This is a genomic window from Bartonella sp. B30(2025), assembly GCF_053793825.1.
The window spans coordinates 634,387-692,057 of record NZ_CP200034.1 but is presented as its reverse complement, the minus strand read 5'-3'; the positions used below and the strand labels follow the sequence as shown (position 1 = coordinate 692,057).

General features: G+C 34.8%; 42 protein-coding genes and 3 tRNA genes. 21 read left to right on the top strand and 24 right to left on the bottom strand.

Annotation, left to right across the window (positions count from 1 at the left end):
• Window positions 1–152 precede the first annotated feature (152 nt).
• Window positions 153–227, bottom strand: a tRNA-Glu gene (locus V4P55_RS02865).
• Between the two features lie 242 nt (window positions 228–469).
• Here V4P55_RS02865 and V4P55_RS02860 point away from each other — a divergent pair.
• The 3 genes from V4P55_RS02860 to glpX all read left to right on the top strand — a co-directional run bounded on the left by V4P55_RS02860 (window position 470) and on the right by glpX (window position 3,902).
• Window positions 470–808: a hypothetical protein gene (locus V4P55_RS02860; RefSeq protein WP_455474928.1), complete on the top strand. Its 339-nt coding sequence runs from the start codon at window positions 470–472 to the stop codon at window positions 806–808.
• Between the two features lie 637 nt (window positions 809–1,445).
• Window positions 1,446–2,756 (top strand): homoserine dehydrogenase, encoded by a 1,311-nt coding sequence (locus tag V4P55_RS02855; RefSeq protein ID WP_455474927.1) that lies wholly within the window; start codon window positions 1,446–1,448, stop codon window positions 2,754–2,756.
• A 159-nt stretch (window positions 2,757–2,915) separates the two neighbouring features.
• Window positions 2,916–3,902 (top strand): class II fructose-bisphosphatase, encoded by a 987-nt coding sequence (glpX, locus tag V4P55_RS02850; RefSeq protein WP_455474926.1) that lies wholly within the window; start codon window positions 2,916–2,918, stop codon window positions 3,900–3,902.
• Window positions 3,903–3,995: 93 nt separating this feature from the next.
• Here glpX and V4P55_RS02845 read toward each other — a convergent pair whose 3' ends face one another.
• Window positions 3,996–5,102, bottom strand: a complete 1,107-nt coding sequence (locus V4P55_RS02845) for a branched-chain amino acid aminotransferase (RefSeq protein ID WP_455474925.1) — start codon at window positions 5,100–5,102, stop codon at window positions 3,996–3,998.
• Between the two features lie 202 nt (window positions 5,103–5,304).
• Between V4P55_RS02845 and V4P55_RS02840 the strand changes: the two genes are divergently transcribed.
• The gene (locus V4P55_RS02840; protein WP_455474924.1) at window positions 5,305–5,511 is read left to right on the top strand and encodes a hypothetical protein; all 207 of its coding nucleotides are present in this window, start codon (window positions 5,305–5,307) and stop codon (window positions 5,509–5,511) included.
• A 215-nt stretch (window positions 5,512–5,726) separates the two neighbouring features.
• On the opposite strand, the gene V4P55_RS02835 is transcribed toward V4P55_RS02840, so the two are convergent.
• From V4P55_RS02835 to V4P55_RS02825, 3 genes are all read right to left on the bottom strand, one after another.
• Window positions 5,727–8,069 (bottom strand): SPOR domain-containing protein, encoded by a 2,343-nt coding sequence (locus V4P55_RS02835; RefSeq protein WP_455474923.1) that lies wholly within the window; start codon window positions 8,067–8,069, stop codon window positions 5,727–5,729.
• A gap of 125 nt (window positions 8,070–8,194) precedes the next feature.
• A complete protein-coding gene (gene argS / locus V4P55_RS02830) occupies window positions 8,195–9,952 on the bottom strand; it encodes an arginine--tRNA ligase (RefSeq protein ID WP_455474922.1) in 1,758 nt (585 codons plus the stop codon).
• Between the two features lie 31 nt (window positions 9,953–9,983).
• Window positions 9,984–11,183: a deoxyguanosinetriphosphate triphosphohydrolase gene (locus tag V4P55_RS02825; RefSeq protein WP_455474921.1), complete on the bottom strand. Its 1,200-nt coding sequence runs from the start codon at window positions 11,181–11,183 to the stop codon at window positions 9,984–9,986.
• Window positions 11,184–11,290: 107 nt separating this feature from the next.
• On the opposite strand from V4P55_RS02825, the gene V4P55_RS02820 reads away from it, so the two are divergent.
• The 5 genes from V4P55_RS02820 to glmS all read left to right on the top strand — a co-directional run bounded on the left by V4P55_RS02820 (window position 11,291) and on the right by glmS (window position 16,818).
• Window positions 11,291–11,614, top strand: a complete 324-nt coding sequence (locus tag V4P55_RS02820) for a HesB/IscA family protein (RefSeq protein ID WP_455474920.1) — start codon at window positions 11,291–11,293, stop codon at window positions 11,612–11,614.
• A gap of 60 nt (window positions 11,615–11,674) precedes the next feature.
• Window positions 11,675–12,610 (top strand): carboxypeptidase regulatory-like domain-containing protein, encoded by a 936-nt coding sequence (locus V4P55_RS02815; protein ID WP_455474919.1) that lies wholly within the window; start codon window positions 11,675–11,677, stop codon window positions 12,608–12,610.
• A 58-nt stretch (window positions 12,611–12,668) separates the two neighbouring features.
• On the top strand, window positions 12,669–13,451 hold the full coding sequence (locus tag V4P55_RS02810; protein ID WP_455474918.1) for a cytochrome c biogenesis CcdA family protein: 783 nt from the start codon (window positions 12,669–12,671) through the stop codon (window positions 13,449–13,451).
• Between the two features lie 14 nt (window positions 13,452–13,465).
• Window positions 13,466–14,815 carry a bifunctional UDP-N-acetylglucosamine diphosphorylase/glucosamine-1-phosphate N-acetyltransferase GlmU gene (gene glmU / locus V4P55_RS02805; RefSeq protein ID WP_455474917.1) on the top strand — a complete coding sequence of 450 codons (1,350 nt, stop codon included), beginning with the start codon at window positions 13,466–13,468 and terminating at the stop codon, window positions 14,813–14,815.
• A 179-nt stretch (window positions 14,816–14,994) separates the two neighbouring features.
• Window positions 14,995–16,818 (top strand): glutamine--fructose-6-phosphate transaminase (isomerizing), encoded by a 1,824-nt coding sequence (gene glmS, locus V4P55_RS02800; protein WP_455474916.1) that lies wholly within the window; start codon window positions 14,995–14,997, stop codon window positions 16,816–16,818.
• An 811-nt stretch (window positions 16,819–17,629) separates the two neighbouring features.
• Here glmS and V4P55_RS02795 read toward each other — a convergent pair.
• The 3 genes from V4P55_RS02795 to recG all read right to left on the bottom strand — a co-directional run bounded on the left by V4P55_RS02795 (window position 17,630) and on the right by recG (window position 21,988).
• Entirely contained in the window at window positions 17,630–18,547 is a 918-nt protein-coding gene (locus V4P55_RS02795) for an AEC family transporter (RefSeq protein WP_455474915.1), read from the bottom strand.
• 117 nt (window positions 18,548–18,664) lie between these two features.
• Window positions 18,665–19,384, bottom strand: coding sequence for a hypothetical protein (locus V4P55_RS02790; protein WP_455474914.1), 720 nt, complete (start codon window positions 19,382–19,384; stop codon window positions 18,665–18,667).
• A 495-nt stretch (window positions 19,385–19,879) separates the two neighbouring features.
• Window positions 19,880–21,988: an ATP-dependent DNA helicase RecG gene (recG, locus tag V4P55_RS02785; RefSeq protein WP_455474913.1), complete on the bottom strand. Its 2,109-nt coding sequence runs from the start codon at window positions 21,986–21,988 to the stop codon at window positions 19,880–19,882.
• 217 nt (window positions 21,989–22,205) lie between these two features.
• Between recG and dnaE the strand changes: the two genes are divergently transcribed.
• Window positions 22,206–25,694 (top strand): DNA polymerase III subunit alpha, encoded by a 3,489-nt coding sequence (gene dnaE / locus V4P55_RS02780; RefSeq protein ID WP_455474912.1) that lies wholly within the window; start codon window positions 22,206–22,208, stop codon window positions 25,692–25,694.
• Between the two features lie 222 nt (window positions 25,695–25,916).
• Here dnaE and V4P55_RS02775 read toward each other — a convergent pair whose 3' ends face one another.
• On the bottom strand, window positions 25,917–27,158 hold the full coding sequence (locus tag V4P55_RS02775; RefSeq protein ID WP_455474911.1) for an FAD-binding protein: 1,242 nt from the start codon (window positions 27,156–27,158) through the stop codon (window positions 25,917–25,919).
• 26 nt (window positions 27,159–27,184) lie between these two features.
• Window positions 27,185–27,433, bottom strand: a complete 249-nt coding sequence (locus tag V4P55_RS02770; protein ID WP_455474910.1) for a zinc-finger domain-containing protein — start codon at window positions 27,431–27,433, stop codon at window positions 27,185–27,187.
• A gap of 270 nt (window positions 27,434–27,703) precedes the next feature.
• Here V4P55_RS02770 and V4P55_RS02765 point away from each other — a divergent pair, with 270 nt between their 5' ends.
• Window positions 27,704–29,884, top strand: coding sequence for an RNA degradosome polyphosphate kinase (locus V4P55_RS02765; protein ID WP_455474909.1), 2,181 nt, complete (start codon window positions 27,704–27,706; stop codon window positions 29,882–29,884).
• Window positions 29,885–29,890: 6 nt separating this feature from the next.
• The gene (locus tag V4P55_RS02760; protein WP_455474908.1) at window positions 29,891–31,402 is read left to right on the top strand and encodes a Ppx/GppA family phosphatase; all 1,512 of its coding nucleotides are present in this window, start codon (window positions 29,891–29,893) and stop codon (window positions 31,400–31,402) included.
• 254 nt (window positions 31,403–31,656) lie between these two features.
• Here V4P55_RS02760 and rnd read toward each other — a convergent pair whose 3' ends face one another.
• Window positions 31,657–32,811 (bottom strand): ribonuclease D, encoded by a 1,155-nt coding sequence (gene rnd / locus V4P55_RS02755; RefSeq protein ID WP_455475111.1) that lies wholly within the window; start codon window positions 32,809–32,811, stop codon window positions 31,657–31,659.
• 120 nt (window positions 32,812–32,931) lie between these two features.
• Between rnd and aspS the strand changes: the two genes are divergently transcribed.
• Both aspS and parC read left to right on the top strand, forming a co-directional pair.
• The gene (gene aspS, locus V4P55_RS02750; protein ID WP_455474907.1) at window positions 32,932–34,725 is read left to right on the top strand and encodes an aspartate--tRNA ligase; all 1,794 of its coding nucleotides are present in this window, start codon (window positions 32,932–32,934) and stop codon (window positions 34,723–34,725) included.
• A gap of 489 nt (window positions 34,726–35,214) precedes the next feature.
• Complete coding sequence (parC, locus tag V4P55_RS02745) at window positions 35,215–37,464, top strand: DNA topoisomerase IV subunit A (protein ID WP_455474906.1); 2,250 nt, start codon at window positions 35,215–35,217, stop codon at window positions 37,462–37,464.
• A gap of 102 nt (window positions 37,465–37,566) precedes the next feature.
• On the opposite strand, the gene V4P55_RS02740 is transcribed toward parC, so the two are convergent.
• From V4P55_RS02740 to rpe, 10 genes are all read right to left on the bottom strand, one after another.
• The gene (locus tag V4P55_RS02740; protein ID WP_455474905.1) at window positions 37,567–38,814 is read right to left on the bottom strand and encodes a multidrug effflux MFS transporter; all 1,248 of its coding nucleotides are present in this window, start codon (window positions 38,812–38,814) and stop codon (window positions 37,567–37,569) included.
• 70 nt (window positions 38,815–38,884) lie between these two features.
• The gene (gene grxD / locus V4P55_RS02735; protein ID WP_455474904.1) at window positions 38,885–39,220 is read right to left on the bottom strand and encodes a Grx4 family monothiol glutaredoxin; all 336 of its coding nucleotides are present in this window, start codon (window positions 39,218–39,220) and stop codon (window positions 38,885–38,887) included.
• A gap of 101 nt (window positions 39,221–39,321) precedes the next feature.
• Window positions 39,322–39,555 (bottom strand): BolA/IbaG family iron-sulfur metabolism protein, encoded by a 234-nt coding sequence (locus V4P55_RS02730; RefSeq protein WP_455474903.1) that lies wholly within the window; start codon window positions 39,553–39,555, stop codon window positions 39,322–39,324.
• A gap of 68 nt (window positions 39,556–39,623) precedes the next feature.
• Window positions 39,624–41,834 (bottom strand): phosphoribosylformylglycinamidine synthase subunit PurL, encoded by a 2,211-nt coding sequence (gene purL, locus V4P55_RS02725; protein ID WP_455474902.1) that lies wholly within the window; start codon window positions 41,832–41,834, stop codon window positions 39,624–39,626.
• A 313-nt stretch (window positions 41,835–42,147) separates the two neighbouring features.
• On the bottom strand, window positions 42,148–42,819 hold the full coding sequence (purQ, locus tag V4P55_RS02720) for a phosphoribosylformylglycinamidine synthase subunit PurQ (RefSeq protein WP_455474901.1): 672 nt from the start codon (window positions 42,817–42,819) through the stop codon (window positions 42,148–42,150).
• A 12-nt stretch (window positions 42,820–42,831) separates the two neighbouring features.
• On the bottom strand, window positions 42,832–43,071 hold the full coding sequence (gene purS, locus V4P55_RS02715) for a phosphoribosylformylglycinamidine synthase subunit PurS (RefSeq protein WP_455474900.1): 240 nt from the start codon (window positions 43,069–43,071) through the stop codon (window positions 42,832–42,834).
• A gap of 100 nt (window positions 43,072–43,171) precedes the next feature.
• Window positions 43,172–43,936, bottom strand: coding sequence for a phosphoribosylaminoimidazolesuccinocarboxamide synthase (gene purC / locus V4P55_RS02710; protein WP_455475110.1), 765 nt, complete (start codon window positions 43,934–43,936; stop codon window positions 43,172–43,174).
• 170 nt (window positions 43,937–44,106) lie between these two features.
• The gene (locus V4P55_RS02705; RefSeq protein WP_455474899.1) at window positions 44,107–44,655 is read right to left on the bottom strand and encodes an RBBP9/YdeN family alpha/beta hydrolase; all 549 of its coding nucleotides are present in this window, start codon (window positions 44,653–44,655) and stop codon (window positions 44,107–44,109) included.
• Window positions 44,656–44,750: 95 nt separating this feature from the next.
• Window positions 44,751–46,052, bottom strand: a complete 1,302-nt coding sequence (gene purB / locus V4P55_RS02700) for an adenylosuccinate lyase (RefSeq protein WP_455474898.1) — start codon at window positions 46,050–46,052, stop codon at window positions 44,751–44,753.
• 10 nt (window positions 46,053–46,062) lie between these two features.
• Complete coding sequence (rpe, locus tag V4P55_RS02695; RefSeq protein WP_455474897.1) at window positions 46,063–46,737, bottom strand: ribulose-phosphate 3-epimerase; 675 nt, start codon at window positions 46,735–46,737, stop codon at window positions 46,063–46,065.
• A 970-nt stretch (window positions 46,738–47,707) separates the two neighbouring features.
• Between rpe and dksA the strand changes: the two genes are divergently transcribed.
• A complete protein-coding gene (dksA, locus tag V4P55_RS02690; RefSeq protein WP_455475109.1) occupies window positions 47,708–48,124 on the top strand; it encodes an RNA polymerase-binding protein DksA in 417 nt (138 codons plus the stop codon).
• Window positions 48,125–48,175: 51 nt separating this feature from the next.
• Here the strand turns inward: dksA and V4P55_RS02685 are convergent, their stop codons facing one another.
• Window positions 48,176–48,667, bottom strand: coding sequence for a flagellar biosynthetic protein FliO (locus V4P55_RS02685; protein WP_455474896.1), 492 nt, complete (start codon window positions 48,665–48,667; stop codon window positions 48,176–48,178).
• Window positions 48,668–48,920: 253 nt separating this feature from the next.
• On the opposite strand from V4P55_RS02685, the gene V4P55_RS02680 reads away from it, so the two are divergent.
• Window positions 48,921–51,461: a response regulator gene (locus tag V4P55_RS02680; RefSeq protein ID WP_455474895.1), complete on the top strand. Its 2,541-nt coding sequence runs from the start codon at window positions 48,921–48,923 to the stop codon at window positions 51,459–51,461.
• A gap of 248 nt (window positions 51,462–51,709) precedes the next feature.
• On the opposite strand, the gene purN is transcribed toward V4P55_RS02680, so the two are convergent.
• Both purN and purM read right to left on the bottom strand, forming a co-directional pair.
• Window positions 51,710–52,321, bottom strand: coding sequence for a phosphoribosylglycinamide formyltransferase (gene purN / locus V4P55_RS02675; protein WP_455474894.1), 612 nt, complete (start codon window positions 52,319–52,321; stop codon window positions 51,710–51,712).
• Complete coding sequence (gene purM / locus V4P55_RS02670) at window positions 52,318–53,403, bottom strand: phosphoribosylformylglycinamidine cyclo-ligase (protein ID WP_455474893.1); 1,086 nt, start codon at window positions 53,401–53,403, stop codon at window positions 52,318–52,320. Before purM ends, purN begins: the two co-directional genes overlap by 4 nt.
• A gap of 187 nt (window positions 53,404–53,590) precedes the next feature.
• Between purM and V4P55_RS02665 the strand changes: the two genes are divergently transcribed.
• From V4P55_RS02665 to V4P55_RS02645, 5 genes are all read left to right on the top strand, one after another.
• On the top strand, window positions 53,591–54,811 hold the full coding sequence (locus tag V4P55_RS02665; RefSeq protein WP_455474892.1) for an AI-2E family transporter: 1,221 nt from the start codon (window positions 53,591–53,593) through the stop codon (window positions 54,809–54,811).
• Entirely contained in the window at window positions 54,798–55,496 is a 699-nt protein-coding gene (hdaA, locus tag V4P55_RS02660; RefSeq protein WP_455474891.1) for a DnaA regulatory inactivator HdaA, read from the top strand. The genes V4P55_RS02665 and hdaA overlap by 14 nt, the downstream gene beginning before the upstream one ends.
• A 411-nt stretch (window positions 55,497–55,907) precedes the next feature.
• Window positions 55,908–55,984: transfer RNA gene (locus V4P55_RS02655), tRNA-Pro, on the top strand.
• 93 nt (window positions 55,985–56,077) lie between these two features.
• Window positions 56,078–56,383, top strand: a complete 306-nt coding sequence (locus V4P55_RS02650) for an ETC complex I subunit (protein ID WP_455474890.1) — start codon at window positions 56,078–56,080, stop codon at window positions 56,381–56,383.
• A 39-nt stretch (window positions 56,384–56,422) separates the two neighbouring features.
• Window positions 56,423–56,499: transfer RNA gene (locus tag V4P55_RS02645), tRNA-Arg, on the top strand.
• Window positions 56,500–57,671: the final 1,172 nt, after the last annotated feature.

The following is a 57,671-nucleotide window of genomic DNA, read 5'->3' as shown; positions in this document are numbered from 1 at the left end:
TTTTACAACATGACTTAGAAAAATTTTTCCCAAAAAAGGATATGCTTTATAAAGGCACGTTTTAAAAGCCTATTCCCTTACCTTTATTTACGTATCCCGCACCTGGAAAAAAATACACAAAATCAATAAGATATTTGTAACAAAAAACAACATGGTACGCCCAAGGGGAATCGAACCCCTGTTTCCGCCGTGAAAGGGCGATGTCCTAACCGCTAGACGATGGGCGCAAACCAATGATGAAGCTTATAGAGAGGATATTTCTACTTCGCAAGCCCTATGCGCATTTTTTTTTAAAAAAATTTGTTTTATTGAATTATTTTTGAAGATTCCTATATAGCCTTCATCCAGGTTATTTTCTTTTCTCAACTTTAATATCAAAAATACAATGAGATGAGTGGAGGAGAGTTTTAGTGCTAGCACAACAATAATTGGATGATATTTTTGATATTTTTGTTTGAGGAATCAGAGAATGATAAAATCAATATCTTTGATGTGGCGGATGTCTTTCTGTACTATTTTACTCGTTATTGCGGGATGTTTACATGATGAAAGTACAACTTCTCATATTGAAAGTTCTTCACTTACTCAGAGGTCTTTTGTGACAAAAGGAGACAATAGTGTAAATTATCCAATAGGACCAGCAGGTTCTACAAGGCAACAAAGAGTTATTAACAATTATACGAGAAGTGAGGAAAATGTAAAAACTTTTTCTCGAGAAAAGGACTCAAGTTCATCATTCTCAGTGAAAGTTAAAAGAGACGCACATAATGTTATTGGAGACATATTAAAGCAGATTGAAAATCAGTAGTTATTTTTTGCTTATACTCACCTCCATGTGATTAAGAGAGAAATTGCTGATCTAGTTCAATAAGATGTTTTTAAGAGAGTTTTGATTTTTTGCTCATTTATGTGTTGAGGAGTAATAATCATTTAAGAACTACTACGCAGTAAGCGCAGGTAAGCATGGGTGATGTAGACGAGTGATAACTATAATAATGTGCTGATTTTTAAATTGTTATCGATGGGAAGAATGTGACACAATCTTATTTTTATAGCACTGTAAGATTGTATGTAGGCAAATCAAGTATTTGTGATTTATATTTTGATCTAAATTGTATTTAGGGAAAAATAGTTTTCTGAAACGTAAAAACTTTTATACTGCAATAGCTTTTTTAATCATAATAGCAGCACAATTTTTATTAATTAAAAGATTGTACTACATTATGCAATAGTGCTAATTTATGCGAACCCTTATTTTTAAGAATATGGATAAGTATGTTTTTTAAGCTTTTGTTTGAATAAACAAATGTGTTGCAAATGAGCCTTTTTCCACATAAACGATTACGGTTCTATCTGCATTGATTGTTGATAAACATCATTTATGCTGGTTCTTACATAATTTAAAATATTTTTATCATTAAGATAAAGGATAGGCAGTCTGAGTAATGGCAGAAGCTTTAAAAGTTGGTATTGGAGGTCTTGGTACAGTTGGTATTTCTGTTTTTCAGACTTTACGTGAAAAAACAAATAGTTTGGCATGCCGATGTGGGCGTCCTATTCAAGTTGTTGCTGTTAGTGCACGTGATAAAGACCGTAATCGTGGAATTGATTTAAGCGGTGTAAAGTGGTTCGATTCACCTATGGAAATGGCGGTTTCTGATGAAATTGATGTTTTTGTTGAGTTAATTGGTGGTGAGTCAGATATTGTACATGAGTCTGTTAAGCGAGCAATTGAAGCTGGACATCACGTTGTTACTGCCAATAAAGCACTTCTTGCTCGACATGGGGTAGCACTTGCACTTAGTGCGGAAAAAAAGGGGGTTTTTTTAAATTTTGAAGCTGCTGTTGCAGGAGGAATTCCTGTTATCAAAGCAATGAAGGAATCTCTTTCTGGAAATCATGTATCGAGGGTTTATGGTATTTTAAATGGGACCTGCAATTATATACTAACACGTATGTTCATGGAAGGTCTTTCATTTGAAGATTGTTTAGCAGATGCGCAAAAACTTGGGTATGTTGAAGCTGATCCATCTTTTGATATTGGGGGTCATGATACTGCTCATAAACTTGCTTTATTAACAAGTTTAGCATTTGGAACTGCTATTTCATTGGACGATGTTTATATTGAAGGAATCAGGAATATTTCACAAATTGATGTTCGTGTAGCTGATGAACTGGGTTATCGGATTAAACTTTTAGGAGTTGCATTAAAAACCGATTCCGGAGTTGAGCAGCGCGTTCATCCAACAATGGTCCAAACATCATCTATGATTGCACAGATTCATGGTGTGACGAATGCTATTGCTATTCAAAGCGATTTATTGGGTGAGTTATTGTTTTCTGGTCCTGGTGCTGGAGGAGCAGCAACAGCATCGGCAGTTATTGGCGATTTGGCTTATATAGCAAAAGCGCGTCCTGGTTTTCAGTATGAATCTGTTTTTGGTGTATCGGCACTGACACTTAATCCTCACAAAAAAGCGTGTATTACTAATCATGCAGGTGATTATTTTATTCGTTTGAGTGTTTATGATCGCGCAGGTGTTTTTGCAGCTGTTGCAAGGCATATGGCTGATAATCATATTTCTTTAGAATCAATTGTCCAAAAGCCTTTTGTAGAAAACAAAATTTTTAAAACAATTATTTTAATAACGCATGAAACAACAGAAGTAAATATACGACAAGCACTTACAGCGATTGAAAAAGATGGTTATCTTGTTGCAAAGCCTCAGTTCATTCGTATCGAACGCGCATCTTAAAATCGATAATTGAATCGATTATTTTTCTATAGTAACAGGAAAAGATAGTAATCTTTTCTCTTGTGGGAAGCTTTTATCTTTGCAAAAATCTTTATTCTTAGTATTAAAAAGTTAGTGCTAAATGTTTTTGACTAATGTTTATTTGGTAGGATTTTTTATATGCCCGCAGCTCAGAAAATTTTAAATGGACTTGATCGTATTCTAACGCTTGAATTGGTGCGCGTGACTGAACGTGCTGCTGTTGCAGCTGCGCACTGGTGTGGGCGTGGTGATGAAAAGGCTGCAGATCAGGCCGCTGTGGATGCAATGCGCCAAGAGCTTAATCGTTTGCCTGTTGATGGTACTGTGGTGATTGGAGAAGGAGAACGTGATGAAGCTCCAATGCTTTATATTGGAGAAAAAGTAGGTCTTCAGAATGGATTGCCAGTTGACATCGCTTTGGATCCACTTGAGGGAACTACACTTTGCGCGAAAAACCTTTCTAATTCTTTAGCGGTGGTTGCAATTGCTGAAAAGGGTAATTTGCTTTATGCTCCTGATGTTTATATGGAAAAAATTGCTATTGGTCCTGGTTATCCAAAAGGTGTGATTGATATAGATGCTAATCCTGCTGATAATATTCACGCTCTTGCAAAAGCTAAAGGGGTAACTGTTAATAAGATTACGGCTTGTATTATGGATCGTCCGCGTCATACAAAATTGATTAATGAAGTACGTGCAACGGGTGCGTCAATTCGCTTAATTAGTGATGGTGATGTTGCTGCTGTTATTCATACCACAGATCCAGATGAAACAGGTATCGATATTTATATGGGTATTGGTGGAGCACCAGAAGGTGTATTAGCTGCTGCAGCTTTGCGTTGCATAGGTGGACAGATGCAAGGACGTTTAAAATTTGATACAGAAGAAAAAATTGCACGTGCAGCTAAAATGGGAATTGATGATCCTCATAAAGTTTATACAGTGGGAGAGATGGTAAAAGGTGATGTCTTGTTTTCCGCAACAGGTGTAACTGATGGCAATATGCTTTCCGGTGTTAAATTTACTCCTAGCTGCATTCAGACGGAAACTGTTGTGATGCGTTCACACACAAATACAATTCGTAACATTAAAGCACAACACAGAGATCTTTCAAAATTTGATTGATATTGTTTCACTATAAAAAATAGAGAAGATCACTTTGTGATTACTTCTCTATAGAGTATTTTTATGGGTATGTTTTAATATGTTTCTACATTGTTATGATAATTGAACAGAATATATCCAGCTATTTTTATCTACTGTGTTTCCTCTTTGTAAGTCAACGAGTTGTGTGCGGAGCTGTTCTGTAACTGTTCCAATCATTTCATTTCCAACAACAAACTCTCCATCTTTGTATTTGAAGCGACCAATTGGTGTAATAACAGCAGCAGTACCACACGCAAAAGCTTCTTTAAGATAACCATTTTGTGCATCTTTTTTTAGCGATTCAAAAGAATAAGGACGCTCTTCTATTGTTAAGTCCATTTGTTGCGCTAATTTTAAAATTGAAGAACGCGTTATTCCCGGAAGAATAGTGCCATTAAGAGGTGGGGTTACAAGCGTGTTATTCTCCATAATGAAGCATACATTCATGCCTCCTAACTCTTCAATCCATTTATGTTCAACCATATCCAGGAAGAGTACTTGGCTACAATTGTTTTGTGTTGCAATGTTTTGTGCAAGCAAACCTGCTGCATAATTTCCACCACATTTCGCAGCGCCTGTACCACCTGGACCAGCGCGGCTATAATCTGTTTCAACCCATACGCTAACCGATTTTTCTTTTCCTGAAAAATATGATTCAACTGGAGAGGCTATGATACAGAAAATATATTCTCGAGAAGGATGAACTTTTAAAACTTTTTCATTACCAAACATGAATGGACGTATGTAAAGGCTCATGCTGGGATGATTAGAAACCCATTTTTGATCAATTTTTACTAATTGATTAACTGCATCTAAAAAAATACTCTCTGGAAGTTCAGGCATGGCTAACCGTCGAGCTGATTCCATAAAACGTTGTGCATTCGCATTGGGGCGAAATAAAAGGATACGTCCATCTTTTGCACGATATGCTTTTAATCCTTCAAAAATTTCTTGCCCATAATGCAAAACAGTGCTTGCTGGACTTATTTCTAAAGATTTGTATTGAGAAATAACAGCATTATGCCATCCTTTTTCTTCGGTCCATTGAATAATCACCATGTGATCTGTAAAAAATTGACCAAATCCAGGATTTTGTAAAATTTGTTCACGCTTCTCGTCCGACAGGGGAGAAGGGTGGTTTTCTATCTTAAATGGAAGAGATAATGTGGAAGATTTCATAAATAAAACTTTCTAAGTTATGTATTAGCTTTATGTATATTTTGCTAAAAAGTAAAAGATAATTTTATTATAAGTGTTTTTAAAATAAGTTTATTAATGTTGCTTTTTTTGAATATGTTTTCATGAATTCTCGTTTATCAAATAATCTGGAACTTTTATAACTAATTATTGTTATCGCTAAATAAGAATTGAGATCGATTTTATGATATATCACTTGAGTACGGAAGGTAAGAAATTAAAAAGAGAATTTACTATGAATAAAAAAGAACATCACAAGCATGAACAACGTATAGTTGCAGACAAAACAGACCGTCAAAGATATCATTCGATTTGGAAAGGCATTCTTGTTGTTATGTTAGTACTCATTGTTATTTGGTTTGTTTTCGGTTTTTTAGGATTTTTTTTCTAAAAAATCATTAAAGTGACGCTAACTTATAAGACTATAAAATAAAACGAAATAATATTTTAAAAAGCTTTATATAAAACGCTTTCAATATTCTAATATTTTATAAAAGTATAATTATAACATTACTTTTATTTTATAAACAAAAATCCCAAATAATCCATAATTAATTCTATTCTAAAATAAATAATAGAGTTTATTAAAATTATATCATCGTTTATTTAGCGTGTGATAAAACAATCTCCTCCAAAATTTTTAATACTTTCACAAAGATTTACAGCTTCATTACGGTTTTGTGTCTGAATACGAACACGATAATAAGTTCCTTTTCCCGTTATAAAAGCAGATTGAATATTTAAAGGACGAGAACCAATAAGATATCCAAACTTATATTTTATATTTTGTAAAGAATTTTGAGCTAATGTATAGGTTGGTTGGGAAGCAACTTGCACGTAGTAAATTTCTAAATTTTTTGTTGTCGCTTGAGCCGATGAGGTTGAAAAAGCAGTAGTATGTGCCGGTACATTTGAATCAAATTTTGTATTTGAAGGAATTGGTATAACCGAATTTTTAAGTTTATTCTCAATATCGCGAATAGAATCTATATTTTCGTTCATTTCATCGGCATCAGCAACAGTACTATATTCCATCGTGTTGTTATTTATATCGGAAAACTCTTGAGAATCATAAGATTCATCTGTGTGTTGATCTGCAGTAGTTTTGTCAACTACGTCAAAATCATTAGTATGATCTGTGTTTTCATGGTATTCTGGATCCGGTGTAATTGTACCGTCTTGTTTTACAATAACAGTTTGTACTTCTCGTGTTGGAACAGTATGTTTGTTAGCTTCTATAACAACATCTTCAACATCAGTGTCATCAAAAAAATCAGGTACAATGTTTTCCGAATCTTGTTGATTTAATGATGCTAAATCTTTAGGTGTTTCAGAATTATCAATAAGGAATTGTTGTTCTGTTTCTTGCTTTTCATTTTGTCCAGTTGTTTGATTATAAACATCTAGATTATGATCAATGACATTCTCAGTTTCATCCGCTTCTGGCTTTAATTTAAAAGGCGTATTATCAGCATGGATAATAAATGGCTCTTCATTTTTTTGTGATGACATAAAGAAATGAGAATAACCCCAAAAAACGATTATGACCAATGTAAGAAAAGCAATACCTCGTGTAAAAACTTGACTTCCAACAAAGTTTTTTAAAGCAGGAGTCGCTAAAGCATTAACGGGTCGTTCATTTATCCTCTTTTTATATGGTGAAGCCTTGATAAAAGAAGGGGGGTAATAGCCCATATTGTCAGCAGAAAAAGAGTCAGCATTCTGTTCTTGAGTATTTGCATGCACATTTTCTGTTGAATGTTGCATAGTTTTATGAAAAATTTCATTTTGTTTTTGTTGCGAAAAACTTTGCTCTGAAGCATTGCCTACACTAAAAACATCAGCAAATTCTTCTTTAAGGTTATCAACAGGTGCATCATATTTTGGAGCGGTGTAGGGAACTTCTGGAACTATGATAGTTCCAGTTTTTTCCACTGTTTCTTCTTCAAATTTATAAGTATCGACACTAGGAGGATAACTATCTCTACGGGTGTGGTCATCGGCGGAGAAATTATTCGCTTGTGTATTATTAAAATTATTTTGAGTATATAAAAACTCTCTTTCATTATTTTGATGCGAAAGATTATCTATGTTATTATTATGTTGTCCTTGAAGATCATTATATTCTGGATTTCTTGCATCATTCGTTTCTCGTTTTGAAAATCTTTCTTCAGAAAATTGAGAATAATCAGTAGCATGATCTCTACTTAAATTTGCTTCATCTGTTTGAATCTCATGTTGGTTACTTATGGAAGTTCTGTAAAGACTTTGGTGATCATCATACTGTTGTGATACATTCTGAGTATTTTGTTGTGGCGTAACTGCTTGTGAAAAAAATTGGCTTTGTTCATGAAATTTTGCAGAAGTAACAGTGTTACTATTTTGTACATTAGGCTCCTCAAAAAGCACGTTCTCTGATTGTGAATTAAAATCATCTTTTTTAAATAAAGGATCAAAGCGAGGCGATGTTGTTTCATTTTGAGGTTGTTGATTTTTTTGAATAGGTAATGGAGAAAGCGAATCTAAAATTTGCTCTTCATCATGATCTGCAAGATTGGAATGTACTTTCTCAGATAAAAAACTATTTTGTTCTTGGATGTTAAAAACATAAGTTGATGCAACATTTTTTAAAGATGCTTCATCGTTATTTGCGCGTAAATCCCATTGTTTATTTTGATCATCAATATTTTGATTATCAAACGGAATATTAGCAGCTAAATTACTTTCGAGTTCCTCTTCTAAAAAAGATAAATCAAAATCTTGATCTTGAAATGAATCTTGAGGAATTTGATGTACAGATTGGTCAGGCTGTAATGAAGATGGATTATCTTTATTTTTACTTTGTGTATTCGAATTAAAAATTCGCGTAAGTCTTTCTACAGGATCATATAATTCATCATCCTGATTTTGTTTTATTTCTTGAGGATTTTTGCGATCGTTATCGCTCATAACTTTTCTCACATCATGCTTTGCATTTAAATAGGCAATTATTTAATTTTAGTTTATTATATTTCTACGAAATATATACAAAAAAAATCAATAACATCTTCATTTTATTGATTTATAGAACTTTTTCAACGCATTTCTTCTGGTGCCTTTATTCCGACAATTGCAAGTCCTGAAAGTAAAACGTTCATTACAGCTTGTATTAATCCTAATCTAGCAAATGATAATTCTTTATCATTAGGCTTAATAAAGCGTAAATTAGAATTATCACTTCCTTTATTCCAATGCGAATGAAAGATTGAAGCAAGATCATAAAGGTAAAACGCTAATCGGTGTGGTTCTTGATGAATCACGGCTTGTTCAATGATACGTGGATATTCTGCAAGTTTGCGTATTAAGAGGATTTCATTGTCATCTATTAATCGATCAAGATATGTAATCATTACATCGTTTGAAAAGTTTTCAATCAGAAAAACTTCTTTTGCTTGACGAAAAACTGAATGACAACGTGCACTTGCATATTGTACATAAAAAATAGGATTATCCTTTGATTGTTCTGTTACTTTTGAGAAATCAAAATCAAGAGGTGCTTCACATTTACGGTAAAGCATCATAAAGCGCACTGGATCGGGGCCAACTTCTTCCACAACATCACGCAAAGTGATAAAGGAACCAGCTCTTTTTGACATACGTACAGGTTGACCGTTTCGAAAAAGTTTTACCAGTTGACATAAAAAGACACTTAATTTGGCTTTATCTCCAGAAATTGCTTTTGCTACTGCTTCTAGCCGCTTTACGTATCCAGCGTGATCCGCACCTAAAATATAAATCATTTCATCGAAATGACGGTTAAATTTATTATGAAAATAAGCAATATCGGCAGCAAAATAAGTGTAAGAACCGTCAGATTTAACTAAAACACGATCTTGATCATCTCCAATATGAGTTGAACGGAACAAAGTTTGTTCATTTGGTTCCCAATCTTCTGTATTTTGTCCTTTTGGTGGTGGTAACTTTCCCTTATAAATATAACCATTTAAAGTCAGTTCATTAATCGTATTACGTATAGCTTTTGCATTATCTTCATAAAGTGTTTTTTCAGAAAAAAAGACATCATGATAAATATTAAGAGAAGCAAGATCTTTTCGAATTATGGACATCATTGCGTCAATTGCACGCTTTTTTACTATAGATAAAGCTTCATTTTTATCCATAACGAGTAATTGATCACCGAATTCTTGGGCAAGTGATTGACCTAATGGTATCAAATATTCACCAGGATACAAGCCCTCCGGAATCTCATTAATTTTTTGCCCAAGAGCTTCTCTATAGCGCAACAATACAGAATGGGCCAGTACCTCAATTTGATTACCAGCATCGTTGATATAGTATTCTTTCGTAACATTATAACCAACAAATTGTAATAAATTAGCAAAAACATCCCCAACAACAGCACCTCTACAGTGTCCAACATGCATTGGACCCGTCGGATTTGCGGAGACATATTCAACATTAACATGTTTTCCCTGTCCTATAGGGGTATGACCATAAGAGGTGCCAAGCTCAAGCATGGATTTGATTGCATTTTGCCAAAATGATTTTGTAAGCCTGATGTTGATAAATCCAGGACCAGCAACCTCAATATTTTCAATAAAGGAATCATTTTTTAAAAAATCTATAATTCTTTCTGCAAGTGTACGCGGATTCAATCCAACAGATTTTGCAAGCACCATAGCTGCATTGGTTGATAAATCGCCATGTGAAGAATCGCGCGGAGGATCAACAGTAATTTTTGATAAATCTAAATCCTCTCCATTTTTTCCTTTTATATCAGATAATTTGAGTAACTTTTTAATTTTTTTCTCGAAGTCTTTAAAAACATTCATACCTAATTTCCAATAATATATTCAAAATCAATTAAACAAAATTATCTGTATGGTCAAATAAACGACGATGTTCGCGTAAAGCGTAGTGGTCAGTCATACCTGAAAGAAAATCAGCAATGAGACGTGCTAATTCTTGATTTGTTAAGTGAGTTGTTTTGATATGCCAGTTTTCAGGCATGAGATCAGGATTTTTATAATAACAGTCAAATAAGTTTTCTACAATATTTTTTGCCGCATTGCGACGACTGAGAACTTGGTCATGAAAATAGAGATTTCTAAACAGAAAATCTTTCAGTTCTTTTTCGTAGATCGCTATTGTGGGTGAAAATGTAATAATAGTTTGTCCTGCTTTATGTACGTCATCTATACTTGTTGGTTTGAGATATGCTAAATTTTTTTGCGATTGTTTAATAACGTCTTCAACCATAATTGTGATTTGCCTACGCACCAATTGGTAGCCGAGTCGCGTTATATCAAGTTTTGGATGTTCTTGTTTTATGTCTTTTAATAGTAATGCAGTTAGCGAAACTTGTTCAAACTGGTCAATAGTTAAAAAGTTTGAGCGTAAACCATCATCAATATCGTGAGCATTATAAGCAATATCATCAGCAATAGCAGCACATTGAGCTTCAAGTCCTGCAAAGCATTCAAGTTCAAGGTTATGTTTTTCATTATACTGCAGAATATCGAGAGGAACATTTTTTCCATGAGCATAAGGGCCCAAAAGAGGACCATTATGTTTTACAAGTCCCTCAAGTGTTTCCCAAGTAAGGTTAAGTCCATCAAAGTTTGCATAACGCTGTTCCAGCTTTGTAACAATACGTAACGCTTGTGCATTATGATCAAAGCCGCCGTAATCAGCCATTATTTCATTTAGAGCGTCTTCTCCGGCATGGCCAAAAGGTGTATGTCCAAAGTCGTGAACCAGAGCAATGGCTTCGGCAAGATCTTCATCAAGACGTAGCGCGCGGGCTAATGTTCGCGCAATTTGAGAAACTTCTATCGAATGTGTAAGTCGTGTGCGATAATGATCGCTTTCATCTGCAATAAAAACTTGTGTTTTATGTTTCAGACGTCGAAATGCATTAGAGTGAATAATACGATCTCTGTCTCGTTGAAAAGGTGATCGCGTGGCACTCTCAATTTCGGAAAATAATCTTCCACGGCTTGTTTGGGGATGAGCACTATAAACTTCTCGAGACCAATTGTTGATATTATTCCTTATCTCCATTGCAAGTCATCCATTTTTACCCTAAATTTAAATTAGTTTATTCTTAATCAACTTTTATTTGCTTTGGATACCTTTTCTTGACAGTTTAATGCAAGGATACATAAAAAATGAGTGTGGATATTTCAGATTGTGCTGCCAAGCAGATTGCACGGATACTTTCAAATGAACCAGATAAGATAGGGTTACGCATTTCTGTTGAAGGTGGGGGATGCTCTGGTTTTTCTTATAAATATAATTTAGTTTCTGAAAGTAAAGAAGATGATCTAGTGCTTCAAAAAGACGGAGCAACTGTTTTGATCGATTCAGTATCTCTTCCTTTTATGGATGGAGCCCAAATTGATTTTGTTGATGATCTTATAGGAAAATCTTTTCAAATTCATAATCCTAATGCTGTTTCATCTTGCGGTTGCGGTGTAAGTTTTTCAATTTAGATTAGTAGCTTCGTGATATTGTTTCTTGTAAAGCATATTATTTTATTCAATAATGCTAGAATGTTTTTTTTCATAAAAATATTCTGTCGGTCTTTGTGGCTATACGTGGCCTGTATCTCATTAATTGGGAGTAGTTATGCTTTTTCTGAAAAAGAGATAAAGCAAGATCATCAACAAAAACCACTAAAAAGTTTTATTATACGATCTCAAGAACGTGAAAAAGAAGATGTATTTTCTCAACCTAAACTAACGTTACATGCTCGATTAACTAACAGCGGCGAAAATATTACAAAAGGACTTATATGGCGTATTTATGCACCTATTATAGGAACCGATAATCAAATACCACTGATAGCGACTTTTGAGGGTGGCAGCGCACAGTTTGATTTAAAACCTGGCAATTATCTCGTTCATGTTTCCTTTGGTCATGCGACTGCTGTGCAGCGTATAAACTTAGAAAATGGGCAAAATCTTATCAAGAATTTTATTCTTGATGCTGGAGGTGTTATTTTAGATGCTACATTGCTTAATGGTACAATAAACAAAAAAGATTTACTTTTTACTATATATGAAGATGCTAAAGAAAATGATGATACTGGTGTTGTTTTATCAAATGTTAAGCCGCAATCAATTGTACGCTTAAAAGCTGGTCGTTATCATGTTGTTTCTTATTATGGTTCCATTAATGCTGTTGTTCGTTCGGATATACAAGTTGATGCAGGTAAAATTACTGAAGTAGCCCTTGAACATCAAGCTGCTCAAATTGTCTTAAAATTAGTACGCAAAGAAGGAGGAGAGGCATTAGCAGATACAAGATGGTCCATTATCAATGATGCTGGTGATATAGTCTACGAAACGGTTGGTGCTTACGTTTCGCTCGTGTTGTCTGAAGGCGATTATATTGCAATTGCCAAAAATAAAGATCAAATTTATCAAAAAGTTTTTTCTGTTGTTTCTGGTGATGATAAAGATGTAAGTGTTGTGGAAAGTATGTAAAATATTGACAAAAAAGCAATTTAAAGATTTTTTTTGGAAACGGGGATAAAATTTAGTCATGGAATTTTCAACAGTAAGTGTTTTTTTTGCTGGTGCATTGTCTTTTTTATCACCATGTGTTTTGCCATTAGTTCCTCCTTATTTGTGCTACATGGCGGGAATTGGAATTGATGATTTTCGTTCCAAAGAACATCAGGGAAAATTGTCTATACGTTTAGCCCTTTTATCTTCTGTTGTTGCTTTTATTCTTGGTTTTACAACTGTTTTCATTGCTTTAGGTGCTAGTGCAAGTACAGTTGGCAGATTTATCGGTTATTATCGTGATTGGTTTGCTATTATTGCTGGAATTGTTATCATTATTTTTGGTCTAAATTTTTTAGGTCTTTTAAATGTTGCTTTTCTATTTCGTGATGTGCGTTTTCACCCACACAAGATTTCTACTGGACCTTTAGGAGCGTATGTTATTGGTTTAGCTTTCGCCTTTGGATGGACACCATGTATTGGTCCAATTTTAGGTCCTGTTATAACGCTTGCTGGAACAAAAGAAACTGTAGGTGAGGGGGGCTTTCTTTTAGGCGTTTACGCATTAGGGCTTGGAGTGCCTTTTATTTTGGCAGCTTTATTTTCGAGCAGTTTTATGAAATTTTTCGGAATTTTTCGGAAACATTTAGGAAAAATTGAGAAAGTTATTGGTATTCTTTTGGTTATTACAGGAATTTTATTTTTAACAGGCGCTATGCAAAATTTTTCATTTTGGCTTTTGGAAAATTACCCTTCATTGGGTGATGTTGAAGCTATTAGTTGGCATGATGTTGTGAATTTTTTTGGCTTTGTTCGTTAAATTTATGTGTTTTTATGGCTAGAAATTGTCTTTCTATTATTCTTGCAGCAGGTGAGGGAACGCGTATGAAGTCACCTATTCCTAAGGTGCTTCATAAAATTGCTGGATTACCACTTATATGCCACGTTATAAAACAAATAGAATTGATAAATTCTTCACAATTGGCAGTAATTGTAGGTTGTGGTGCAACAGATGTTATGGGAGTAGTTCAATCCTTTTCAGAGAATGCAATGATTTTTGAACAGAAAGAACGTCTAGGGACAGCTCATGCTGTTTTAGCTGCTCGTACTGCATTGCAAAAGAAGGTAGATGATGTCCTCGTTGTTTTTGGAGATACGCCTCTGATTGAGCAAGCATCATTGTTACAAATACGTGCCCAACTTGCTGATGGGGCAGATATCGTGGTTTCTGGTTTTTATACAGAAAATCCAACGGGATATGGACGTCTAGTTGAAAAAAATGGCAGGTTGGTTGCAATTGTAGAAGAAAAAGACGCAAATGACGAAGAAAAAAAAATTTCTTTTTGTAATGGCGGAATACTCGCTATTAATGGGAAACATGCAATTTCTCTTTTAAGCAAGATTGATAATAATAATTTGAAGAAGGAATATTATTTAACAGATATTGTTTCTATTGCATCACGTGAAGGATTAGATGTTCGAATCGTTGAAGTTCCTTTTGATAATATTGTAGGAATCAATAACTGCTTTGAGCTTTGTAAGGCTGATTCTTTATGGCAAAAACGGAAAGCACATGATTTAATGTTATCTGGTGTTACAATACTTAAACCAGAAAGTATTTATTTTTCTTATGATACAGAAATTGAGCCGGGGGTAGTGATCGAGCCACATGTTTATTTTGGTCCGGGTGTGAAAGTACGATCTGGAGCAGTGATCCGTGCATTTAGTTACTTAGAAGGTGCTATTATTGGGCAAGATGCACAGATTGGTCCTTATGCACGTCTGCGATCTGGAACAGAATTGGCAAGGTCAGTAAAGATTGGAAACTTTTGTGAAATAAAAAAAGCTAAAATAGGAGAATCCTCAAAGGTTAATCATTTAAGTTATATTGGCGATGCAAAAATTGGTGCACGTACCAATATTGGAGCTGGTACAATTACTTGTAATTATGATGGCTTTCATAAGCACAACACTGTAATTGGTGATGACGCCTTTATAGGATCTCATTCAGCACTTGTTTCTCCAATCATTATAGAGAACGGTTCTTATATTGCTTCTGGCAGTATTATTACAGAAGATGTCCCTATGAATAGTTTAGCTTTGGGGCGTGCACGACAAGTGATAAAAGAGGATTATGCAAAAAAATTGCGTGCTCGTTTATCAAAGGATAAACTGGAAAAATGATCGTTTCTAAATTTGTTTTCTTTATTTTGTCGTGATTTAGTAATCGTTTAAGAAGCTTATTTTAAAATATCGCTGTGCTGTAGCATATTTGATTTATGAGATTACTCAAAATTTTGAATGGAGGCAGTTAAATTTTTTACGGAGTTATATAAATCTAAAACGTGGGTTGGAGCTTTTAAATGTGTGGAATTATTGGGATTCTTGGAAAGAGATGCGTTGTTTCTTCTTTGGTTTCTGGTTTAAGGCGTCTTGAATATAGAGGATATGATTCATCTGGAATTGCTACTGTACACAATGGGTGTCTTCATCGTATAAGAGCCGAAGGAAAGCTTGTTAACTTAGAAGAAAAATTAAAAAAAAACCCTTTAAAGGGAAATTTAGGGATTGGTCATACGCGTTGGGCTACCCATGGTGTTGCTGTGGAACGGAATGCTCATCCCCATATGACAGAACGGCTTGCGATTGTTCACAATGGCATTATTGAAAATTTTGTAGAATTGCGACAAGAACTGATTGAAGATGGTTATATCTTTGAGACAGAAACCGATACAGAGGTTATTGCTCATTTAATTACGCGTGCATTAAAAAATGGTCTTTCTCCACAAGAAGCAATATCGGCAAGTTGGAAAAGCTTGCAGGGGGCTTTCTCTATCGCACTTATTTTTGAAGGTGATGATAATCTTATGATTGCTGCTCGTTCTGGTCCGCCATTAGCGATTGGTTACGGAGAGGGTGAGTTTTTTGTCGGATCAGATGTAGTAGCTTTAGCACCATTTGTAGATCGTATTAGCTATATGGAAGAGGGAGACTTGGCAGTTTTTACACAGGAAGGGGTAACAGTTTACGACGCAAAAAATCAGCCTGTAGAACGTCCTATTGTAACATTATTTGAAAAAAATTTACTGGTTTCTAAGGGAAATCATCGTCATTTTATGCATAAGGAGATGTTTGAACAGCCTGAAGTTATTTCTCATAATTTAGCGCATTATCTTGACTTTGGAAACTATACGGTTCGCTCACTTAAAAATTTCATTGATTGGAAAAAAATTAACCGAATACTTTTTGCAAGTTGTGGAACGGCTTACTATTCAACCTTAGTTGCACGTTACTGGTTTGAGCGTTTTGCTGCTTTAAGTGTCGATAATGATGTTGCTTCGGAATTTCGTTATCGTGAGCCTCCTATAACTTCTGATATGTTGTCGATGTTCGTTTCTCAGTCTGGTGAAACAGCTGATACGTTGGCATCTTTACGCTATTGTCGTGAACATGGTGTACAAACAGCGACAATTGTAAATGTTGAGCAGTCAACAATGGCAAGAGAAGCTGACTTTGTTTTACCAACATTAGCTGGACCAGAGATTGGTGTTGCTTCAACAAAAGCTTTTACCTGTCAGTTGGCAACACTTGCTGCAATAGCACTGGGTGCTGCTAAGCAGCGTGGATATCTTTCAGAGAAAGAAGAACACCGGTTTGTTCAGCAACTAGCAGAAATTCCAAGAATTTTGAATGAAGTTCTAAAATTGGATAATAAAATTGAGCAACTTTGTCGTAATTTAATAAATGCAAAAGGTGTGCTTTATCTCGGGCGCGGTACTTCTTATCCAATTGCTTTGGAAGGTGCGCTTAAATTGAAAGAGCTTTCTTACATTCATGCTGAAGGTTATGCAGCTGGTGAGTTAAAACATGGGCCGATTGCGCTAGTGGATGAGACAATACCTGTTATTGTTGTGGCGCCTTATGATAGATGGTTTGAAAAGACCATGTCTAATATGCAAGAAGTTGCAGCACGCAATGGTCGTATTATTTTTATTACCGATAAAAAAGGGGCAGAAGCAGTCCGTCTTGATACTTTATCAACTGTTATTTTGCCAGATATTCCAGAGTTTATCGCGCCTATTATTTATGCTTTGCCTATTCAGTTAATCGCTTACCATACAGCGGTTTTATTAGGAACAGATGTTGATCAACCTCGTAATTTAGCAAAATCAGTGACGGTTGAGTAAAAAAATTATTTATGCTTTTGATGATTGCGGGATGATAATAAAGGTTAAACGAGGTAATAGAACTATCCGGTATCTAATGAATGCACATTACTAATACCAGTATCAGTAACGAATTTATGCCACAGTAATTATATTTAAAAATAGTTATGGCTCTAATTCCTAACGTGTTATTTAAATTTTTTGAAAAAAATAATATAACTTTAAAATATGTCTATGCCAAAATTACCTATGATATACTTATTTATCATGCGGTATAATCATACTTTTTTACAATTAATATATAATATAGGAGTTATATACATTAAAGTTGGGTGAGAATAAATTTGCTATGGTAGAGACCATAACTATAATTCTTTCGACCTTATTGTTGATTAGAGCATTGATAGCAGAAAAATTGATTTAGTTAGAAGCTTTATATGGCGTTCTTTTGTTTTTATTTTTGCAAAAGATAGGAACGCAATCTCGACTGCAACTCTTAGTATTAAAGTGGTTGTTCTGTAGAGAATATATTTATGATAATTCCTGATAAGGTGCTCCTAAAATTTTAATTGGGTTTACAAAACCTCTCATTCTAAATGCGCGTCCAGTATTGCTTCCTGTATATAAGCTTGGAATAGTGCTTAGACTTATTTGATAGGTTTTCTTTATTTCCAATTACTATAATTGTTTTTTTTTGTTTGTGGCAATACAAGCGAGTTTGGTAAATTGTCGATGACTGCTTCCTGACTTTACCCATATAATGTGGATATAGTTTTAAGCGAGATTCTGATTTTTGAATTATTCTAGATGAGTGTGCTTATTTATGGTGATTTTATGGAATGAATGATCCCATTATTAATGTTATTGTTATAATTGAGAATAATGTAGTCCATGTAATTATAGATGCCATAACTTCATAGTCTCCACCCATTTGTCGGGAAAGTATATATGCATTACCTGCACAAGGTACTGAAGAATATAAGATTGCAATGCATGCAGCAACTCCAGAAGTGTCTGTTGCTTTAAGAATTATAATTGTAATTATTGGCATAATAAGTAATTTTAAAGTGGTGGCCCACAAAATAGAAACCATTTTATGAACTTGCATAGATATAATCAATCCTGCTCCTACTGACATAAGACTTAGCGGTGTAGCAGCACCTGATAGGTAAGATAATAGTTGTTTTACTGGTTCAATAATATGAATATGAAATATATTCATTATGACACCAGCTATTGCTCCTATTATCAATGGATTTTTAGTGAGTGCTATTAATGCTCCTTTTATACTTTTCTTATTTCCTGTTCCGTAGTGATTCATTACCAAAACACTTATTATATTCGTTATAATAATCATATACGCAACAAAAAAACCAGATAAAGCTACTCCCTTATTTCCAAATAGAGATTGAGATAAAGCAATAAAAACATATGAGTTATAGCGAACTCCACCTTGAAATATTGAAGTCAATAATTCTGGTGTTTTACCTATTAAACCTTTCATTAAAAAAATTATTGCGGATACTAATAATGTTGAAGTTATAGTCGAAATTATTGGGTAAATGTTATTATCACTGCTAAAATTAGCTTCGCTGATGTCAAGTATTAGTAATGCTGGAAAAAAAACATAATACACAAATTTATCTGACCTTGACCAAAAGATAGATATGTCTTTTATGTAAATTTTAGAGAGATAGCCTATTACGATTAATAAAAAAATTGGTAGTATGGCGAAGAAGGTATTGATCATAGATGAGTCTCTTTTATAGTGAAAATACAGCTTTTAACTCTTTTAAGATTCCTGTGTTTCCATAGCCTTTCAGAGATAAATATTCGTTGCACCCATCGCAGAGGTGTATTTTTTTTATCAAATTTTGGTTGAAATTTGTCTCTTGAGTGTAATGAAAATTTGTTGTCTATATAAACTAGATAGATCTCCAGGACTAATATCTATAGCTATGGAATTTTTTTTAATTAATTTGTAAAAATTTTTTAGTGCTTTTTCTGCTTTAGTTGATGATGATTTTATCATTCCAGGATAAAAAACAGCACTAATATCAGGGTATTCGTGATCTTTAGATATTATAGGAACCAAAGGGGTTTCTTCATATTCTGGACTATTTGAAATCCTCCATCTGTAAGGAAGTTTTATATTGTAAAATTTGCTTGATAATGTATTAATATCTTCTTGAGAAAGCTCTTTGATAGATATTCTGGAGTCTGATATTTTCGTCAGTGGGCCTTTTGGATCTTGTCTTATGCCAAATAATAATAATCCCGTAGGAGATACATTTGTTTTTGAAAAATGTTTTAATGCGGCATTTTCAATGTGGAAATCAAGTTCTACATCGAAACCTATGCCTGTGTATTGACTTTTCGATTTTAGCTTAGGTATTAAGTTATTAACTAATTCCTTCCCCTCAAATTGAATAGAATATGGCTCTCCGATTAAAGATGCTATTCCTGTTAAAAAGTTTTCACTTACATTACCTGATTTTGCAGATGGTGTGTAAATGTCGGGATCAGGAGAAAAAAATATTTTTTTATTTGTTGGTGAATTTTTTATGATAATATAGGGTTTAGGCATCTATAGATGCTTTTTGTTTATTTAATTCCAACATTATTCTTTTTGACAAATGGTTTATCATTGCTATTTTTAAGCTATGTATATACTCATCACCGCCTTCTGGATCATACTCGATTTTATTTAATGCTTTGAATAATGTTTTTTTCTTTATCACTAAAATAAAAAGTATTTTGACAAACCACGAATTTATTCCTGCTTTTTTACTAATTAAACATAGTTTATGATAGTAATAATTTATTATTTATTAAAATTTAATAAATATATCATTAGTTTTATTTTTAGGTATTATTGTATTTATATTTTATTTATTAATTATTATTGATCTATTTTACTAAGAACAAATATTAATAAATTCCGTAATTTGGAAAATTAAATTACGGTTGAGTAAAAATGAGTTTGTGTTTTTAAAGCTTTGGAAGAGATTAAGGAAATACGTAAATAAAAAATATTAGCATTAAAAATATGCAAAATATTTATCAAAGATGCTTTTTTACATTATCCTGCACGTAACAGTCGAGTGGCATCATCACGTCCGAAAAGATTAAGCAGTATGCGTAAAGCTTTTCCTCGTTCTGAAGAAAAAGCGGCATCACGTTGCAAAAATAGGTGGGCATCTTTTTGTGCTATTAATAAAAGATCATTATGCGTTGCCAGGTTTGCTATACGAAATGCAGGTATACCAGATTGTCGAGTTCCTAAAATCTCTCCTTCTCCTCGTAAACGCCAATCTTCTTCAGCAATTTTAAAGCCATCCTCTGTATTGCGTATAATGTTAAGGCGCATTGCGGCCATTTTTGTTAGCGGATCTTTATATAAGAGAACACAAGAAGATTTTTTTTCTCCTCGCCCAACACGTCCTCGCAATTGATGCAGTTGTGAAAGTCCAAAATGTTCTGCGTGTTCGATAATAATGATCGAAGCATCTGGGATATCCACCCCTACTTCAATGACTGTTGTTGCAACTAAAATACTTGTGTTGCCACATTTAAAAGACTTCATAGCAGCTTCTTTTTCATCCGTAGACATTTTTCCATGTATCATACCAACACATGCTCCAAATCGTTCACGGAGAAATGCAAAACGGCTTTCAATTGAAGTAAGTTCAAGAGCTGTAGATTCTTCTACCAAAGGACATATCCAGTAGAGTTTTTCTTCTTTTTTCAATGCAACCGCAATTCGTTCGATCAGCTCATTAATACGTTTTAGAGAAAGCATTGCTGTAGTAATTGGTTGTCGACCAATTGGTTTTTCTACAACTTTAGAAACATCCATGTCACCAAAAGCTGTCAAAACTAATGTGCGCGGAATAGGAGTGGCCGTCATTACCAACATATCAGTTTTATTTCCCTTTGCTGTAAGAGCAAGACGTTGATGTACACCAAAACGATGTTGCTCATCGATAATGGCTAAAGCAAGATTATTATAAGCGACATTATTTTGGATGAGAGCATGGGTTCCGATGATAATAGAGATTTGTCCTGATAAGATATCTTTTAGAATCTGGTTACGTAACTTTCCTTTTTCTCGCCCTGTTAAAAGTATTGTTTTTAGTCCAATCTTTTCGGCAAGAGGTGCAATTGTGGTAAAATGTTGCCGAGCAAGAACTTCCGTTGGTGCCATTAAAGCTGATTGTCCTGAACTTTCAGCAACTTGTGCTATTGCCATTAATGCCACTATGGTTTTTCCTGCTCCTACATCACCTTGTAGAAGTCTTAACATGGGTTCTGGTGAAGCGAGATCACGTGCAATATCTTCTACTGCTTTTTTTTGTCCATTCGTAAGTTGAAAAGGTAAAGTTTTTAGCAATTTTTTAGTATAAATTCCTGTTGATGGGCGAGAAATCCCTGCAAGAGATTTTGTTTTTAATCGCACAAGACCGAGAGCGAGTTGACAAGCTAGCAATTCATCGTAAGCAAGACGTCTGCGTGCTGCACTTTCTAAATCTAAATCATTAGGATCTATAGGGGTGTGGATACGGCGTAATGCAACAGAAAAAGAAGGAAAATTATGCTGTTTTTTAACACTTTCCTCTATCCATTCTGGTAAAAGAGGAACACATTCAATGGCATTTCTTATTCCACGTCTCAATACTTTTGCTGATAGTCCAGCTGTAGAAGGGTAAATAGGCTCAATGAGTGGCATCTGATTAAATTTTTCGCTCAATACAATATAATCGGGATGCACCATTGAAAATTGTCCATAAAATCGTTCAGCTTTACCTGATACGATAACTTTTTTTCCTTCTGGGAGTTGTTTTTTTAACCAAGAACGTTGTGCATGAAAAAATATTAAATTGATTTTTCCTGTTTTATCGTGTGCGACGATACGATAAGGGGATTTGTTATGTCCAAGTGGTGGCGGTTGATGTTGATCAATAATAATTTCAAGAGTAACAGTAGTTCCTTCTTGTGCACAAGCAATGCTGGGGCATATTCTACGATCTATAACAGAGTGGGGCATTAATTGAATAAGATCGAGAATGGTGGGTTCACGTTGTGTAAGATTAATGTTTAAGACTTTGGCTAGTAAAGCACAGATTTTCAGATTAATTCCTGGAAGAGTACGAAGAGAAGAAAAAAGAGGACTAACAAGATTTGAATACATAAAAATTTAGCCTGCTTTTTTTATTTTTGTGAGTTTATTTATTATAATTATAAGAACTTCTTTATGAAAGTCTAATATGGAATATAAAGAAACTAAAATTGTCTTTTAGATATGTAAAAGAACTAAATTGGTAGATTGAGTATGATGAGTTAAAGCATCTGTTTACTACAAGGCAGATAAAAATTATTATTCGGCATTTATTTTTTAGTGAGAAATTGTGAGAGAATTAGAAAATACAATAGAATATGATAAAAGTACTCTTCCTCGCTTTATCCATTTGAGGGTTCATTCAGCATATTCATTGCTTGAAGGGGCTTTAAAAATCCCACAAATTATTCAAAGTGTAATTTCTGATCATGCTCCGGCAGTTGCTATTACGGATACAAATAATTTATTTGGTGCTTTAGAATTTTCTCAATACTGTATTTCTCATGGTATTCAACCTATTATAGGTTGTCAGCTTGCAATTGATTTTAGCAATGATAATGAGGGGTTGCGTTCGATTAAAGGGCGTGATTCTTCTGATTTTTGCTCTATTGTTTTATTTGCGGCTAGCGAAATTGGTTATGCCCATTTAGTTCGTCTTGTTAGTCGTGCTTATCTTGATAAGAGCGATACTGATCCTCCTCACATCAAAGCCGATTGGTTATTATCGCATAGCGAAGGGATAATTGCGTTGACCGGTGGTAGAGGGGGACCGATTAATTCTTTTTTGGAAGAGGGTAAAAAAGAACGTGCGGTTGAGTGTTTAGTTTATTTAAAAAATGTCTTTGGTGATCGTCTCTATGTAGAATTACAACGATATGGTTCTTATGATAGAAAAACAGAAGCCGTGCTTATTGAGTTGGCTTACGCACATGAAATTCCTCTTGTTGCAACAAATGAAGCTTTTTTTCTTAATAAAGAAGGATATGAAGCTCATGATGCGTTGATGGCAGTTGCAGAAGGACAAATTGTCTCTAATCCAGATCGAAAACGTGTAACGCCAGATCATTATTTAAAATCACAAGATGAAATGGTTGCACTTTTTTCTGATCTTCCAGAAGCTTTGGAAAACAGTGTTGAAATTGCATTACGTTGTCATGTTTCTACCCCCATACGAAAACCAATTTTGCCTCGTTTTATAGAACAGACTGCCAATTCAAATTTTACTTTAGAAGAAGAGGATAGTGAGTTATTAAATCAGGCTAAATCTGGTTTAAAAATGCGGCTTGAAACAATAGGATTAGCTGAAGGATATACGATTGCAGATTACGAACAACGGCTTGATTATGAAATTTCAGTTATTACGCGTATGCAATTTTCTGGTTACTTTCTTATTGTTTCAGACTTTATAAAATGGGCGAAAAGCCACGGCATTCCCGTTGGTCCAGGTCGTGGTTCTGGTGCTGGTTCGCTTGTGGCTTATGCGTTGACTATCACCGATATTGATCCATTGCGTTTTTCACTTCTCTTTGAGCGCTTTCTTAATCCAGATCGTGTTTCCATGCCAGATTTTGATATCGACTTTTGTCAGGAGCGGCGTGAAGAAGTTATACGTTATGTTCAAGAAAAATATGGTCGCGATCAAGTGGCGCAAATTATTACATTTGGTAAATTACAGGCACGTGCGGTTTTGCGTGATGTCGGGCGTGTTTTAGAAGTGCCTTACCGTCAAGTAGATTATCTTACAAAATTGGTTCCTGCTACACCTGGGATACAAGTCGAACTAGCTGATGCTATCAAAGATGAACCAAAATTTGAAGAAGAGAAGAAAAAGGATCCTGTTATTGGACGAACATTAGATATAGCACTTCAGTTAGAAGGGCTTTATCGTCATGCGTCAACTCATGCAGCAGGGATTGTTATAGGAGACCGTCCGCTGTCAGAGCTCATTCCTATGTATCGTGATGCTCGCTCTGATATGCCTGTTACGCAATTTAACATGAAATATGTTGAACAGGCCGGGCTGGTCAAGTTTGATTTTCTTGGATTGAAGACGCTTACTGTTTTAAAAATGGCAGTAGATTTTGTTGCACGAAAAGGAATCAAAATAGATTTATCGTGTATTCCATTGGATGATGAAGCAACGTATGCCATGATGACACGTGGTGAGACAATTGGAGTATTCCAAGTTGAAAGCGCTGGTATGCGTAAAGCACTGATAGGGATGAAACCAGATTGTATTGAAGATATTATTGCGCTTCTTGCACTTTATCGCCCTGGTCCAATGGAAAATATTCCAACATATAATGCACGCAAACATGGAGAAGAAGAAATTGCTTCTATTCATCCTAAAATAGATCATCTGCTTAAAGAAACACAAGGTGTTATTGTATATCAAGAGCAAGTGATGCAGATTGCTCAGGTGCTTTCTGGCTATTCGCTTGGAGAAGCGGATTTATTGCGTCGCGCTATGGGTAAAAAAATCCATGAAGAAATGCAAAAACAGCGCACACGCTTTGTGAATGGGGCAATTGCTGGTGGTGTAAAAAAGGATCAAGCTAATATTATTTTTGATCTTTTAGCAAAGTTTGCAGACTACGGTTTTAATAAATCGCATGCTGCTGCTTATGCAATTGTTTCTTATCAAACCGCTTATATGAAGGCACACTATCCCGTTGAATTTTTAGCGGCTTCAATGACTTATGATATGGCCAATACGGATAAGCTAAATGATTTTCGGCGTGAAGCATTACGATTAGGGATTAAAGTTATTGCACCTTGTGTACAAACATCACATAGTGTTTTTGAGGTTGGAGAGAATTGTATTTATTATTCTCTTGCTGCTATTAAAGGTGTGGGAGAGGCTGTTGTTGATCATATTGTCGCTCGTCGTGGAAATAAAACTTTTAAGGATTTAAAAGATTTTTGTGAGCGTATTGATCCTCGTATTGTTAATAAACGCGCAATGGAAAGTTTAATTTGCGCTGGTGCTCTTGATTGCTTTAATATTCCTCGTGAAAAGTTATTTGAGAATATTGAAATGCTCCATGCACATGCACTTCGTATTATTGAGAGCAATTTTAGCGGGCAGACTGATATATTTGGAATAACAGATGAGCTAAAAGATCCTTGGAATTTATCACCAGCAGATCCTTGGTTACCTGCTGAGAAGCTTTATCGTGAGTTTCAAGCTATAGGTTTTTATTTGTCTGCCCATCCTCTAGATGAGTATAAAGACATTCTTGTTAAAAAACGTATTCGGACTTGGATTAATATTTCTAATGAAATCAATGGGGAAGAAACTTCTATTAATCTTGCAGGAACGGTTGTGGCAAAACAAGTCCGTAAAACAAAGTCTGGCAAAAAAATAGGAATTATTCAGTTTTCTGATACAAGTGGGCAATATGAAACAGTTATATTTTCCGAAGCGCTTTCAGTTTATGAAGATATACTAGAGCCTGGAGAATCTTTTATTGTTACTGTGAATGCAGAAAATCGTTCTGAAGGGGTTCGTTTGCAACTTAATAAGGTTATATCTTTAGAAAAAGAAGCCTCAACGCATTATAAAATGATGCGCATCTTTATAAAAACAGTTGATCTTCTTTCACAACTTGAAGAAAATTTAGATTTGAATGGAAACGGAATAGTAAGGGTTATCTTGATTCAGGAGGATAGGTTCCAAGAAGTTGAAGTTGAGCTTCCCAAGCGATACAAAATAAATTTACGCATGAAAAGTGCTATAGAAATAATTCCCGGTGTTGTTAATGTAGAGTTGATTTAAAGAGATAATGATGTGGCAGAATGACGGTTTATTTTGGATGGTGTTTGCCTTTATTTGGAATTGAATATTTTTGTTTTGAATCAAATTATTAATTTATAATTGTTTTCTTTTTATTTTTAATGAGTTACAATATTTTTTTATGTAATAAATTAAAAAAAATGTTTATTTAAGTCACGGACATTCAAAGTAATTGGGTATATAAAATTACTATCGCATGCTTTTTTATTTCATTTTTTTTAAGTTCATAGCATCATGCATATAAAGCCAGTCAAGACCAGATATGATACTTTCCGGTGAACGAATTTTCATTATAAAATTACGCGCAATTGCTATGGGACCAGTTGCATGATAGATTGCTCTATTCAAATCCCCACGTTTTTTTACTGCTACAATGCGAGGGCGGCGCACTTTTTCATAAAGTGAGAGAGATTTATCGAGTGAAAGCTCTTTAAAAGAAAGTGCTTCTGCTAATGTAGCAGCATCTTCTATTGCCATAGCAGCACCTTGTGCTGCAAAGGGCAAAGCTGCATGTGCACAATCACCGACAAATACCTGTCGTTTCGAGCCTAAAAAACGATCATGTTTCATTTGGAAAAGTGGCCAATAACTCCATTCATCAATATAGTCAAAAATTTGCAAAATTTGAGAATTCCAACCTTTAAAAAGAGATTTAAGCTTTTCTGTTTCCCCTTTATTATTCCATTCTTTTTTTACATTTTTTCCATGAGTAATGGCGACAAAATTTACAGTTTTTTCTGATGATTGAATGGGATAGGCAACAAGGTGATTTTGGGGTCCCATCCAAGCAATAATTGTCTTCATATTTTGCAATAAAGAACTGTAATTTTGAGGAAAGTTTTTCAATTTTGTTGTTGCACGCCAAGCAATAAAGCCACTAAAATCTGCTTTCTCATTAAAGGGGGTCAATTGTCGTAATGTTGACCAAACTCCATCACATCCGATAAGCAAAGATGTCGAGTAAGATTTGTGTTGCGTTTGAATTTTTGCATCTGTTTTTATTGTTTTTATCTCAATATTGCTAGTTGTGTCTTGATTAAATGATACTACAGTTTCACCTGTTATATATTGGATAAGGGGATTTTCAATAACAGCGTTATGTAAAATTTTTTGTAAATCAGCTCGATGAATTGTAATATAAGGAGCTTTCCAATTTTGTTCTGACAAATTGATGAGATTGACACGTAGATGTGTTTTTAAAGATATTCCATCTCTTAATTCAAGAAAATGCGGTATTATTCCCACGTTGGTGAGCTGTTTAAGAATTCCCCAACGAGCAAGGATACGTGTTGCATTAGGAGTAAGTTGGATCCCCGCACCTACAACATCAAATTCTTTACATTTTTCGATGAGGGTGCTTGCAATTCCCTTTTGGGCCAGTGCTAAAGCTGAACTCAAGCCCGCAATACCCGCTCCGATAATTACTGGTGATTGTTGATTGATCATTTCATATCAAAAAGTATGAAAGCGTGTTATGGTTGATTGTTTGGATGGTAAAGACATCCTGTTGGTTTTGTTTGATTATATGCTAGCGAGGAACTATACCGATAAAGTGTTGAGCAATAAGGGCAAATTTTTTCATCAGCTGCTCCCATATCAATAAAAATATGAGGATGATCAAATGGTTGCGTAGCTCCTACACACATAAATTCTTTTACGCCGATTTCAATTATTTTATATCCAAGGTCATTTTGAAAATGGGGTATGTTGTGATCAGCCATGGTGTAAAACTCCGAATAAATTGCCCAATAAGCCATGATTTGGATTCTGCATCTTTAATTTTATTAGTTTGTAATAAAGATCATTTTAATGCAAGATGCTTTTTAAGAGAACTAGCAAACAGAAAAGTTTCTAATTTTAAAAAATATCACATATTAACATGAAGTAAGACTGGTTATTAATGTGCTGTTACGCTAAGACATGATAAGATAACAGGACATAATATTTACTATAAAGGTTTTTAAATTATAAAGGAAAAATAGCAAAGATATATGAAACAGAAGATAACAGATCAGATTTGTGTGCCGGATATAACAATGCAGAATCCAGCACGGTTTGTTAATCGAGAATTTTCATGGTTGCAATTTAATAATCGTGTATTGATGCAAGCCGCGGATCCTAAATATCCGTTATTAGAACGCGTGCGATTTCTCTCAATTTCGGCAACTAATCTTGATGAATTTTTTATGGTTCGTGTTGCAGGAATTGTTGCTCAAGTTCGTGCTGGAATTATAGAATGTAGTGCGGATGGGCATACACCACAGGAGCAATTGGATTTTGTGTTAGCTGAAGTTGCTCATTTGCAAGCTCATCAACAACAGGAATTATGTGCATTACGCAATGAATTAAAAAAGAATCATATTGCAATTATAAATTGTGATGAGCTTTCCAAGACTGAAAAAATATGGCTTGAAGAATATTTCAATAATACCATTTTCCCTCTATTAACACCTGTGTCTGTTGATCCTTCTCATCCTTTTCCCTTTATTTCTAACTTAGGTCTTACCATAGCAGTTCATTTATTGCGGCGTGGTGAACAATATCCTGTGGTCATGCTGTTGCGTATTCCCACTACTTTAAAACGTTTTATTTTACTTCCTCAAAAAGGTAATAATTTCCGCTTTATCGCATTGGAGGATGTTGTCAGTCTTTTTATTCATCATTTATTTATTGCTGATGAAATTAGCGGTTTTGGGATATTCAGGGTTATTCGTGACAGCGATATTGAAATAGAGGAAGAGGCAGAGGATCTTGTTCATTTTTTTGAAACTGCTCTTAAAAGGCGTCGTCGGGGGCAGGTTATTCGAATTGAATTTGATGCAAAAATGCCTAGAAATTTGAGACAGTTTATCATAAGTGGACTTGCTATTCCTGAAAATTATGTCAGTATTTTAAACGGATTGTTAGCGCTTAATATGATATCAGAAATTACATCTGTTCCGCATGATGACTTAAAATTTGTTCCTTATTATCCTCGTTTTCCTGAATGTATTCGTGAACATGATGGTGATTGCTTTTCTGCCATCCGTGAAAAAGACATTCTGCTTCATCATCCTTATGAATCATTTGATGTTGTTGTTCAGTTTTTACGTCAAGCTGCTTGCGATCCTGATGTTCTTGAAATTAAACAAACTCTTTATCGCACATCGAATGATAGCCCAATTGTTAGTGCTTTAATTGAGGCTGCTGAACGGGGTAAATCAGTAACAGCTTTGGTAGAACTTAAAGCCCGCTTTGATGAAGAAGCTAACATTCGTTGGGCACGTGATCTGGAGCGTGCAGGTGTTCAAGTTGTTTTTGGTTTTATTGCATTAAAAACACACGCTAAGATGTCACTTGTGTTAAGGCGTGAAGAAAACCGCCTTTGCCCTTATGTTCACCTTGGAACTGGTAATTATCATCCAGTTAATGCTAAAGTTTATACTGATCTTTCTTTTTTTACTACTGATGATGATATTGGTCATGATGTTGCATTATTGTTCAAATATATCGCTCAATATGAACGTCCAAATGAAGAAATGAAGATTGCTTTTTCACCGTTAACATTGCGTAATCGTATTCTTAAAGATATAGAGAGAGAAATTACCAATGCTCAGAAAGGTCGGCGTGCGGCTATTTGGATGAAAGTTAATTCATTGGTTGATCCTGAAATTATTGATTCATTATATTGTGCCAGTCAAGCTGGTGTACAAATTGATCTGGTTGTACGTGGTATATGCTGTCTCCGTCCTGGTATTTTAGGGATTTCGGATAATATTCGCGTAAAATCAATAGTGGGGCGTTTTCTTGAGCATAGTCGTATTTTTTGTTTTGGTAATGGTGAAGATTTACCGAATGAAAATGCGCTTATTTATTTTGGATCTGCTGATATGATGCCTCGTAATCTTGATTATCGTATTGAAATATTGGTTCCAGTTTTTAATAAAGCGGTTCGACAGCAAATCCTTTTACAAATTATGTTGGCTAATATTATTGATAATCAGCAAAGTTTTGATATACTAAACGATGGTACATCAAGACGTATAACACCGAAAAGAGATAAAAGTCTTTTTAATGCGCAGGAGTATTTTATGACTAATGCAGGTTTTTCGGGGTGGGAAAAATCTTTTAAGTCTTCTATTTCACATTTGATCGCGCTGCATCGTCAGCAAATTACATTTCATGAAGACTGAAATCTAATGACATATATAGATGCTCAAGGTCGGCTAAAAGGGCTAAAGCCTGTTGCTGTGATTGATATTGGTTCAAATTCTGTTCGGCTTGTCGTTTATGAAGGGCTTGTGCGTTCGCCAACGGTTTTATTTAATGAAAAAATTTTTTGTTATCTAGGTCAAGGTGTTGCAAAAACTGGATTTTTAGAAGAAAATTCAATCAAAATGGCCCTGTTAACATTAAAGCGATTTCGTGCAATTTGTCGACAAATTGGAGCGGATGAAATTTATACTTTAGCAACAGCAGCAGCGCGAGAAGCTAAAAATGGGTCAGCATTTATTAAAAGTGCTGAAGATATTTTACAAAATAAAATAGATCTTCTTTCGGGAAGTGAAGAGGCTGCTTATTCAGCATATGGCGTTATTTCTACCTTTTATAAACCGAATGGATTTTCTGGTGATCTTGGGGGTGGAAGTTTAGAGCTTATTGATATTTGCGATTCTAATGTGGGTGAGGGGATAACTTTACCATTAGGTGGGTTGTGGTTGCAGTATATATCAAATCACAATATTGCTGTGGCAACAAAGATCGTGCAGAAGCATCTTTATAACTCATCCATTGTACATAAAGATGTTGCTCGTTGTTTTTATGCAATAGGAGGAACTTGGCGTAATTTAGCAAAACTCCATATGGTGACAAAACAGTATCCATTACCTGTTATGCATGGTTATGAAGTTGATGCAGTTGAGATGGGAAGCTTTTTGCAGCTTGTTGCTAATGGCAGTATTGATGATATGCAAGGAATTTCGGCCATTTCAAAAAATCGCCGCCAGCTTTTGTCTTACGGAGCAATTGTTCTCATTGAATTGATTCAGTGTATGCGGTTTGAAAAAATAGTTTTTTCTGGTGCTGGAGTTCGTGAGGGTTTTCTTTATACACGGTTACCACAAAAAATTCGTACTTCAGATCCTTTAATTGCTGCATGTGCAGAAATGGCGATTTTACGGGCACGCTCACCAAAACAAGCGGAAGAACTCATTGATTTTACTTCTAATGCGTTTGAATCTTTTGGAATTTCAGAAACTGAAAATGAACGGCGTTATCGTGAAGCTGCTTGTCTTCTTGCTGATATTGGTTGGCGCATACATCCAGATTATCGAGGGAATGAAGCTGCTAGTCGAATCGCGTTGGGATCTTATCCGGGAATTTCTCATGAAGGACGTATCTATGCTGCATTAGTTGTTTTTTTTCGTAATACAGGTTTGTTTGCGAACGAAGAAGAGTTAACTTTTTTTCAATTAGCAACTCAAAATGTCATCAAGAAAGCACGTGTCCTTGGTGGGATTATGCGCATTGCTAATCTTTTTAGCGCTTCTGTTGCAGGAATTTTACCTAATTTATCGTGGCAAAAAAAGTCTGATCATGTGATATTGCACATCCCTGTGCGTTATGTTGATTTAATAGGTGAACGCCCTCTTGAACGGTTGCAGCAATTATCAAAAATAATAAACACGCCTCTTGCTTTTGAAAGTTCATGATTTTTTCCAACATCTTAAGAAAAAATCTAAGATAACATTATGTTCAACATTATTGAAATGTTCAATATTATTGAAAAAACTCTAAATTTTTCCATTTTTTTGTACTTTTCAAACAAAACAAAATTTTCTTATCTTGCAGATGGAAAATTAAATTTTTCTCTTTAAATTTTTATTTTATGTTGAATAAAATATTTCTTTTATCATTTTTTTCATTATACCAGTTTTCAGATGTAAATAACTGGAATTGTTTGAAGTTAAAGTTTCTTGGGGGTTACTTGTCCGTTATCAAAACACAATCCTATTTCTCCATTTAGCATTTGTTCAGCTTTTTTACCAAATATTTCATAGCGCCATCCGTTCATAGCGGGAACATTTTGCTTTGTACGACTATTTACAATCTTTTCTAAATCACTGGAAGTTGCAATGATTTTAGGTGCAATACCGTTTTCATGAGCAACAAGCTTTAGTAAGACTTTGAGAAGATCAATTGCCGCAGTTGCCGTATCGCTAATAGGATTATGTTTAGGCAGAGTGGGCAAAGCCGAATTATCAACTGCTAACCCTTCGTGGATTGCTTCAATCAATGTTTGTGTAATTGATAACTTATCCCAGTTTTTATTAAGATTGCGTAAACATTTGAGTGCAGATTCGTCTTTTGGCTGTTGGATTGCAATTTCAATAAGACAATCATCTTTTATGATATGGCGACGGGGAATATTATGTCTTCGAGCTTCACGTTCACGCCAAGCAGCTATTTTTTGTAAGACGGCAAGCTCACGAGGTTTTCTAACTTTTCCTTTTACTTTTTTCCATGCTTCATCTTCTGGTATATCATAAATTTCTGGCGTTAATAGAATTTTTATTTCATCATCCATCCAGTGTGTGCGTTTGTTTTCTTCTAGCTGCTTTTTTAATATAAGATAAACATCTCTTAAATAAGTTACGTCAGCAAGGGCATAAGTCAGTTGCTTTTTAGAAAGAGGGCGGTCACTCCAATCTGTGAAACGGGATGATTTATCAAGGTGATGTCCTGTACAGCGTTGTACAATTTGATCATAGGCAATAGAATCACCAAATCCACAAATTGCTCCGGCTACTTGTGTATCGAAAAGAGGATAGGGAATGACACCACCAAGATGATAAATAATTTCGATATCTTGTCTTGCAGAGTGAAAGACTTTGACAACTTTTTTATCTGTCATTAAATCAAAAAAAATTTTTAAATCAATGTCTTTTGACAAAGGATCAATAAGAGCCGTAACATCTGGTGATGCAAGCTGGATTAAGCATAGTTGAGGCCAGAAGGTTGTTTCGCGAATAAATTCAGTATCGACGGTTACAAAATCAGAGGTACGTAACGCAGCAATAGCAATTTCAAGATCTTTTGTTTGTGTAATAAGCTTCATGATTTTATCTATCCAGAAATATCTTTTTTTGTATTTTTTTTTAATCTTTATTGTCATATCTTGACAAATGGCTGCGAAAAAGCGTTTGTAGCGCATGTGAAATTATAATTAAAGGTAAAAACTATGCACCGTTATCGCAGTCATAATTGCGCTGCTCTCCGTAAATGCGATGTAGGAATACAAGTGCGTCTTTCAGGGTGGGTTCACCGTGTTCGTGATCATGGCGGAATCCTTTTTATAGATTTGCGTGATCATTTTGGAATTACACAAATTGTTGCTGATCCAACTTCGCCAGCTTTTAAAACGATCGAAAAAGTACGTTCTGAATGGGTCATTTGTGTAGACGGAGAAGTGCGTGCACGTTCTGATGAAGTTATTAATAAGACGCTTCCAACAGGCGAGATTGAGATTTTTTTGAAAAAGGTAGAAATTCTTTCAAAAGCTGATGAGCTTCCTTTGCCTGTTTTTGGAGAACCTGACTATCCAGAAGATATTCGGCTGAAGTATCGTTTTCTTGATTTACGCCGAGAAACTATGCACAAAAATATCATGCGTCGCACTGAAATTATTTCTGCTATCAGGCGGTATATGCAAAATAATGGTTTTACGGAATTTACCACGCCACTTTTGACAGCATCATCACCCGAAGGGGCACGTGACTTTTTGGTCCCAAGCCGCATTCATCAGGGAAAATTTTATGCATTACCACAGGCACCTCAGCAATATAAACAATTATTGATGATGTCCGGTTTTGATCGTTATTTTCAAATTGCACCATGTTTTAGAGATGAGGATCCAAGAGCAGATCGTCTTCCAGGTGAATTTTATCAATTAGATGTTGAAATGAGTTTCATTGAACAAGAAGATGTTTTTGTGACAATGGAACCCATTATGCGTTCTATTTTTGAGGAATTTGCAAATGGAAAGCCTGTAACACAAAACTTCCCTCGTATTCCCTATGATGAAGCAATGCAAAAATATGGTTCTGATAAACCGGATTTGCGTAATCCTATTATTATGGAGGATGTTTCTCAACACTTTTATGGTTCTGGTTTTAAAGTTTTTGCTCAGATTTTAGCAAATGATGAGAATGCAAAAGTATGGGCCATTCCAGCTAAAACGGGTGGAAGTCGTGCTTTTTGTGATCGTATGAATGGATGGGCACAAAGCGAAGGACAACCGGGGCTCGGTTATATTTTTTGGCGTGAAGAAGACGGAAAATTTGAAGGAGCAGGTCCTATTGCCAAAAATATTGGAGAACAAAGGGTTGATGCTATTCGTATGCAACTTGGTCTTGAAAGTGGTGATGCTTGTTTTTTTGTTGCAGGAAATCCGAAGTCGTTTTTACCTTTTGCAGGCTCAGCGCGCACACGAATAGGAGAAGAATTAAATCTTATTGATCGAGAGCGTTTTTCTTTAGCGTGGATTATTGATTTCCCATTTTTTGAATGGAATGAAGAGGAGAAAAAGCTTGATTTTGCACATAATCCTTTTTCCATGCCCCAAGGAGGGAAAGACGCGCTTGATTGTCAAGATCCGCTTACTCTTAAAGCTTTTCAATATGATCTTGTTTGCAATGGTTATGAAATTGCATCAGGTGGAATTCGTAATCACTCTCCAGAAATGATGCTTAAGGTTTTCGAACTTGCTGGTCTTTCTAAAGAAGTGGTAGAGGATCGTTTTGGTGCTCTTTATCGTGCATTTCATTATGGAGCTCCACCCCATGGTGGTATGGCAGCGGGTGTTGATCGTATTGTTATGCTTTTACAGGGCGTAAAAAATTTACGTGAAATTGCTTTATTTCCTATGAATCAGCAAGCATTTGATCTCTTGATGGGTGCTCCATCTGATGTTTCTGCAGCACAATTGCACGATTTAGGAGTTCGAATTGCTCCTGCTCCAAAAAATAATTTATAAAATAATGTATATTAAGGCATTAATGTTATTTTTATATGCGATTAATGCCTTAAAATTATATCAGTAGATATATTGTTTATAACAAGTTTAAATTGTGTACTGATTTTAATTTCCAAGTATTGTAAAAATAGTGAGCATATATTAGTATTTATAAAAATAATATATTTTTTATAAATATTATATTATTTTTTGAGTTTAAATTTTATAATTTTAAAATTATTTATATTATTATAACTTTATAAACAAAATAATTACTTTATTTTTTTTATAATTTTTACTTTAAAAAATTAATTGGTATATCATTAAGATTAATATTTAAATAAGTGCACAAACTTTTCAAATTGATATAATTATTTATTCATGTTTTAATTACGATATTTGTTTTATAAATTTGATTTTTAACAAAATTACTCAAGTTTATAAAAAATTGCACTTGAGAAATTTTATAAAATAGCTACTCGTTATTTTGAAAATTATTTTCTTAATATTATGTCTGATAAAATGAATTTACCTTTTGATGAAGAACATATTAAATCAATAGAGTTACGTTCTGCTTTACAAGAGCGCTATTTATCTTATGCGCTTTCTACTATTACTCATCGTGCATTACCGGATGTGCGTGATGGATTAAAACCTGTACACCGACGTATTATTCATGCGATGCGTTTGCTCAAGCTTAATCCTGGACAATCTTATGCTAAATGTGCGCGAATTGTTGGTGATGTCATGGGTAAATTTCATCCTCATGGCGATGCATCTATTTATGATGCATTAGTACGCTTGGCTCAAAGTTTTGCAGTTCGTTATCCGTTGATTGATGGACAAGGTAATTTTGGTAATATTGATGGTGATAATGCCGCTGCTATGCGTTATACAGAAGCGCGTATGACTGAAGTGGCTGCATTGCTGCTTGAAGGTATTAATGAAGATGTTATTGATTTTCGTCCAACATATAATGAAGAAGGAGAAGAACCTGTTGTTTTACCTGGGGCTTTTCCTAATCTTTTAGCTAATGGGTCATCAGGCATTGCTGTTGGTATGGCAACGTCTATCCCACCGCATAATGTCGCTGAGTTATGTGATGCTGCACTGCGTTTAATAGCTTGTCCCGATATTAATGATGAAGAATTAAACCAGTTTGTTCTTGGTCCTGATTTTCCAACTGGCGGTGTTTTGGTTGAGCCTAAAGAGAGTATTGAAGAATCTTATCGTGTAGGGCGTGGTTTTTTTCGATTACGTTCGCGATGGCATCAAGAAGATGGCAATCGTGGCTCTTATGTGATTGTTGTTACTGAAATTCCTTATCAAGTTCAAAAATCGCGCCTTATTGAAAAAACAGCAGAATTGTTACTTGCTCGGCGACTACCAATGCTTGAAGATATTCGTGATGAATCAGCAGAAGATATCCGTATTGTACTTGTTCCTAAAAATCGTACGGTTGATCCTGAACTTCTCATGGAGTCTCTTTTTAAATTAACCGATTTCGAAATAAGATTTCCTCTCAATCTTAATGTTTTATCTTTGGGAAAAATACCGAATGTTCTTTCTTTACGTGGATGTTTGCAGCAATGGCTTGAACATCGTCAAGAAGTTCTTATCCGTCGTTCTAGTTATCGTCTTGAGGAAATTGATTGTCGGTTAGAAGTTTTACGGGGATACCTTGTTGCATATCTCAATCTTGATGAAGTGATCCAGATTATTCGTGAAGAAGATGAACCTAAAAAAAGATTGATAGATCGTTTTAAATTAACGGAAAATCAAGCTGAAGCTATTCTTAATATGCGGCTACGTTCTTTACGTAAGCTTGAAGAATTTGAAATTCGGAAGGAATTTGAAGCTTTGGAAACTGAAAAAGCAAAGTTACGGAGTTTATTAAATTCTGATACAGAACAATGGAAAACAATTTCAGAAGAAATAGTAAAAGTCCGTAAAATTTTTGGTCCAGAAACTTCTATAGGAAAAAGGCGTACAACGTTTGAAAATGCACCGAGATATGCTGTTGATGAAATTCATCAAGCAATGATTGAAAGAGAGCCAGTTACTATTATTATTTCTGAAAAAGGTTGGATGCGTGCTTTAAAAGGCCATTTAAACGATTATAAAACGCTTTCTTTTAAAGAAGGAGATTGTTTAAAGTTAGCATTTCCAGCGTTCACTACAGATAAGATTGTTATGGTCAGTATAGGTGGAAGAGCTTTTACTATTAATGCTAATATTCTGCCTGGAGGTCGAGGACATGGTGAACCAGTCCGTATTTTGGTTGATATGGATGATGGAGATGATATTTTTACGGCTTTTGTACACAATACGCATGAAAAACGGCTTTTGATTTCGTTTTACGGAAACGGTTTTATTATTCCTGAAACTGAGATAATTGCGAATACACGGAAAGGAAAGCAAATTATGAATGTGAAGTCTCCTGACAAGGTTGCGCTTTGCATTCCGGTAAATGGCGATTACGTTGCAATGGTTGGAGAAAATCGTAGGATGCTTGTTTTTTCCACTCTAGAAATACCAGAAATGAATCGTGGTAAAGGTGTACGTTTACAGCGATATAAAGATGGTGGTGTTTGCGACGCTAAAACTTTCAATTTATCAGAAGGGTTAACTTGGCAAGATACTGCAGAACGCAATTTTAATCGCCAAGTTGATGAACTTACGGAATGGATAGGGGCACGCGGCGGAGTGGGGCGCTTAGTGCCTAAAGGATTTCCAAAATCAGGAAAATTTATGAATTAGAATTACTGCATTACTCTTTATAATTTAATGATAAAGAGTAATGCGTTTTATTTAGTTTTATTGTATAATTTAAAGTTTTAAAAATCTTTTTTATAATGCCATTTATTTCGAATGATATTGCTTAAAAAGATGTCCACGCTCTGCATATAAAACAAGAAGTATTGCAATAAGGCTTAAGAAGAAAAATCCTGCTGAGTTAGGGACTGTTGTGTTGTCAAATTGTTCTGCGATTATAAAGGCAAGACTTGCTCCAATAGAGCTTTGAAAAAAACCAGATACAGCAGATGCAGTTCCTGCAATTTCTCCTAAAGGTTCAAGAGCAAGTGTATTAAAATTGGCCATCATGCCTCCGCATGCAAACATTAATGTGCAGTATAACAACATATACAAAGGAAAAGAAACAGCACCATTAGCAAAAATTGAACTGACAAGCCAAATACATGAAACAATGCAAAATAAGAGAAGCATAGTATGAGAAATACGCCGCATTCCAAGACGTACAACAAATAGAGAATTTAAAAAAGATGATAGGACTTCAAATGCTGCTCCAGTTGCAAAGGCGATAGGAAACCAAAATCCTAGATTATAGATTCCTTCATAAACTTGTTGCGACGTATTAATAGAAACAAAAATACATCCTAAGATAATAGAAGCAGCAAGTGTATAACAAAAGCTAAAGCGGTTACTTATAACAAGCCAAAAGTTATGCTTGACAGATGAAAAAGAAAGAGAGCGCTTCGTATGAAGTGTTTCAGGTAAACGGAAATAAATCCAAATCATTAATCCAAAACCAATAGCGGCCATGAACGCGAAAATAAGTTGCCAATATCCGAACAATAAAATGACCTGTCCTGTTGCTGGTCCAATCATTGGAGCGATGAGGAAAACCATCATAACGATAGATATGACTTCTGCCATTTTTCTACCACTATAAAGATCACGTATTATAGAAACTGTGAGTACACGTATAGCTGCTCCTCCACTCCCTTGTAAAATGCGTAAAATAAGCAATGTAGATAAATTAGATACAAATGCAGAACAAACCGCTGCAAATGAATAAAAGGCAAGACCAACAAGAATGAGTTTTCGTCGTCCGTAACGGTCACTTATAGGACCAAAAAATATTTGTGTAAGACCATAGCTGATAAGATAAAAAGAGATAATATAATGCTGATAATTGTCATCAATAACATGTAAATCCTCTAAAATTCTGGACATGGCAGGCAGCATAATATCAATCGCTATAGAGTTAATTATCATGAGCGCGCCAAGAAGAATTACAAACTCTTTATACCCAATTTTCTCTTTGATTGTATCTATGTGTTTTTGTTCATCGATTGAGTATGACATACACGCCCTTAAAAAATAAAAAGACCTAATTAAGTAAGGATCAATAAAAGTTTTAAAAAACTGAAATAATTTATGATTGACTATTAAAAGGAATATTTTTTTCTTTTAATAGGTTTTGCAATTCATTGCTTTGAAACATTTCTTTAATAATATCGCAACCCCCAACAAATTCTCCTTTAATGTAGAGTTGTGGAATTGTTGGCCAATTTGAATAATCTTTTATTCCTTGACGTAGTTCATTGGAAGTTAAAATATTAACTCCTTTATAATTTAATCCTAAATATTTAAGAATCTGAACGACTTGCCCAGAAAATCCACATTGCGGAGCTTCAGGAGTTCCTTTCATGAACAGTACGACATCATTTTCTTTAATTTCTTTATCAATAAAATCATGAGTATCAGTCATTTTTATTCCTTAATATTGCGGATTTTGAAATGTTGTGCATTCATACTGACATCATTTTTTTAACTGTATTCACAGAATGAATGCAAGGATAAACTTTAGAATTATTTTGGAATGCTTGTTTGAAGCGCTAAAGCATGTAATACATTTCCTACATTACCTTTAAGAGCATCATAAACCATTCTATGTTGCTGAACACGGCTTTTCCCTCGAAAACTTTCTGAAATCACTTCTGCTGCGTAATGTTCTCCATCTCCTGCAAGGTCATGAATTACCACTTTTGCATCAGGAATATTCTCACGAATAAGAGCTTCAATTGCATGAGCATCCATTGCCATGGTTATTTTCTCCATTTACTTACTATTTTCGTAAAAATAGCATATAACGAATAGAAATGAATATCTATTTATTTTTCACCCATAAATTCTGGAAACCAGCTCTCATAAGCTTTCGTCAATTTAGATATGGAAAGTTGTAATACATCTTTTATATCAAGTGTATCGCCTTCAACTATACCAAGTTCTGTAATGGGGATTTCATTTATTTGTGCTAAATTTTTAAAATCATTAAGTGAATCGGGTTTAATAGCTAAAAGATAGCGCCCTTGATCTTCACCAAAAAGTTCAGCATGACGTAGTGATTTGTTACTGAGCTTTATTTTCATTCCTTTATTTGCTTTAATTACCATTTCTGCAAGCGCAATAGCTAACCCTCCATCAGAAATGTCATGAGCGGCGTGAACAAAACCACGATGGATAACCTCTCGAACAAATTGTCCATGCTTTTTCTCAATCTGTAAATCTACGGGAGGTGGTGCACCTTCATCAATATTCAAAATATCATGAGCATAGATGGATTGTCCTAAATGTGATCCGCAAGACCCAATTAAAACAACGCTATCTTCATTCTGCATCCCACTGATTGTGACCATTTTAGACCAATCATCAAGAAGCCCAACACCAGCTATTGTGGGTGTAGGTAAAATTGCTTCCCCATTGGTTTCATTATAGAGAGAGACATTTCCTGAAACAATAGGGAAATCAAGTACAGCACAGGCTTCACCTATTCCTTTAATGGCGAAAACCAATTGTCCCATAATTTCAGGTTTTTCAGGATTACCAAAATTAAGATTATCTGTAGCGGCTAGTGGCGTTGCACCTGTCGTACTAATGTTGCGCCAGCATTCTGCAACAGCTTGTTTTCCTCCTTCATAAGGATCAGCCTCACAATAGCGGGGTGTTACATCAGAAGAAAAGGCGAGGGCACGTTTATCATTGTTGCTTACACGAATGACGCCTGCATCACCTCCGGGTCGCACAAGACTATTTCCTTGTATAATTGTATCGTATTGCTCATAGATCCATCTTCGTGAACTTTGATTAGCAGAATTTAATAATGTAAGAAGGGCATCAGCAAGGTTTTCAACTTGCTCAACTTCTTCTGCTTTTAGAGTAGTTTTTTTAGCAGGCTCATTCCAAGGGCGGTCGTAAACAGGGGCTTCATTTCCAAGTTCTCTGATTGGAAGGTTAACGACTTCTTTTTCTTGATGAAAGACACGAAAACGTAAATCATTCGTTGTCTTTCCTATAATGGCAAAATGCAGCCCCCACTTGTGAAAAATTTCAGCTGCTTGCTTTTCTAATTCGGGTTTCAGAACCATGAGCATGCGTTCTTGGCTCTCAGAAAGCATCATCTCATAAGCTGTCATGTTTTCTTCACGAACAGGAACTTTATCAAGATTAAGTTCTATTCCTAAATTTCCTTTTGCTCCCATTTCAACTGCAGAAGACGTTAGCCCTGCTGCTCCCATATCCTGGATAGCAACAACAGCTCCAAGTTCCATTAATTCTAAACAAGCCTCAAGGAGACATTTTTCAGTAAAAGGATCACCGACTTGAACAGTTGGGCGTTTTTCGCTGATTGAATCATCAAATTCAGCAGAAGCCATTGTTGCTCCACCAACGCCATCACGCCCTGTTTTAGCCCCAAGATAAACAACAGGAAGTCCTACTCCTTGTGCTTTTGAATAAAAAATAGAATCTGTTTTTGCAATTCCAGCTACAAAAGCGTTAACAAGAATATTTCCATTATAACGCTCATCAAAATTTACTTCTCCACCAACGGTCGGAACACCAAAAGCGTTACTATAACCACCGATTCCAGAAACAACCCCAGAAACAAGATGACGTGTTCGAGGATGATTCGGAGCTCCAAATCGCAATGCATTCATGGATGCAACAGGGCGTGCTCCCATCGTAAAAACATCACGTAAAATACCACCAACACCTGTTGCTGCACCTTGATAAGGCTCAATGTAAGAAGGGTGGTTATGACTTTCCATTTTAAAAACTACACATTGTCCCTGACCAATATCAACAACACCAGCATTTTCACCAGGACCTTGAATGACACATTTACCCTCTGTTGGTAAAGTTTTCAGCCATTTTTTAGATGATTTGTAAGAACAATGTTCATTCCACATTGCAGAAAAAATTCCAAGCTCGGTAAATGTTGGTTCTCGACCAATTAAGGCTAAAATACGTTGATATTCATCTTCTTTTAGTCCGTGTTGCGCAATTAATTCTGGTGTAATGGCTATGTTATTACAAGGGTTCATGAGTATTCCATTTCGTCCAATTAATCGAAATTTAGCATTTTCATTATTATTAATTTAGTCACTTAGTGCATCAATGATTATGTTATTTGATAATGAAATCATTTATAAATGATAGGCTAAAATTTTAATATTCTTCGAGTAGATTCAAATACCAAAAGCAATTTTAAGACAAGTCTTTGCACGTTTAAAACAGTATAATACCTATTAGTATTTACAAAGAGCCTGGTTCATAAATTTATTACGTATAGTTAGGAGATAAAAATGATACGGACCTTTCATTGAAAAACGGTTGAGCAGCAGAATTTTTTTATCATCACCTGTTTGCCAATTCTAAAACACTTTGAAAAAGCAACAGACCATCATTACCACCATGCGCAGGTTCAATAAAGTTTTCAGGATGAGGCATCATACCAAGAATATTTCCGGCTTCATTAACAATACCAGCAATATCATTAATTGAGCCATTAGGATTCGTATTTTCTGCATAACGGAAAACAATTTGTTCATTGTCTTCCATTTGTTTTAATGTTTCACTATCAACAAAATAATTTCCATCGTGGTGAGCAACAGGACAGCGAATAATCTGTCCTTTAGAATAATATCGAGAAAACTTTGTGTTGGCGTTTGTTACTTCAAGTTTGATTTCACGACAAACAAATTTTAGTGAGGCATTACGCATTAAAGCACCAGGCAGTAATCCAGCTTCCAATAAAATTTGGAATCCATTGCATACACCTATTACTATGACACCTTTTTGTGCTTTTTCACGAACAACTTGTAAAACTGGGGCTCTTGCTGCAATGGCGCCACATCTTAAATAGTCACCATAAGAAAAACCACCAGGAATAACAATAACATCGACATCTGGGATTGTCGTATCTGTTTGCCAAACTTTAAATGGCTCAACTCCTGTCACACGAGATAATGCTGCAACCATATCCCGATCGCGGTTTAATCCAGGTAATTGAATAATAGCAGTTTTCATGGAGCAATCCGCTTAAAGGAGTTCTATAGTGTAGTTTTCAATGACAGTATTAGCAAGTAATTCTTTACACATCTGTTCAAGTTCTCGTTTTGCAGTTTCAGCAGGCATATCATTAAGTGAGATATCAAAAACTTTTCCTTGACGAATAGAATGAATATCTCTGAATGCTAAACTTTTTAAAGCACCTGCGATCGCTTCGCCTTGTGGATCAAGGACACTGCTTTTTAAAGTAACTGTAACGCGTGCTTTCATTCTTTATTTCCTATTGCTAAAAATGTTTCTCTTTTAAAGAGCAATATTTTGTATATGCGAAGTAGATGCTAAAAACGGCGACACTCTGTCACCTTATCCTTTATTTTACTAAAACAGGACCACTTGGTCGAGGAGGATCATTTTCATTAATAATACCGAGACGTTTTGCTACTTCTTGGTATGCGTCAAAAATTCCTCCCATATCACGGCGAAAGCGATCTTTGTCCATTTTTTCTTGTGTTTGCATATCCCATAACCGGGCAGAATCAGGTGAAATTTCATCTGCAAGAACGACGCGCATTGTCTCATCTTCCCATAAACGACCAAACTCCATTTTAAAATCAATTAATTGGATATTAACACCTGCAAAGAGTCCAGATAGAAAATCATTAATTCTAACTGAAAGTTGCATAATATCTTCAACTTCCTGCGGAGCTGCCCATCCAAAAGCAGTAATATGCTCTTCAGTTACCATAGGATCATCAAGAGAATCATTTTTATAATAAAATTCAATGATAGATTGTGAAAGAGGGGTTCCTTCTTCTAAACCTAAACGTTTGGAAAGAGAGCCAGCTGCAACATTGCGAACAACAACCTCCAGCGGAATAATTTCAACCGCTTTAATGAGCTGTTCGCGCATATTGATACGTTTAATAAAATGTGTTGGAATACCTAAACGACTAAGATGGCTAAAAATATGTTCCGAAATACGGTTGTTTAAGACACCTTTTCCGTCAATGATTTCATGCTTTTTTGCATTAAAGGCGGTTGCATCATCTTTAAAAAACTGAATATAAGTTCCTGGCTCAGGTCCTTCATATAGAATTTTTGCCTTGCCTTCATAAATACGATTACGACGATTCATCATGATTCTTTAATTATTTGAGAGATTTTAACAGTACTGATAAAGTAATACTATCCTAATTGATAAAAATTCTCAATGATTGCTACAACAATTCTTACAATTTTTATAATCTAAGTTTTATTAAAAAAATGAAGACAATATAAATAAGCACAAAAATAATTTTTGTGAAATTAAATTTTTGCAAAAAAATGAGCAAGAATCATAAGTCCCTCAGGCCAAGGTCCGTGTCCAGATTCTGCATTAATATGTCCAGATTGTCCTGCATCGACAAAGAGTGCCCCCCAATCTTTAGCAAGTTGTTCGGCTACTGAAAATTGGCAAAATTGATCATTGCGACTGGCGACAACTACGGAGGGAAAAGGTAATTTTTCACGACGGTATGGTCCAAATGTTTGTAAGTGTCGTGGACGTATTTTTTCATCGGCAACATCTGGGGGTGCTACAAAAAAAGCACCCAAAATTTTTTCTGAATTTTGTGCAATTGCATCAAGAGCTGTAGGAACACCTAATGAATGGGCTATAATAGCAATAGGTTTTTGCGCTTGTGCAATGGCAATGTTCACTTCATTAACCCATTCTTCGCGTACAGGCTTTGACCAATTGGCTTGTTGAACACGACGAGCTGTAGACAATTTTTGTTCCCAGCGTGTTTGCCAATGATCAGGACCAGATCCTTTATAACCAGGAATCATGAGAATATCGAGTTGATTTGCTTTCATGGTTCTTTTCTTTTACTGTAACACACTTTAAATTTTAATTATGGGGTAATAACCGTGATTATTCTCAAATATATGGGCATTTTTTTTAAATTGTATCATCCAAAAATACGCTTAAAAATCGTGTCGATATGTTTTGTGTGATAAGAAAGATCAAATTTTTCACGCAGTTCTGTTTCACTTAAAGTTTTTGCAACTTCTGGGTCGTTAAGTAACTCTTCTAAAAAATCTTTTCCTTGTTCCCAAACTTTCATCGCATTTCGTTGTACAATTTTATAAGAATCCTCACGGCTAATTCCAGCTTGTGTAAGTGCTAAAAGTACGCGTTGTGAATGAACAAGTCCACGAAATTTATTAAGATTTTTTTTCATATTTTCTGGGTATACAATTAAATTTTTAATTACGGATGTTAATCGGGCAAGGGCAAAATCAAGTGTAATTGTGGCATCAGGTCCAATATAACGTTCAACAGATGAGTGAGAAATATCGCGTTCATGCCAAAGTGCTACATTTTCCATAGCGGGAATTGTAAATGCGCGGATCATACGCGCTAATCCAGTTAAATTTTCTGTGAGAACTGGATTACGTTTATGGGGCATTGCAGATGACCCTTTTTGTCCAGGTGAAAAATATTCTTCTGCTTCGAGAACCTCTGTTCGTTGTAAATGGCGTATTTCTATGGCTAGTCTTTCAATGGATGAAGCAATAACCCCAAGTGTTGCAAAGAACATAGCGTGACGATCGCGAGGTATCACTTGGGTAGAGACAGGTTCAACATGCATTCCCAATGCTTTTGCTACATGTTCTTCAACGCGTGGGTCAATATTAGCAAAAGTCCCTACAGCTCCTGATATAGCGCAAGTAGAAATTTCTTCACGCGCAGCAAGAAGACGTTTATGACAACGGGAAAACTCAGCATATGCAAGAGCAAATTTAACTCCAAATGTTGTTGGTTCAGCATGAATACCATGACTACGTCCGATAGTAATTGTTTCTTTATGCTCAAAAGCACGTTTTTTTAATGCTTCAAGAAGTTGCTCTATATCTTTTAGCAAAAGATCACAGGCACGCATCAATTGAATATTGAATGCTGTATCTAATACATCAGATGAAGTCATCCCTTGATGAATAAAACGTGCGTCTGGTCCGATAAATTCAGCTAAGTGAGTTAAAAACGCAATAACATCATGTTTGGTGATAGCTTCAATTTCATTAATACGATTTATATCAAAATCGGCTGTTGCTCCTTTTTCCCAAATAACTTCTGCAGCTTTTTTGGGAATAATACCTATTTGAGCAAGCGCATCACAGGCATGAGCTTCAATTTCAAACCAAATACGATACTTGGTTTTGGGGGACCAAATTTTTACCATTTCAGGTCGGGAATAACGTGTTATCATAATTTTTTCCTTATTGTGAAAGAGTTGCAGCTTGGCGCAATGCGTTAATACGTTTTTTGTAAAGCTCTTTATTGCCGTCTTTATAAATTGCAGAGCCTGCTACAAATACATTTGCACCAGCTTTTGCAGTTATTCCGACTGTATCAACTGTGATACCACCATCAACCTCAAGATCAATAGGCCGGTTAGCAATCATACTTTTGACTCGTTTAATTTTATCTCGCATTTCTGGAATAAAATTTTGTCCACCAAATCCAGGGTTAACAGTCATGATAAGTATGAGATCTAATTGATCAAGTAAATATTCCAACACATGTTCTGGTGTGCTGGGATTAAGTGAAATTCCTGCCTTTTTCCCCATCGCTTTGATTGTTTGTATTGAACGATGAAGATGAGGAGTTGCTTCAGCGTGAATGGTTATAATATCTGCGCCAGCTTTTGCAAAAGCTTCAAGATAAGGATCTACTGGTGCAATCATCAAATGAACGTCAAATATAGCTTTAGTTAATGGACGCAGCGATTGTACAACACCAGGTCCAAAAGTGATATTAGGAACGAAGTGCCCATCCATAATATCAAGATGGAGCCAATCTGCGCCAGCATCTACAATATCTGATACTTCATGACCAAGTTTAGAAAAATCAGAAGCCAAAAGCGATGGTGCAATGAGGTAAGGACGAGGCATTAAAATCTCCTTTATTGGCGTTCTTTGTAACATGTCGTTTTGTGTATTGAAATATCATTTATATTATAATGAGAGTGTGTAAGAGATCTTTGGATTGAAGTTTTAAAATTTGTATAAGTAAAAGATATGTTAAATAATAAGTGCATTTAATACCCTAAATTCAAAATATTGTTACTATTTTTAGAGATAGAATGCCTCATTTTGCAGGAGCTGTGCACATTATGTGACGATGAATAACATGAAAGGAAAGCGTGGAGAAAACAGTTTCTAGTTTGTTGCTCCTGGTTAAAATGATTCACAACTCTTCTTGTTTGCTTAAAGCATCACAGTACTTATAAATTTTTTTATAGAGAATGCAAATTTTTGTATTAGTCGTTTTAGAGGAAGCATCGCTCATTAACTGATATTTTTTCTAAGCGTGGTAATTGTACAAATGTGGTAATTGTACAAATAATGCGTATATTAATTCATGATAATGATTGGATTGCACTTTATAAACAGGTCTCTCCAGTCTCTTTCAGATACTTTAGCATCACTTTGGTTGTTGTTTGATCCATTGTTACGAACATGCAACCGATTATGTTTTGATTGGCAGAATTGTTGTAATAAGTCGTAATCAAAAGGAATGCTTTAGTATGTTTGGATCGTGAATATCACACTCTACCTTTGTGAAGTTTTTCATTTTTTAATTTTGATAATTTTTTTGCTGTATTTCAGTTTTATCACAATAACAGGTTGTTTCATTGATATGCTATATCGTTCTTAATATTTGATTTTTTCTTTTTGTAAGTTTGTTGGCAGATTATAAAAAGGGTATTTATGGAAGGCTATGACAAACTTTACTACAGGGTATAATATACTATATAAAGAAGCGCTTAAAAATTTAAGTAATGGCTTTAAACATATTTTTGCATTGATTAATGCAGCACAATATATGAATTCGAGTGCATCATATATGGAGGTTTATGGCATGAGCGAACAGGTTGAAAGCCAGTATCATCCTAGTGAAGATGAGCCTTTTATGAATGAACGGCAAAAGGCGTATTTTCGTGCTAAATTGATTTCTTGGAAAAATGATATTTTAAGAGAAGCCCGTGAAACTTTAGAAAATTTGCAAGAAAATAGTGTAGGTCAACCGGATTTAACAGATAGGGCATCTTGCGAAACCAATCGTACTATTGAATTACGTGCTCGTGATCGCCAAAGAAAGCTTATTTTAAAGATAGATGCGGCTTTGGAACGTATTGATAATGGGACATATGGATTTTGTGAAGAAACTGGTGAGCCTATCAGTATAAAGCGTCTTGAAGCGCGACCAACCGCAGTTTTGTCGTTAGAAGCTCAAGAACGCCACGAAAGACGAGAAAAAGTCTATCGTGACGATTGAAATGGTTATAGTAACAAAGAATCAAAATATTTTATTCTATAATCGGACACTTTATTTTGGGGGGAGAGGGATAGATAAAGAGGGTTCTTGTCTACCTTCGATTTTAGCAGTGATTGCTGAATCTTCCAGATATTGATTTACAAAAAATGCAGAGGTATCATTATCCGTATGCTTTTCTTCAGGTACAAGAAGGGAAGCTTTTTTTGTTGAGTTATGATTTCTATCAGTTTCTATGTTTGTTGATTGTGTATTTTTTTTAAGCTTATCGATGCTTTTATGTGTAACACTGGGAGTACCTATAGTATTAGATTCTACAACAATATCTGTTTCTCCACCGATAAGAAGCAAATGTTCTGTATTATCCCAGCGTACCACAACAAGATGACGTGTACGATCGATAACGATTGTGTCGCATACGGTTAATCGTGATGGGTAATTTTTTTTATTGATCTTAAAACTTATTGTACGTAAACGACCTAATAACATAATGATTATAGAAATAATCGCTATTGTAGCTATGAAAAACGCAAGATTTATGATCATGTTAGTTGTGGGTGTGCCCATTTGGTTTATTAACCAGGTATACATGTCATGTCTCCCATTTTATTAACCTAGACATTATTTTTCATTTATATAAATTTGTAAAGATCATTTAAAAATTCACTTCAATAATATGAAGCATGATTTTTAAAAATTGAGTGATTTTTATTAGGTAAATATTATAGTGAATTTATATTTTATATTACTGGTAAATGATTATAGCATAAAAAAATGCCTATAATCGAGGCAAATAAAAATGAATAAAGAATTTGAAAATATTGAAAGAGCATTGTCTGCTTCTGGACATCGGAGAGCTGTGGTTTTTTGTGTTGGTTTTATTATCATCTTTTTGTTTGTTTTGGGATTTGTAGGCTTTTTTAATCAGCAGAGCTATTTTCAAACAGGCATTTTGATATCTTTTTTATCTTTAGCTATTATAGGTATTATTTCTTTGATTTTGATAGGAATGGGAATTTTGAAGTATACTGCGGGGCATGTCCGCGAAAGCTTTAACTTCAGCATTTTTAATAATACAGATGATGTAATTATAGTCTCTGATTTATCAGGTTTTGTTTATTATTCTAATCAAAATTATCGAAAAATTCTTACTTATAAGCCTGAAGATTCTTGTTATGTAGTTATTGCTAATCTTCCAGGGGCTGGTGCGCTTTCGTATCGCCTAAAAGTAGCTGCATCTAATAATCTTGCTGCACAGGAGAAGTTAAAAGTAGAGCATCCAATCTTTCTTCATTCAACACAAAAAAACTTTGTTTGGTATAATATTTCTGTTCAACCAATAACAATGCATCAAAAAAAATTTTTATTTTGGCGCATTACAGACATTTCTCATTTGCAAGAGTATCGTGAAACTTTTTTTTCGAATTTACAAGAAGCTATCAATCATTTAGATCAAGCTCCTATTGGCTTTTTATCTGTTAATACAAAGGGAATGATCCTTTATGCAAACGCAATTTTTGCTGAATGGTTTTCAATTAATTTAGCGAATTTTACTGTTGGTCAATATAATTTTGATCAATTATTTTATGATATTGAAGAGAATAATACGTGGAATGGTCTTTGTTTACAGCACAAAAAACATCAAAAATCAGGTTATTCTATACCTTATACGTTTTCTTTATGTTTAAATTCAGAGATTGGCAATAAAAAGATATTAAATTGTTTTATGTGTTCTTCTTCTTTAGAAGATGAAGCTATTTATCGTATTGTGATGATGCCGCAGCACATACAACAAGGAGAGGCAGATGATCCATTCAAATTACCAAGCCCTTTGGTAGGGTATTTTGATGCATGTCCTTTTGCAATAGCCGTAGTTGATCAAAAAGGACAAGTGGTGCATGCAAATAATGTTTTTTCATCATTAATGGGATGCGCAAAAAGTGCTGTGAATCTTTATTCTATTATAGCTGGTTTTGACCATGCACAGTTAGAGCGTGCATTTCAAAAAATTATCTTGAATAAAAATTATTCAGCTTCGATAGAAGCAGTATTAAAAAAGAATGAAGAGCGTCATTTGCGCCTTCATGTTATGCCTGTAACCATGAATCATACTGATGCATTACGAGATTTAGCGATTATATCTGTTGTAGAAATTACAGAGCAAAAAACGCTTGAAGATAAAATGATACAAAGTCAGAAAATGCAAGCTGTTGGGCAATTAGCTGGTGGTATTGCTCATGATTTTAATAATGTTTTAACAGCAATCTTAATGTCGTGCGATCTTCTTTTAAATACGCATCGAAGTTCTGATCCGGCACATGCAGATCTCATTAACATTAAAAACAATGTTAACCGTGCTGCTGCACTTGTGCAACAATTGTTAGCTTTTTCTAGAAAGCAAACACTTCGACCTGAAAAAGTTGACTTTACAGAACTTCTATCAGATATCCGCAATCTCATTTTACCACTTTTAGGCAATGATATTCAGTTAAAAATTATTCATGGGAGAGATTTGTGGAGCGTTGAAGTTGATCAAGCATCTTTCCAGCGTGTTATTATGAATTTAGTTATTAATGCGCGTGATGCTATGCCTGATGGTGGTGTTATTACAATTGCAACAAACAATATTACAAAGCAACAGAGTGCTGAATTTAGTTATATTGATTTTGTAATTGGTGAATATGTTCAATTAACAATTTCAGATACAGGAACAGGGATATCAGCTGCTATAAAAGAAAAAATATTTGAGCCATTTTTTACAACAAAAGAAGTTGGAAGAGGAACAGGACTTGGATTGTCAATGGTCTATGGTATGATTAAACAAACAGGTGGTTATATTTATTGTGATAGCCAAGAAGGAAGAGGAACAACATTTCATATTTTTCTTCCTCGTTATATTCCTAATATTGATAATGAGGTGTCTCAAAAAGTTGAAAAAATAGAGGAACAGGAAAAAAATACAGATTTGACAGGATCTTCGACTATTTTATTGGTTGAAGATGAAGATTCTGTTAGAATGGGAGAGGTCAGAGCACTCAAAATGCGAGGATATACTGTTTTAGAAGCTGCAAGCGGTGTTGAAGCACTTGCTGTTCTTGAAGAAAAAAAAGGCGCTGTTGATATTATCGTTTCTGATGTGGTCATGCCAGAAATGGATGGTCCGACTTTACTCAAAGAGGTCCGTAAAAATTATCCTAATATAAAATTTATTTTTGTATCTGGGTATGCGAAAGATGCATTTACTAAAAATCTTCCCCAAGATGCGGTGTTTGGTTTTTTATCGAAACCATTTACTCTCAAACAATTAGCTGTAGCAGTTAAAGAAAATCTTGCACAATAAAATAAAAATATACATTTTTAGCTTTTCAAATAAAAACATATGGATATTTTAGAGAGGTAATATAAGCCGTATAAAATCAGTAAACTGATTCAGCGTGATTAGACCTGGCATTTAAAAGATAATATATTTTGTATAAAATATCTTCATAAAACAGTGGTTTAAGTGCATTAAAATTTTTACAAATTTTAAGATTTTAGGAATTCAAAAATCAATCAAACTATAACATTAGAGCTTTTTAGCTGACGTATTCATAAAGAAAAAAGTTGTTGTTGTGCATCTGACATTATATTATTTCCTTCAATAAAGGCTTTTAAGGTTTCCGGATAAAGTTTATGCTCAGCTTTAAGTACTCTTTGTGCTAAGCTATCTACGGTATCATTGGCACATACTGGAACGGCAGCCTGACCAAGAATTTTCCCTGCATCCATATCTTCTACAACAAGATGAACAGTGCAACCAGTAATTTTAACACCTGCTTGTAAAACTCTTTCATGAGTCTTTAAGCCTTTAAACGAAGGTAAAAGAGAAGGATGGATATTTAGAATTCGTCCTTCATAAAGTTTTATAAAATGCGCTGAGACAAGACGCATATAACCAGCAAAACAGATGAGATCTGGCTGATATTGAGCTAAAATCGTAAAAATAGCTTCTTCGTGAGCTTCTTTTGTCAGGTACTTTTTTCGATCTACAATGTGAACAGGTAAATTATTATTACGTGCTTTTTCAATACCAGCAGCATGAGGATTATCACAAATTACTGCAATAATTTCAGCGGGGTATTCTTCTTGTTTGCTTGCTTTAATGAGGCAAGCCATATTAGATCCATTTCCAGAAATAAAAACAATAACTCGTTTTTTCATAAATGAAGCATACCTTTACAGATCACTTTTTTATCTTGGCGTTTTATTAAAGAGCCGAGCAAAGTAACACATTCACCTTGTGCTATAAGTGCTTGCGTAATTTTTTTAACTTCGTGTTGTGCTACGATAACGATCATACCAATACCACAATTAAATGTTCGTAACATCTCTTTTTCTTCTATTTTTCCCTGTTGAGCAATCCATGAAAAGACTGGTGGTATGGGAATAGCCGAAAGATTAATTTCTGCACAAAGAGAAGATGGAAGTACGCGTGGAATGTTTTCCCAAAATCCTCCACCTGTAATGTGAGCAAGAGCTTTAATTCCTTCGCAATTACGTAAAACAGAGAGAAGAGATTTGACATAAATGCGTGTTGGTGTGAGAAGCGCTGTACTAAGGTTCAATTTAGGATTAAAAGGAGCGGGATCATTCCATTTCATATTATCTTGTTGAACGATTCGTCTAACGAGAGAAAATCCATTAGAATGGATTCCAGATGAACTAAGTCCTAAAATGATATCATTTTCTGCGAGGTCTTTTGAAGGTAACAATGCGTTACGTTCTACAGCACCGACAGCAAAGCCTGCTAAATCGTAATCTCCTTCTGCATACATGCCAGGCATTTCTGCTGTCTCTCCCCCAATAAGGGCTGCACCTGCTTGCTGACATCCTAAGGCAATTCCAGAAACAATTTCGGCGCCTTGTTCAGGGTCAAGCTTTCCAGTGGCAAAATAATCAAGAAAGAAAAGAGGTTCAGCGCCTTGTACAAGTAAATCATTAACGCACATAGCGACAAGATCAATACCAACAGTATCATGGATGCCTGTTTCAATAGCAATTTTTAATTTTGTTCCTACACCATCATTTGCGGCAACAAGAATTGGATCTACAAAACCCGCTGCTTTTAAATCAAATAGTCCGCCAAATCCACCAATTTCTGCATCTGTCCCAGTTCGCTTGGTCGAGCGTATATAAGGTTTAATCTTTTCTACCATAGCATTGCCCATATTGATGTTTACACCAGCTTTTGCATAGGTAAGATTATGGTTAGATTTAGCGTTTAGGATATCTTGGTTGCTCATTGGAGTCTTTCTTAATAGAAAATCAGATTTTATATTATACACTGCCATGATAATATTATATTAGCAATGCCATGATAAAGTTTTCTCTGCAAGAGATATTGATATTTATCGTGTAAGAAGTGGATGAGTTTTGTTGACCCATGGGGCAGAAATTTATAATATTTTGTGAATTTTTTTGAGAATCTCTATGAATAAAATACCAGATAATTACGATGATTCTGCTTTACAGCTAATAAAAGAAAAAGTTAAAAAAAATGAGATACGGGGTCGCTATACGGCTTATGTGCCTGCTTATACTCAAGTTCCATTACCAAACAACATGAAAAAGCAACTTTTTTTCTGGCTTGGTGCGTTGTTTTTCTTTCTTCTTTTTATGTTTGCTTTTGCATCAATTTTGCTTCCTTTTGTAGTAGGGATTGTATTAGCATATTTTCTCAATCCAGTCGTTCAATTGCTTGAAAAAATTGGCATTCGTCGTGTTTTTGGCACTATTCTGATCACTTTATTTATTATTATTACTTTTGTTGCTGCTTTAATAATTTTAATTCCTATTGTCAGCGGGCAAATACAGCAATTTATAAGAGATGGTTTGCCAATTTATATTAATCGTATTCAGACTTTTTTTGTTGAGCATGATTTTGATTGGGTTCGGCGTTATTTTGGTAGTGATCCCTATAAGCTACAAGCTAATATTAAAGGAATTTTAGGACAAAGTTCTGATTTGATTACTTCTCTCTTGAATTCGCTTTTGCAGTCAGGAAAATCTATAATGGATATTGTCAGTCTATTTGTAGTGGCACCGGTGGTGGCATTTTATATGTTATTGGACTGGCCACGTATGGTAGTAGCGGTTGATTCGTGGATACCGAGGGACCATCTTGAAACTGTTCGCAGCATTTTTCATGAAATGGATAGAGCAATTGCTGGGTTTGTTCGTGGACAGGGAACTGTCTGTTTAATATTGGGCGTGTATTATATTGTTGGGTTGACTGCTACAGGACTCAATTTTGGTCTTTTGATTGGTATATTTATTGGTCTTATTAGTTTTATCCCTTACATTGGTGCAATGAGTGGCTTTATCTTATCTGTTGGTGTTGCATGGGTTCAGTTTTATCCAGATAATTGGAGCAGTATTATTATTATTATGGTTATATTTTTTGCTGGCCAATTTATTGAAGGTTATGTTCTTCAACCAAAACTTGTGGGTTCATCAGTAGGGTTGCACCCTGTGTGGTTGATGTTTGCACTTTTTGCTTTTTCTTCATTATTTGGTTTTACAGGTATGCTTGTTGCTGTTCCCGCTGCTGCTGCTGTTGGTGTGTTAGTGCGTTTTGCTTTGCACACTTATCTAAATTCTCAGATGTATTTGCAAAGTGGAAAGTTGGAGCAGGCAAATGAAGAAACGTGAAATACAATTGCCATTAAATTTTTCCGATACGTCTAATCCAGTTTTTCAATTTGATGATTTGGTAGTGACAGAGAGCAATCATATGGCTTTTCAGCTTATTAGCAATTGGCCAAATTGGGTTTTACCTATTGCCGTTTTGGTTGGGAAAAAAGGGTCAGGGAAAACGCACTTTTCTAATGTATGGGCACAAAAAGCTGATGCTTTGAGCATTCACCGAGATAAAATTGATCAGGTTGTTGCTACCGCTTCTTCTTCAGGAAGACCATTTTTAATTGAGGATATTGATGCAGATAAAATTAGTGAGACAGGGCTTTTCCATTTAATCAATAGTGTTAGACAAGCAAATCTTCATATGCGTCAAGCTACTTTATTGCTGACAGCATGTACAGTACCTTCTATGTGGCATTTGACGCTAAATGATTTAAAAAGTCGTCTTAATTCGGTTATGTTAGTTGAAATTAATCAACCAGATGATGCATTGTTAACGGCTGTTGCTTTTAAGTTTTTTTCAGATAGACAGATCATTGTTCATCCCGATACTATTTATTATCTTGTAAGCCGTTGTGAACGCTCTTTATTTTCATTAAAACGCATCATTGATTCTGTTGATCAGTTAGCCTTGCAAAGAAAAAGTAAGATAACACGCACCGTTATTGGTGAAGTTCTTGATATGCAAATACAGTAGAAAATATTATTTTTACGTAGTTAAAATTATTTAATCAAAATATTTATTTTTGTTATTATTTCTATAATATGATGGTGAGTGTTATCATCTGTTTTTTATCTTTACATGATAACATTTTTTATATCATCATGCGTCATATATCTCTTAATATCGTCGATGCAATTAAAGTACTTTTGATACAATATAAACAGGCTCAATTTTTTATAGGGAGATTCTATTTATTGGGTTTTATAAATTAATTTTTTGTGGATATCAGTTTAAATTTTCGTTAAAGAGCGAAAAATTTTGTTTATTTTTTTTATAAAGTTCTTTTTTGTAAAGAAATGAGACAAAATTTAAAAAAAATGTGTTTTTCTCTTGCACTTCTGCTGTGAAAATTTTAGTGAATGTTCATAAAACAATTACAAATGACGGAGCGTAGCGCAGCTTGGTAGCGCACCTGATTTGGGATCAGGGGGTCGTAGGTTCAAATCCTATCGCTCCGACCATACTTTTTAGTCTGTATGAAGTAGTGGTTTTATTAGATGCGTTTGGTAAAGAAGTTATCATGTCAGCATTGATTGGTTTAAAGGAAGATAACCATGGTTGCACGTATTTATAACCCCGCAAAAACTGCTATGCAGTCAGGGAGATGGGGAACTGTTTTTTGGTTTTTGCAGTATGAGCCAACGCAGGCAAAAATGCTTGAGCCTCTTATGGGATATACTGCAACGTCCGATATAAATAATCAAGTGAGAATTCGGTTTAATAGTAAAGAGGAAGCAATTGCTTTTGCACGTAAAAATGCTATCCCTTATCGTGTAGAGAAAGCACATAAACCGATTCGGCGTATTGTTTCTTATTCTGATAATTTCCGTAGTGATAGGTTGCAACCTTGGACACATTAGCGGGGGATACTATTTATAAAGTTTGGAAAATAATCAGTTGGTCCCGTAGCTCAGCTGGATAGAGCAACGGCCTTCTAAGCCGTGGGTCACAGGTTCGAATCCTGTCGGGATCGCCATATTTTTATACAATCAGAGAGCTTTGTACAACTCTTCTGATTTATATCGCTTTAGTTTCGCTTATTTGTTATTTGTGTTCTTTATTGATTGAATTAATAAAATCCAATTTCGATCAACCCGTTTCGTATATGGCTACTGTATTTATATTTGATCTAACACAAAAAGGGTGTTTATTCGCAAAAATTGTTGCTTGTGCGTTAATACTGGTGTTACAGATATTTTTTCAGTCTATGTCCTGATTTTTTATCTTTATTGTTCGTGTACTACAAATTTTGTAAAATCAATTACCATAGCTTTCTTTATTAAATTTTTTCTATTTTTTTTGCAGTAAATATTTTCTGCCAATCGATCTGATTTGAAAGAATTTATGTCAATTAAAAAAAATTATAACAGAATTCGTGTAAAGATGTTTTTTTGTTTTTTAGTGATGATTTTTATATTATACTTTTCCAATTAACACCAAAACTGCACGATTATGGTGCAAAGCAGCGTACAAAATCGTACACTATTCAAAACACGTTCACGCATATCATATTCCCATTGATTAATGGAAAAACCATTTCAATCTTTCAAAAAATATCTATTTTTTTACGAAGATATCGTCTTTTTTATCTATGATATCAAGAAGATGTTGTTTTTGATTTTTTTTAAGGAATGAGTAATTTGCAGGATCGACCACGTTAAATGAGGGCGTATATACTTATATTTCTTAGTTTTAAATACAATTTACTTGTGATGTTAATTATACATTTTTACTCTAATGCAAAATTGTTGTTGTAAAAGGCAGGGGTGCTTAGGGGAAAGAAGCACCCCCATAAGGTTAAATACTTTTTGTAAAGATTTGTTCCGTATTTTGCTTTATCTTTGTAAAAATATCTCATCCATTATGTTCATGCAAACAATCTGTTTTTCATTATGATATATGCGGTATATTTTTAAGATACAGGTGAGCTGATTAAGTATTACTAAACGCTGGTCTTAGCTTATAGAATAATATCATTTGGCATTCTTTGAGATTATTGAGATTGTATTTACACAAGATATTCAAGTATGACATCTTTTAATAAAAAACTTAATGATTATTGGTCTTGAACGTTTCATCTTTATTGGTTTCTAGGCTCTCATGTAACTATCAGGATTTGTTTGCCCTATTTTTATTGCTTGGATGGCA

What these genes read in the sequence shown, in the direction of transcription:
- V4P55_RS02860 (WP_455474928.1), top strand. Translation starts at nt 470, where the DNA reads ATGATAAAATCAATATCTTTGATGTGGCGGATGTCTTTCTGTACTATT.
- V4P55_RS02855 (WP_455474927.1), top strand. Translation starts at nt 1,446, where the DNA reads ATGGCAGAAGCTTTAAAAGTTGGTATTGGAGGTCTTGGTACAGTTGGT.
- glpX (WP_455474926.1), top strand. Translation starts at nt 2,916, where the DNA reads ATGCCCGCAGCTCAGAAAATTTTAAATGGACTTGATCGTATTCTAACG.
- V4P55_RS02845 (WP_455474925.1), bottom strand. Translation starts at nt 5,102, where the DNA reads ATGAAATCTTCCACATTATCTCTTCCATTTAAGATAGAAAACCACCCT.
- V4P55_RS02840 (WP_455474924.1), top strand. Translation starts at nt 5,305, where the DNA reads ATGATATATCACTTGAGTACGGAAGGTAAGAAATTAAAAAGAGAATTT.
- V4P55_RS02835 (WP_455474923.1), bottom strand. Translation starts at nt 8,069, where the DNA reads ATGAGCGATAACGATCGCAAAAATCCTCAAGAAATAAAACAAAATCAG.
- argS (WP_455474922.1), bottom strand. Translation starts at nt 9,952, where the DNA reads ATGAATGTTTTTAAAGACTTCGAGAAAAAAATTAAAAAGTTACTCAAA.
- V4P55_RS02825 (WP_455474921.1), bottom strand. Translation starts at nt 11,183, where the DNA reads ATGGAGATAAGGAATAATATCAACAATTGGTCTCGAGAAGTTTATAGT.
- V4P55_RS02820 (WP_455474920.1), top strand. Translation starts at nt 11,291, where the DNA reads ATGAGTGTGGATATTTCAGATTGTGCTGCCAAGCAGATTGCACGGATA.
- V4P55_RS02815 (WP_455474919.1), top strand. Translation starts at nt 11,675, where the DNA reads ATGTTTTTTTTCATAAAAATATTCTGTCGGTCTTTGTGGCTATACGTG.
- V4P55_RS02810 (WP_455474918.1), top strand. Translation starts at nt 12,669, where the DNA reads ATGGAATTTTCAACAGTAAGTGTTTTTTTTGCTGGTGCATTGTCTTTT.
- glmU (WP_455474917.1), top strand. Translation starts at nt 13,466, where the DNA reads ATGGCTAGAAATTGTCTTTCTATTATTCTTGCAGCAGGTGAGGGAACG.
- glmS (WP_455474916.1), top strand. Translation starts at nt 14,995, where the DNA reads ATGTGTGGAATTATTGGGATTCTTGGAAAGAGATGCGTTGTTTCTTCT.
- V4P55_RS02795 (WP_455474915.1), bottom strand. Translation starts at nt 18,547, where the DNA reads ATGATCAATACCTTCTTCGCCATACTACCAATTTTTTTATTAATCGTA.
- V4P55_RS02790 (WP_455474914.1), bottom strand. Translation starts at nt 19,384, where the DNA reads ATGCCTAAACCCTATATTATCATAAAAAATTCACCAACAAATAAAAAA.
- recG (WP_455474913.1), bottom strand. Translation starts at nt 21,988, where the DNA reads ATGTATTCAAATCTTGTTAGTCCTCTTTTTTCTTCTCTTCGTACTCTT.
- V4P55_RS02775 (WP_455474911.1), bottom strand. Translation starts at nt 27,158, where the DNA reads ATGATCAATCAACAATCACCAGTAATTATCGGAGCGGGTATTGCGGGC.
- V4P55_RS02770 (WP_455474910.1), bottom strand. Translation starts at nt 27,433, where the DNA reads ATGGCTGATCACAACATACCCCATTTTCAAAATGACCTTGGATATAAA.
- V4P55_RS02765 (WP_455474909.1), top strand. Translation starts at nt 27,704, where the DNA reads ATGAAACAGAAGATAACAGATCAGATTTGTGTGCCGGATATAACAATG.
- V4P55_RS02760 (WP_455474908.1), top strand. Translation starts at nt 29,891, where the DNA reads ATGACATATATAGATGCTCAAGGTCGGCTAAAAGGGCTAAAGCCTGTT.
- aspS (WP_455474907.1), top strand. Translation starts at nt 32,932, where the DNA reads ATGCACCGTTATCGCAGTCATAATTGCGCTGCTCTCCGTAAATGCGAT.
- parC (WP_455474906.1), top strand. Translation starts at nt 35,215, where the DNA reads ATGTCTGATAAAATGAATTTACCTTTTGATGAAGAACATATTAAATCA.
- V4P55_RS02740 (WP_455474905.1), bottom strand. Translation starts at nt 38,814, where the DNA reads ATGTCATACTCAATCGATGAACAAAAACACATAGATACAATCAAAGAG.
- grxD (WP_455474904.1), bottom strand. Translation starts at nt 39,220, where the DNA reads ATGACTGATACTCATGATTTTATTGATAAAGAAATTAAAGAAAATGAT.
- V4P55_RS02730 (WP_455474903.1), bottom strand. Translation starts at nt 39,555, where the DNA reads ATGGCAATGGATGCTCATGCAATTGAAGCTCTTATTCGTGAGAATATT.
- purL (WP_455474902.1), bottom strand. Translation starts at nt 41,834, where the DNA reads ATGAACCCTTGTAATAACATAGCCATTACACCAGAATTAATTGCGCAA.
- purQ (WP_455474901.1), bottom strand. Translation starts at nt 42,819, where the DNA reads ATGAAAACTGCTATTATTCAATTACCTGGATTAAACCGCGATCGGGAT.
- purS (WP_455474900.1), bottom strand. Translation starts at nt 43,071, where the DNA reads ATGAAAGCACGCGTTACAGTTACTTTAAAAAGCAGTGTCCTTGATCCA.
- purC (WP_455475110.1), bottom strand. Translation starts at nt 43,936, where the DNA reads ATGAATCGTCGTAATCGTATTTATGAAGGCAAGGCAAAAATTCTATAT.
- V4P55_RS02705 (WP_455474899.1), bottom strand. Translation starts at nt 44,655, where the DNA reads ATGAAAGCAAATCAACTCGATATTCTCATGATTCCTGGTTATAAAGGA.
- purB (WP_455474898.1), bottom strand. Translation starts at nt 46,052, where the DNA reads ATGATAACACGTTATTCCCGACCTGAAATGGTAAAAATTTGGTCCCCC.
- rpe (WP_455474897.1), bottom strand. Translation starts at nt 46,737, where the DNA reads ATGCCTCGTCCTTACCTCATTGCACCATCGCTTTTGGCTTCTGATTTT.
- dksA (WP_455475109.1), top strand. Translation starts at nt 47,708, where the DNA reads ATGAGCGAACAGGTTGAAAGCCAGTATCATCCTAGTGAAGATGAGCCT.
- V4P55_RS02685 (WP_455474896.1), bottom strand. Translation starts at nt 48,667, where the DNA reads ATGATCATAAATCTTGCGTTTTTCATAGCTACAATAGCGATTATTTCT.
- V4P55_RS02680 (WP_455474895.1), top strand. Translation starts at nt 48,921, where the DNA reads ATGAATAAAGAATTTGAAAATATTGAAAGAGCATTGTCTGCTTCTGGA.
- purN (WP_455474894.1), bottom strand. Translation starts at nt 52,321, where the DNA reads ATGAAAAAACGAGTTATTGTTTTTATTTCTGGAAATGGATCTAATATG.
- purM (WP_455474893.1), bottom strand. Translation starts at nt 53,403, where the DNA reads ATGAGCAACCAAGATATCCTAAACGCTAAATCTAACCATAATCTTACC.
- V4P55_RS02665 (WP_455474892.1), top strand. Translation starts at nt 53,591, where the DNA reads ATGAATAAAATACCAGATAATTACGATGATTCTGCTTTACAGCTAATA.
- hdaA (WP_455474891.1), top strand. Translation starts at nt 54,798, where the DNA reads ATGAAGAAACGTGAAATACAATTGCCATTAAATTTTTCCGATACGTCT.
- V4P55_RS02650 (WP_455474890.1), top strand. Translation starts at nt 56,078, where the DNA reads ATGGTTGCACGTATTTATAACCCCGCAAAAACTGCTATGCAGTCAGGG.